This is a genomic window from Pseudomonas sp. NBRC 111138, assembly GCF_001320835.1.
GTDB classification, from domain to species: Bacteria; Pseudomonadota; Gammaproteobacteria; order Pseudomonadales; family Pseudomonadaceae; genus Aquipseudomonas; species Aquipseudomonas paracarnis.
The window spans coordinates 1-41,261 of the sequence record NZ_BCBO01000123.1; the positions used below are offsets into that span (position 1 = coordinate 1).

The 41,261-nt window shown below is 59.7% G+C and carries 33 protein-coding genes; 24 read left to right on the forward strand and 9 right to left on the reverse strand.

All coding sequences use genetic code 11. The features are described from left to right. From APH41_RS29120 to APH41_RS21845, 10 genes are all read left to right on the forward strand, one after another. Positions 1-350, forward strand: a 350-nt coding sequence (locus APH41_RS29120) for a hypothetical protein (RefSeq protein WP_054921443.1), incomplete at its 5' end; no start/stop codon positions are given. Between the two features lie 146 nt (positions 351-496). Then, positions 497-931 (forward strand): hypothetical protein, encoded by a 435-nt coding sequence (locus tag APH41_RS21805; protein WP_034127648.1) that lies wholly within the window; start codon positions 497-499, stop codon positions 929-931. Positions 932-1,365: 434 nt separating this feature from the next. Further along, a complete protein-coding gene (locus tag APH41_RS21810; protein ID WP_054897451.1) occupies positions 1,366-2,688 on the forward strand; it encodes a sugar ABC transporter substrate-binding protein in 1,323 nt (440 codons plus the stop codon). Between the two features lie 134 nt (positions 2,689-2,822). Beyond that, positions 2,823-3,713 carry a carbohydrate ABC transporter permease gene (locus APH41_RS21815; RefSeq protein WP_014718700.1) on the forward strand — a complete coding sequence of 297 codons (891 nt, stop codon included), beginning with the start codon at positions 2,823-2,825 and terminating at the stop codon, positions 3,711-3,713. Positions 3,714-3,723: 10 nt separating this feature from the next. Further along, the gene (locus tag APH41_RS21820; RefSeq protein ID WP_005788583.1) at positions 3,724-4,554 is read left to right on the forward strand and encodes a carbohydrate ABC transporter permease; all 831 of its coding nucleotides are present in this window, start codon (positions 3,724-3,726) and stop codon (positions 4,552-4,554) included. A 22-nt stretch (positions 4,555-4,576) separates the two neighbouring features. Further along, the gene (locus APH41_RS21825; protein ID WP_054921445.1) at positions 4,577-5,680 is read left to right on the forward strand and encodes an ABC transporter ATP-binding protein; all 1,104 of its coding nucleotides are present in this window, start codon (positions 4,577-4,579) and stop codon (positions 5,678-5,680) included. A gap of 18 nt (positions 5,681-5,698) precedes the next feature. Further along, on the forward strand, positions 5,699-7,180 hold the full coding sequence (locus APH41_RS21830) for a mannitol dehydrogenase family protein (RefSeq protein WP_054921447.1): 1,482 nt from the start codon (positions 5,699-5,701) through the stop codon (positions 7,178-7,180). Between the two features lie 138 nt (positions 7,181-7,318). Then, positions 7,319-8,800: a xylulokinase gene (gene xylB, locus APH41_RS21835; RefSeq protein WP_054921450.1), complete on the forward strand. Its 1,482-nt coding sequence runs from the start codon at positions 7,319-7,321 to the stop codon at positions 8,798-8,800. A 12-nt stretch (positions 8,801-8,812) separates the two neighbouring features. Then, positions 8,813-9,751: a carbohydrate kinase gene (locus APH41_RS21840; protein ID WP_054921452.1), complete on the forward strand. Its 939-nt coding sequence runs from the start codon at positions 8,813-8,815 to the stop codon at positions 9,749-9,751. A gap of 143 nt (positions 9,752-9,894) precedes the next feature. Continuing rightward, the gene (locus APH41_RS21845; protein ID WP_054921454.1) at positions 9,895-12,495 is read left to right on the forward strand and encodes an autotransporter outer membrane beta-barrel domain-containing protein; all 2,601 of its coding nucleotides are present in this window, start codon (positions 9,895-9,897) and stop codon (positions 12,493-12,495) included. Positions 12,496-12,565: 70 nt separating this feature from the next. Here the strand turns inward: APH41_RS21845 and APH41_RS21850 are convergent, their stop codons facing one another. Continuing rightward, a complete protein-coding gene (locus APH41_RS21850) occupies positions 12,566-12,835 on the reverse strand; it encodes a DUF1652 domain-containing protein (protein ID WP_034127656.1) in 270 nt (89 codons plus the stop codon). Between the two features lie 369 nt (positions 12,836-13,204). On the opposite strand from APH41_RS21850, the gene APH41_RS21855 reads away from it, so the two are divergent. Then, on the forward strand, positions 13,205-13,405 hold the full coding sequence (locus APH41_RS21855) for a ParD-like family protein (RefSeq protein ID WP_003190946.1): 201 nt from the start codon (positions 13,205-13,207) through the stop codon (positions 13,403-13,405). Beyond that, positions 13,405-14,175 carry a type I methionyl aminopeptidase gene (map, locus tag APH41_RS21860; protein WP_054921457.1) on the forward strand — a complete coding sequence of 257 codons (771 nt, stop codon included), beginning with the start codon at positions 13,405-13,407 and terminating at the stop codon, positions 14,173-14,175. Before APH41_RS21855 ends, map begins: the two co-directional genes overlap by 1 nt. A gap of 37 nt (positions 14,176-14,212) precedes the next feature. Here the strand turns inward: map and sfnG are convergent, their stop codons facing one another. Together sfnG and APH41_RS21870 are read right to left on the reverse strand one after the other, a co-directional pair. Next, the gene (gene sfnG / locus APH41_RS21865) at positions 14,213-15,337 is read right to left on the reverse strand and encodes a dimethylsulfone monooxygenase SfnG (RefSeq protein WP_054897460.1); all 1,125 of its coding nucleotides are present in this window, start codon (positions 15,335-15,337) and stop codon (positions 14,213-14,215) included. 588 nt (positions 15,338-15,925) lie between these two features. Continuing rightward, positions 15,926-16,711, reverse strand: coding sequence for a sulfite exporter TauE/SafE family protein (locus APH41_RS21870; protein ID WP_054921460.1), 786 nt, complete (start codon positions 16,709-16,711; stop codon positions 15,926-15,928). A 193-nt stretch (positions 16,712-16,904) separates the two neighbouring features. Between APH41_RS21870 and APH41_RS21875 the strand changes: the two genes are divergently transcribed. The 3 genes from APH41_RS21875 to APH41_RS21885 all read left to right on the forward strand — a co-directional run bounded on the left by APH41_RS21875 (position 16,905) and on the right by APH41_RS21885 (position 18,714). After that, a complete protein-coding gene (locus APH41_RS21875) occupies positions 16,905-17,426 on the forward strand; it encodes a DUF3455 domain-containing protein (RefSeq protein ID WP_054921463.1) in 522 nt (173 codons plus the stop codon). Positions 17,427-17,512: 86 nt separating this feature from the next. After that, positions 17,513-18,043 (forward strand): sigma-70 family RNA polymerase sigma factor, encoded by a 531-nt coding sequence (locus APH41_RS21880; RefSeq protein ID WP_054921466.1) that lies wholly within the window; start codon positions 17,513-17,515, stop codon positions 18,041-18,043. Next, on the forward strand, positions 18,040-18,714 hold the full coding sequence (locus APH41_RS21885; RefSeq protein ID WP_054897463.1) for an anti-sigma factor domain-containing protein: 675 nt from the start codon (positions 18,040-18,042) through the stop codon (positions 18,712-18,714). Before APH41_RS21880 ends, APH41_RS21885 begins: the two co-directional genes overlap by 4 nt. On the opposite strand, the gene APH41_RS21890 is transcribed toward APH41_RS21885, so the two are convergent. Continuing rightward, positions 18,715-20,016: an ATP-binding protein gene (locus APH41_RS21890; protein ID WP_054921468.1), complete on the reverse strand. Its 1,302-nt coding sequence runs from the start codon at positions 20,014-20,016 to the stop codon at positions 18,715-18,717. 3 nt (positions 20,017-20,019) lie between these two features. Then, positions 20,020-20,721, reverse strand: a complete 702-nt coding sequence (locus APH41_RS21895) for a response regulator transcription factor (RefSeq protein ID WP_054897465.1) — start codon at positions 20,719-20,721, stop codon at positions 20,020-20,022. A 171-nt stretch (positions 20,722-20,892) separates the two neighbouring features. Here APH41_RS21895 and APH41_RS21900 point away from each other — a divergent pair, with 171 nt between their 5' ends. The 4 genes from APH41_RS21900 to APH41_RS21915 all read left to right on the forward strand — a co-directional run bounded on the left by APH41_RS21900 (position 20,893) and on the right by APH41_RS21915 (position 27,432). After that, on the forward strand, positions 20,893-22,035 hold the full coding sequence (locus APH41_RS21900; protein WP_034127674.1) for an efflux RND transporter periplasmic adaptor subunit: 1,143 nt from the start codon (positions 20,893-20,895) through the stop codon (positions 22,033-22,035). Between the two features lie 6 nt (positions 22,036-22,041). Next, positions 22,042-25,140, forward strand: coding sequence for an efflux RND transporter permease subunit (locus APH41_RS21905; protein WP_054921471.1), 3,099 nt, complete (start codon positions 22,042-22,044; stop codon positions 25,138-25,140). A 168-nt stretch (positions 25,141-25,308) separates the two neighbouring features. Beyond that, the gene (locus APH41_RS21910; RefSeq protein WP_054897468.1) at positions 25,309-25,950 is read left to right on the forward strand and encodes a DUF1345 domain-containing protein; all 642 of its coding nucleotides are present in this window, start codon (positions 25,309-25,311) and stop codon (positions 25,948-25,950) included. Between the two features lie 138 nt (positions 25,951-26,088). After that, positions 26,089-27,432 (forward strand): hypothetical protein, encoded by a 1,344-nt coding sequence (locus APH41_RS21915; RefSeq protein WP_156359081.1) that lies wholly within the window; start codon positions 26,089-26,091, stop codon positions 27,430-27,432. Between the two features lie 75 nt (positions 27,433-27,507). Here APH41_RS21915 and APH41_RS21920 read toward each other — a convergent pair whose 3' ends face one another. The 3 genes from APH41_RS21920 to APH41_RS21930 all read right to left on the reverse strand — a co-directional run bounded on the left by APH41_RS21920 (position 27,508) and on the right by APH41_RS21930 (position 34,084). After that, positions 27,508-29,763, reverse strand: a complete 2,256-nt coding sequence (locus tag APH41_RS21920) for an autotransporter outer membrane beta-barrel domain-containing protein (protein ID WP_314543949.1) — start codon at positions 29,761-29,763, stop codon at positions 27,508-27,510. A gap of 222 nt (positions 29,764-29,985) precedes the next feature. Further along, positions 29,986-31,980 carry a hypothetical protein gene (locus APH41_RS21925; protein WP_054921476.1) on the reverse strand — a complete coding sequence of 665 codons (1,995 nt, stop codon included), beginning with the start codon at positions 31,978-31,980 and terminating at the stop codon, positions 29,986-29,988. A gap of 154 nt (positions 31,981-32,134) precedes the next feature. After that, positions 32,135-34,084, reverse strand: coding sequence for a hypothetical protein (locus APH41_RS21930; protein WP_054897471.1), 1,950 nt, complete (start codon positions 34,082-34,084; stop codon positions 32,135-32,137). Between the two features lie 248 nt (positions 34,085-34,332). On the opposite strand from APH41_RS21930, the gene APH41_RS21935 reads away from it, so the two are divergent. The 5 genes from APH41_RS21935 (at position 34,333) to APH41_RS21955 (ending at position 39,536) form a co-directional block, all read left to right on the forward strand. Next, positions 34,333-35,412, forward strand: coding sequence for a LacI family DNA-binding transcriptional regulator (locus APH41_RS21935; protein ID WP_275668964.1), 1,080 nt, complete (start codon positions 34,333-34,335; stop codon positions 35,410-35,412). Between the two features lie 95 nt (positions 35,413-35,507). After that, positions 35,508-36,290: a sugar phosphate isomerase/epimerase gene (locus APH41_RS21940; protein WP_054921479.1), complete on the forward strand. Its 783-nt coding sequence runs from the start codon at positions 35,508-35,510 to the stop codon at positions 36,288-36,290. Further along, positions 36,283-37,224, forward strand: a complete 942-nt coding sequence (locus APH41_RS21945; RefSeq protein ID WP_054921481.1) for a sugar kinase — start codon at positions 36,283-36,285, stop codon at positions 37,222-37,224. Before APH41_RS21940 ends, APH41_RS21945 begins: the two co-directional genes overlap by 8 nt. A gap of 45 nt (positions 37,225-37,269) precedes the next feature. Further along, a complete protein-coding gene (locus APH41_RS21950; protein WP_054897474.1) occupies positions 37,270-38,562 on the forward strand; it encodes an MFS transporter in 1,293 nt (430 codons plus the stop codon). Beyond that, positions 38,559-39,536 carry a D-glycerate dehydrogenase gene (locus APH41_RS21955; protein ID WP_054921483.1) on the forward strand — a complete coding sequence of 326 codons (978 nt, stop codon included), beginning with the start codon at positions 38,559-38,561 and terminating at the stop codon, positions 39,534-39,536. Before APH41_RS21950 ends, APH41_RS21955 begins: the two co-directional genes overlap by 4 nt. Before the next feature lie 534 nt (positions 39,537-40,070). Here APH41_RS21955 and APH41_RS21960 read toward each other — a convergent pair. Further along, on the reverse strand, positions 40,071-41,261 hold a 1,191-nt coding region (locus tag APH41_RS21960; RefSeq protein ID WP_054921485.1), incomplete at its 5' end, for a methyl-accepting chemotaxis protein.

Sequence of the window (41,261 nt, forward strand, 5' to 3'; positions counted from 1 at the left end):
TTGGGCATGGCGACAAAGGTGGAGTGACCTTCAAAAGCGAATTGAAAAATGCGCAGTCTTATTCACCCGAAGCGTTCGTTGGACTGATCGCGCCCATGCTGGAAAAAACCAGCGCTACCCAAATCAGAATGATCAGTAGTAAATCCGGCAGTACAGGTTTCGCTGAAGAGTTATCCAAACGCTTGAACGTTCCCGTGAAGGCCCCCGTCGGTACTGTCACACAGTTCGAAGTCATGAAGGACAGGTATTGGATTTTGGAAAAGCTCCCCAACCCACGTCGACCCCATGACCATGAGTGGAAAATCTTTACTCCCCCCGCCTCCGCCAGCTCGCGAGCTTTGAGGTTATGAGCCCGCGCGCAGGGCGGCGCACCCGTTGACTGAGCAGAGCCTGGCTTGAGCAAGCGCCCACCCGTCTGAACTGGTAGATGTGACAGTTCCCTGGATCACGGCGATTGTGAACTCTGGCTCTGTGAATAGTCCATTGGAGCCCCGTCATGAAGAAAACAGCCACCCCTCGTGCAATCAATGAGTTCAGCCGCTTTGAAATACCCGGAGAGACCTTCGGCTGGACCGGCGAAGGCCAGATACATATCGACAATTACGACAAACAAAGTCGCTGGTTCTCGACATCGGTCAATAGAGACTGGGGCAAAGCGCTGACCGGGGCCGCCGACGTTGAAGTGGTCATCAGGCTGCGCGGCGAACAAGCCGGTGAAACACTCATCGCCGCTCATCCGGAAGGAACAGGACGGCTCAACGACATATCAGTCGAAAAGCCAAGCCTTTATCGGTTCTACATCAGGTCCACGGCGACTGGCGAGGTGTGGGTAAGCTTCAAATTTGACTCCAACCGGAAAATGGTGATCGAGAGCATCAGCGTGCTGGGGCCCGTTCGAAAAAAAACCACTAAAGCACCCATACACCCCTGACGGTCTGTTCACCACGCAAACTGGGCGAGCAATTTGCTCAGCAGGCCAATATGGCGCAAGGCATTCTGCGCTCCGGAGCCAACGAGCCGGTCGAACTCAATGCGGTATGCCAGAACGGTAGCTGGTATGCCTATGACGCGAAAGCACAGGCAGGTTATGGGCCTGTGCTGGAAGGCTTTGTATCGGATACATCGTCAGCCGTTTGGCTGGGGAGTGCCTATAAATAGCAAATAGGCATTACCCCTCTTCGGGTGCCTGATCCGCGCTCGAAGATTCTCAGTGCAAAAAAGTATCAGTCCCAGTGCTCCCAAGGATTTGTCACCGCCGCTTTTGAAGGCTGTAATCAACGCACACTCTTCCTGACTCCTTGTAGGAAGACACAACAACAATAACCGTCCTTCTGTACCCCCCTGGGCGCGGAAATGGAGTGCGCGATGAAGTTCACAGTAAAAACCCTGCTTGCCTGTTCTTGCATGACTGCATGCATGACCCTCAGCGCCGTCAGCCTTGGCGCGCAAACCCTGACCATTGCCACCGTCAACAACAGCGACATGATCCGCATGCAGAAGCTCTCGAAAACCTTCGAGGCCGAGCACCCGGAGATCAAGCTGAACTGGGTGGTGCTCGAAGAAAACGTGTTGCGCCAACGGCTGACTACCGACATCGCTACCCAGGGCGGGCAGTTCGATGTATTGACCATCGGCATGTACGAAGCCGCACTGTGGGGCGCCAAGGGTTGGCTGGAGCCGATGAAAGACCTGCCGGCTTCCTATGACCTTGATGACGTGTTCCCTTCGGTGCGTGACGGTTTGTCCGTCAAAGGCTCCTTGTATGCCCTGCCGTTCTACGCCGAAAGCTCGATCACCTATTACCGCACCGACCTGTTCAAGGACGCCGGGCTGAGCATGCCTGAGCACCCGACCTGGAGCCAGATCGGCGAATTCGCCGCCAAGCTCACCGACAAGTCCAAAGAACAATATGGCCTGTGCCTGCGCGGCAAAGCCGGTTGGGGTGAGAACATGGCGCTGATCACCACACTGGCCAACGGCTTCGGCGCGCGCTGGTTCGATGAGAAGTGGCAGCCGGAATTCAACGGCCCCGAGTGGAAGAACGCGCTGAATTTCTACGTCGACAACATGAAGAAATCCGGCCCGCCGGGTGCTTCCAGCAACGGCTTCAACGAGAACCTGGCACTGTTCAACAGCGGCAAGTGCGCGATCTGGGTGGATGCCAGCGTGGCGGGCTCGTTTGTTACCGACAAGAGCCAGAGCAAGGTCGCCGAGCATGTCGGCTTCACGTTTGCGCCCCACGAGAAGACCGACAAGGGCACGTCATGGCTGTATTCCTGGAGCCTGGCGATCCCGACCAGCTCCAAAGCCAAGGATGCCGCCAAGGTATTCACCAGTTGGGCCACCTCCAAGGAATACGGCCAACTTGTGGCCAAGACCGATGGCATCGCCAACGTACCACCGGGCACACGCACCTCGACCTACAGCGAGGAGTACATGAAGGCCGCGCCGTTCGCCAAGGTGACGCTGGAATCGCTGAAAGTGGCCGACCCCACCAAGCCGACCGAGAAACCGGTGCCGTATATCGGTATCCAGTTGGTGACCATTCCGGAATTCCAGGCGATTGGTACCCAGGTGGGCAAGTTCTTCTCGGGTGCGCTGACCGGTCAGCAGACCGTCGAGGCTGCATTGACCGCCGCGCAGACCACCACCGAGCGGGAAATGAAGCGGGCTGGTTACCCCAAGTAACCCCATAGCCTGTAGGAGCGAGCTTGCTCGCGAAGGTATTCCAAGCACATCGCGGTGTCGGATGTACCTTTTTCGCGAGCAAGCTCGCTCCTACAGGGCTTTTGCGCACCTGTCTCTATCTGGCCTTGATTATCATGAATACACCCACCAAAAACCGCCTGGCCAACCCCGGCTGGTTTCTCGTCAGCCCCTCGGTGGCCTTGCTGCTGCTGTGGATGATCGTGCCGCTGGGCATGACCCTGTACTTTTCGCTGATCCGCTACAACCTGCTCTACCCCGGCGAAAACCAGTTCGTGGGGCTGGAAAACTTCAGCTACTTCATCACCGACTCGGGGTTCCTGCCTGGCGCCACCAATACCCTATTGCTGGTAGGCAGCGTATTGCTGATCAGCGTGGTGTTCGGCGTGTTGATCAGTGCGTTGCTGGAGGCCAGTGAGTTCCTGGGGCGCGGCATCGTGAGGGTGATGCTGATTTCGCCGTTCTTCATCATGCCCACCGTCGGCGCGTTGATTTGGAAGAACCTGATTTTCCACCCGGTGTCGGGGATTCTCGCCGCCGTGTGGAAGTTCTTCGGCGCCGAACCGGTGGACTGGCTGGCGCATTACCCGCTGCTGTCGATCATCATCATTGTGTCGTGGCAATGGCTGCCCTTTGCGATCCTGCTGCTGATGACCGCGATGCAGTCGCTAGACCAAGAGCAAAAGGAAGCGGCACGCCTGGACGGTGCCGGCGCCATTGCGATTTTCTGGCACCTGACCCTGCCCCACCTGGCCCGCCCGATTGCCGTGGTGGTGATGATCGAAACCATCTTCCTGCTCTCGGTGTTCGCCGAAATCTTCACCACCACCAACGGTGGCCCCGGCTACGCCTCGACCAACCTCGCCTACCTGATCTACAACCAGGCGCTGGTGCAGTTCGACGTGGGCATGGCCTCCGCCGGCGGCTTGATTGCCGTGGTCATCGCCAATATCGCGGCGATCATCCTGGTGCGGATGATCGGCAAAAACCTGACTGACAAGCCTTGAGGGCCGCGCCATGACGCTTCAACAATCCCGCCGCCTGCAAAGCCTGTTGCTCGGCACGCTGGCCTGGGCCATTGCGATCCTGATTTTCTTCCCGATCTTCTGGATGGTGCTGACCAGTTTCAAGACCGAAATCGACGCCTTCGCCACGCCGCCGCAGTTCATCTTCACGCCGACGCTGGAGAACTACCTGCACATCAACGAGCGCAGCAACTACTTTGCCTACGCCTGGAACTCGGTGGTGATTTCGTTCAGCGCCACCGCCCTGTGCCTGCTGATTTCGGTACCGGCCGCCTACTCTATGGCGTTCTACGAAACCCAGCGCACCAAGGGCACGCTGCTGTGGATGCTGTCCACCAAGATGCTGCCGCCGGTGGGCGTACTGATGCCGATCTACCTGCTGGCCAAGAGCTTTGGCCTGTTGGATACGCGCATTGCGCTGATCATCATCTACACCCTGATCAACCTGCCGATTGTGGTGTGGATGGTGTACACCTACTTCAAGGACATCCCCAAGGACATCCTCGAAGCCGCCCGCCTGGACGGCGCCACCCTGTGGCAGGAAATGGTGCGCGTGCTGCTGCCAATCGCCAAGGGTGGCCTGGCGTCCACGGTACTGCTGTCGTTGATCCTGTGTTGGAACGAGGCGTTCTGGTCGCTGAACCTGACCTCCTCCAGCGCCGCGCCGTTGACCGCCTTGATCGCCTCCTACTCCAGCCCCGAAGGCTTGTTCTGGGCCAAGCTGTCCGCCGTCTCGACCCTGGCCTGCGCGCCGATCCTGATCTTTGGCTGGATCAGCCAGAAGCAGTTGGTACGCGGTTTGTCCTTTGGCGCCGTCAAATAATAATTCGAAAAGGAGGCCCATCATGGCCAACCTGAAAATCAAGAATCTGCAAAAAGGCTTCGAAGGTTTTTCCATCATCAAGGGCATCGACCTGGAAGTGAACGACAAGGAATTCGTGGTGTTCGTCGGCCCGTCGGGCTGTGGCAAATCCACCCTGCTGCGCCTGATCGCCGGCCTGGAAGAGGTCAGCGACGGCACCATCGAACTCGATGGCCGCGACATCACCGAAGTCACCCCGGCCAAGCGCGACCTGGCCATGGTGTTCCAGACCTACGCGCTGTACCCGCACATGAGCGTGCGCAAGAACATGTCGTTTGCCCTGGACCTGGCGGGTGTCGACAAGAAGCTGGTCGAGAGCAAAGTCAGCGAAGCGGCACGCATCCTTGAGCTGGGGCCTTTGCTGGAGCGCAAGCCCAAGCAACTCTCGGGTGGCCAGCGCCAGCGCGTGGCGATTGGCCGAGCGATTGTGCGTAACCCGAAGATCTTCCTGTTCGACGAACCGCTGTCCAACCTCGACGCCGCACTGCGCGTGCAGATGCGCCTGGAGCTGGCGCGCCTGCATAAAGAACTGCAAGCGACCATGATCTACGTGACCCACGACCAGGTCGAAGCCATGACCCTGGCCGACAAGGTGGTGGTGCTCAACAGTGGGCGCATCGAACAGGTCGGCTCGCCGCTGGAGCTGTACCACCAGCCAGCCAACCTGTTTGTGGCCGGTTTTCTCGGCACGCCGAAGATGGGTTTCCTCAAGGGCCAGGTCATCCGCGTCGACAGCCAAGGCTGCGAGGTGCAACTGGACGCCGACACCCTGATCAGCCTGCCGTTGAGCGGCGCCACCCTGAGCGTGGGCAGCGCGGTAACCCTGGGCATTCGCCCGGAACATCTGGAAATCGCCGCGCCAGGGCAAACCACCCTGACCGTGACCGCTGACGTTGGCGAGCGCCTGGGCAGCGACACCTTCTGCCACGTCATCACCCGCAACGGCGAACCGCTGACCATGCGTATCCGTGGCGACATGGCCAGCCAATACGGCGAAACGCTGCAGTTGCACCTGGACCCGGCGCACTGCCATCTGTTCGACACCGATGGCGTAGCCGTGGCCCGTCCACTGCGCGCTGCCGCCTGATTCCGTGAGTATTTCCAGATGAAATTGAATAAAGCCAACCTCACCCAACTGGCGCCCGAAGTGCAGGTGCCGACCTACGCGCTTGCCGATATCCGCCAGGGCATCGCGCACATTGGCGTCGGCGGTTTCCACCGTGCGCACCAGGCGTTCTACACCGATGCCCTGATGAACACCGGCGAGGACCTGGACTGGGGCATCTGCGGCGTCGGCCTGCGCAGTGAAGACCGCAAGGCCCGCGATGACCTGGCCGGCCAGGATTATTTGTTCACCCTGTATGAACTGGGCGACACCGACGACACGCAAGTGCGCGTGATCGGCTCGATCAGCGACATGCTGCTGGCCGAAGACGGCGCCCAGGCGCTCATCGATAAACTTGCCAGCCCCCAGATCCGCATCGTCTCGCTGACCATCACCGAAGGCGGCTACTGCATCGATGACAGCAACGGCGAGTTCATGGCCCACCTGCCGCAGATCCAGCATGACCTGGCGCACCCGAGGGCACCGAAAACCGTGTTCGGCTTTATCTGCGCTGCGCTCACCCAGCGCCGCGCAGCTGGCACCCCGGCCTTTACGGTGATGTCCTGCGATAACCTGCCTCACAACGGCGCCGTCACCCGCAAGGCCTTGCTGGCCTTCGCCGCCCTGCACGACGCGGGCCTGCATGACTGGATCAAGGCCAACGTGAGCTTCCCGAATGCCATGGTTGACCGCATCACGCCAATGACCAGCACCGCCCACCGCCTGCAACTGCACGACCAGCACGGGATCGACGATGCCTGGCCGGTGGTGTGCGAGCCGTTTGTGCAGTGGGTGCTGGAAGACAAATTCGTCAACGGCCGCCCGGCCTGGGAAAAGGTCGGCGTGCAGTTCACCGATGACGTCACGCCTTATGAAGAAATGAAGATCGGCCTGCTCAACGGCAGCCACCTGGCCCTCACGTACCTGGGGTTCCTCAAGGGCTACCGGTTCGTTCACGAGACCATGAACGACCCCCTGTTCGTGGCGTATATGCGCGCCTACATGGACCTGGACGTCACGCCGAACCTGGCGCCGGTACCTGGTATCGACCTGACCGAATACAAGCAGACCCTGGTGGATCGCTTTTCCAACCAGGCGATTGCCGACCAGTTGGAGCGCGTATGCTCCGATGGTTCATCGAAGTTTCCCAAGTTCACCGTGCCGACCATCAACCGCCTGATTGCCGGCGGCCGCGACACGGACCGTGCCGCCCTGGTGGTGGCGGCCTGGGCGCTGTATTTGAAAGGCGTGGATGAAAACGGCGCGCACTACAGCATCCCGGACCCACGGGCAGCGTTCTGCCAGGAGCTGGTGAGCGATGACGCGCTGATCAGCCAGCGGTTGCTGGGGGTGGAAGAGATTTTTGGCACGGCTATTCCCAAGTCGGCGGCGTTTGTGGCAGCGTTCGAACGTTGCTACAAAAGCCTGCGCGACAAAGGCGTCACAGCCACACTGCAAAACCTCCTGAACAAAGCGGATTAAACATGTGGGAGCTGGCTTGCCTGCGAGAGCGGTGGTCCAGTCAACCCTGCGGTGACTGCCAGACCGCTATCGCAGGCAAGCCAGCTCCCACATTGACCGTATTTTCAATCCAACAATAAGACTGCTGAGCACTCCATCATGACCCAGCAAAACCTCTACCTCGGCATCGACTGCGGCACCCAGGGCACCAAGGCGATCGTCCTCGATGCGTCCAGCGGCAAGGTGCTGGGCCTGGGCGCCGCGGCGCACACCTTGATCAGCGGCGCCAATGGCCGTCGTGAACAACACACCCAGGAATGGCTGGACGCCTTCACCGCTGCCACCCATCGCGCCCTGCAACAGGCCGGCGTGGATGGCCAGGACATCCTCGGCATCGGCGTATCCGGCCAGCAACACGGCCTGGTGTTGCTGGATGATCATGGCCAAGTGCTGCGCCCGGCCAAGCTGTGGTGCGACACCGAAACCACGCCGGAGAACGACCGGCTGCTGCAGCATCTGGGTGGCGAACGCGGCTCTCTGGAGCGCCTGGGCGTGGCCATCGCACCAGGCTACACGGTGTCCAAGCTGCTCTGGACCCGTGAACAGCACCCGGAAGTCTTCGCGCGCATTGCCCATATCCTGCTGCCCCACGACTACCTCAACTACTGGCTCACCGGCCGCGCCTGCGCCGAGTATGGCGATGCGTCGGGTACCGGTTACTTCAACGTGCGCCGCCGGGAATGGGATGTGGCGTTGCTCCAGCACATCGACCCCAGTGGCCGCCTGCAAGCCGCTTTGCCGACACTGATCGAGGCCGACCAAGCGGTGGGCACGATCCTGCCGGCCATTGCCGAGCGCCTGGGCATCAACCCCGACGCGGTGGTGTCCAGTGGTGGCGGCGACAATATGATGGGCGCCATTGGCACCGGCAATATCGCCCCCGGCGTGATCACCATGAGCCTGGGCTCGTCGGGCACCGTGTATGCCTTTGCCGACCAGCCAAACATCAGCCCCCAAGCCTCGGTGGCGACCTTCTGCTCCTCCAGCGGCGGTTGGCTGCCGCTGATCTGCACCATGAACCTGACTAACGCCACCGGGGTGATTCGCGAGCTGTTCGAACTGGACCTCGACACCTTCAACGCCCTGGTCGAACAGGCACCCATCGGCGCCGATGGCGTGAGCATGCTGCCGTTTCTCAACGGCGAACGCGTACCCGCCCTGCCCCACGCCACCGGCAGCCTGCAGGGCCTGACCATGACCAACCTGACCCGCGCCAACCTGTGCCGCGCGGTGGTCGAAGGCACCACCTTCGGCCTGCGTTATGGCCTGGACCTGCTGCGCCAGACCGGCCTGCAAAGCCAGAGCATCCGCCTGATCGGTGGCGGCTCGAAAAGCCCGCTGTGGCGGCAGATGGTCGCCGATATCATGCACACCGAAGTGGTGTGTACCGAACAGAGCGAGGCCGCCGCCCTGGGCGCGGCGATCCAGGCGGCGTGGTGCCAGAGCGGCGAACCGCTGGCCAGCCTGTGCGACAAATGCGTGAGCATTGACCCGGCCAGCCGCACCTTACCCGTGGCCGCCAATGTCAGTGCCTATCAACAAGCGTATCAGCGTTATCAACAGCACGTGGCAACCCTTTAAGAGCGAGCAACTATGTATCTGGTGTGTGGTGAAGCGCTGTTTGATTTCTTCAGCGAGGAGGATGCCAGCGGGCAGGCCGCCAAGCTCAATTACAAGGCGATTGCCGGTGGCTCGCCGTTCAACGTCGCGGTGGGTTTGCGCCGCCTGGGGATCGAGTCGGGGTTCTTCGCCGGCCTGTCCACCGATTACCTTGGACGGCGCTTGCAGCAAGTACTGAAAGACGAAGGTATCAGCGAACGCTTTCTGGTTGAGTTCGACGCGCCGACCACCCTGGCGATGGTAGCCGTGGGCGCCAATGGCTCGCCGCAGTACAGCTTTCGCGGCGAAGGGTGTGCCGACCGGCAATTGCAACTGACCCACTTGCCACCTTTGGGCGACGAGATTCGCGGGCTGCATGTGGGCTCGTTTTCGCTGGTGGTGCAACCGATTAGTGACACACTGCTCAGCCTGGTCAAGCGTGAAAGCGGCAAGCGCTTGATCAGCCTCGACCCCAACGTGCGCCTTAACCCGCAGCCCGATATTCACCTGTGGCGCGCACGCGTCGCAGAGCTGGTGCAACACGCCGACCTGATCAAGGTCAGCGACGAAGACCTTCACCTGCTCTACCCCGACCAGACACCGGAAAGCGTGCTGCAAGGTTGGCTACACCACCGCTGCCAACTGGTGTTCCTCACCCGTGGTGGCGACGGTGCATCGGTGTTCAGCCGCCAACATGGCACCTGGTCGCAACCTGCGGTCAAGGTGGTGATGGCCGATACGGTGGGCGCTGGTGATACCTTCCAGGCGGCGCTGATTGCGTGGCTCACGGAACAGCAGTTGGATTCGGTTGAGGGGCTGCAAAGCCTCAGTCGCGAGCAGATCGACGCCATGCTGGGCTTCGCGATTCGGGCTGCCGCACTGACCTGCGGCAAGACCGGCCCAGACCTGCCCTATCGTCAACAACTGGCTTGAGCTGAGCGGCCAAAACTCAAAGTGCCATCACGCAGGCCACGTATTCCGTGGCCTGCGCGCCATGCATAAAAAATTGCGCTACTGGAAAACTGTGCTAAACCCAAAAACAGGAGCAGTTATTACAACAAACCCAGGACACACCCATGCAAAAGCCCAGTGGTTTCTCGACCCGGGCCGTTTTAGCTGTCGGCCTCATCTCACTGCAGTACATCATCCCTCAACCCTCTCATGCCGCCTGCGTTCTCACCCCGGGAACCGGTAACGATACCTATACGTGCGACAGCGGCAGCAGTCCCGGCCTTACCGACCTTTCCGGGGATAACCATCTGACCCTCCCCGCAGGCGGCACCGGCACCATCAACGGTAATGTCACCTTTGGCCCTGGCGTGGATACGGTGCGCATAGAGTCCGGGCAGATCACCGGCGCGGTGCAACAAGGGGCTGGCATCGATGACTTCGTCATGCTCGGAGGGCAAATACAGGCGCTGTTCCAGGGCGATGGGCTCGACACCTTCAGGATGGAGGGAGGCACCATCGTCGATGCCTTTGAGGACGGCGATGTGGCCTACCAGAGCGGTGGCACCATTGGCCGAGTGAATATGAAGCTGGACAAGAACCTTTATGACATGTCCGGAGGCGCCATCCTGGGCAACCTGGTCACCGGTTTTGATACTGACACCATCATCATTTCCGCTGGCAGCATCGGCGGCAATATCAGCACCAGCGGTGGTGACGATAGCATTACCGTGAGTGGCGGCGTGATCAGTGGTGAGATCCGTGCCAGCGTCGGCAACGACACTTTCCGGTGGCTTGACGGTGGGCAGATCAAGTCCTCGGTGTTGATGGGCGATGGTGACGACACCGCCCTGCTGCGCGGCTTGAATGAAAGCCTGCTGGCCACCACACCCTCCGTCGATGGTGGCCTGGGCAACGATCAATTGACCTTCGACACAACGACATCCAGCACTGCGGCCCGCTATATCGGCTGGGAGACCGTCAACCTCACCAACCACTCACGCCTGAATCTGGCCGGGGATTTTTTCCTCGGTGACAGTGGCAGCAATACCGGCACGTTCAACATCGACGGCAGCAGTGCCCTGGCCGTGACCCAAGGCAGCATCCGCCCCTACACCGCCGGGCAACTGGCGACGCTCAACAACGCCGGCACTGTCGACATGACCACCGACAACAGCGCGACCAGCGTATTGACGGTGCATGGCAACTACATGGGCAACAACGGCCAGTTGCACCTGCAGACCGTACTGGGCGACGAAAACTCTGCCACCGACAAGCTGTTAGTGTCCGACGGCAACATCAGCGGTCACACCCAATTGAGCGTCAGCAACCTCGGCGGTATCGGCGGGCTGACCCAGAACAACGGTATTGAAGTGGTCCAGGCACTCAACGGCGCCGTCAGCACCAACGATGCGTTCGCCTTGAAGGGCTCGGTCTCCGCCGGAGCTTATGAATACCTGCTGTTCAAGGGCGGCACCACCGCCAATACAGAAAACAGCTGGTTCCTTCGTTCCTCGGTGGTGGCCGTGCAACCGCCCGCGGTCCCACCCGTACCGCCGACACCGCCCGTGGTGGTGCCGGTGCCGCCGGTCCCCGCCACTCCCCCTGTAGTGGATTCGGATGAACCCTCCGTGGAACCGCCCACTGCGCAACCGAAGCCCCCGATCGAGCCTGCCGCGCCACCGCCCAGCCAAGTCGCCGCGGCCACGTCGCCGCAATCGGCGGCGAGTAACCCTGTGCTTCCTACCGCCGTGGCAGGTGCCGCGCCGATTCCACTGTATCGCCTGGAAGTTCCGGTCTACTCCGTAGACATCCCCGCTGCGCAACTGATGACGTTGCAGGCTCTGGGCACCTTCCATGAACGCCAGGGCGAGCAAAGCCTGCTGACCGAGACCGGTGCAGTGCCGGCAGGTTGGGTCCGCGCCTATGGCAGTGATTTCAACAAAAGCTGGTCGGGCACCGTGGCGCCAAGTTTTGACGGCACGGTCAAGGGCTATCAGGTTGGCCATGACCTTTACGCCGCCGAAACCAGCGGCGGGCAGACGCAACGCCTTGGCCTCTTTATCGGCCAGAGCCGCCTGCGCGGCGACGTGAAGGGCTTTGCAATGGGCTGGCAGAACCATCGCTCCGGGCGGGTCAAACTCGACGGCGACAACTTCGGCGCTTACTGGACACTCACCGATCCGACCGGCTGGTACGTCGACCTGGTGGCCATGGGTACCCGCCTGGATGGCGACAACAAGTCCGACCGAGGGGTGAAGATGGATACCAAGGGCCACGCCTTGGCGTTATCCGCCGAGGCCGGCTACCCGTTCAGGCTGTCCGAGCATTGGGAGATGGAACCTCAGGCCCAAGTCATCGGCCAGAAGATCGATCTGGACAGTCAGCACGATGGCATTTCCAAGGTCTCTTTCGACTCCCAGGAGTATTGGACCGGCCGCATCGGCGCACGCCTCAAGGGCCGCTATCTGGTCAGCAACACACCCGTGGAGCCGTACCTACGGGCGAATGTCTGGCACACCTTCGGCGGTAGCGACACGGTGACGTTCGACAAGGTGGACCGGATCAAGAGCGATCACAAGTCCTCCACGGCTGATATTGGTGTCGGTGTTGTAGCTCAATTGTCATCCGCGTTCAGCGTTTATATGGAGGGTAACTATGGCACCCAACTGGACGACAACAACTTTGAGGGTGTCAGTGGCAATCTCGGCGTAAGAGTGCGCTGGTAAACAGGAAGGACGTCAACATTGGGCCTGGCAACTACCAGGCCCATGGGGTCAACTTACACTCAAGCATCCGCTAGTGATAACCGCGCGCGCCGGCTCGTTGCAGTACCGGTGCGTGGCTTTGCTTGAGGTCCTCACGCAACCCGGTGATCAGGTTGCAAATCGCTCGACTGCTGTCGAGCTTGTCAGGGTGTATACCTTTGACTTCCAAATCCACCCGGTCCCGGTCGCGGTCGTCGTAGACCTTGATCGTCAACGAGGCATCTTCGGCTTTGGTGCATTCGCACCGTTTAGGCAGGAAACTTCCTTCAATGATGCTGCGAAGCTCTAGTTCTGAAAGCATGGCTAACCTCTCCTTTTTTGAGACTGCCAACAGTTATATGTATCCGACAGGCACTTGCCTGCCACGTCTTGCCAACCCTGGAAGACGCTTTCAATCAGTAAGCCTACTCGGCAAAAACTGTGGTGGTTGTAACCTTTCCTCATAAGCAAACCGCTTGCTCATATTAAAGAAGACAACCTGTTTGGCATCATCGTCGAACTACATCGATTAAACGTTTAACCCGCAGCGTGGGGACCGGCGTTTATGTGGAAATCCTTTTTTCGGCAACCTATCGCAACCAATCAACCCATCACCGTTCAGCCGAAGGCGGTTTGCGATAAACATACGAAACATATACGATTCGTATATCAATTAAACACAGTGAACCTTATGGGCATCGTCAAGATCACCGATCAGCTGCACGAACAACTGCGCCTGGCCAGCGCCGCCATGGACCGCTCCATCAACGCCCAGGCCGAGTTCTGGATCAAGATCGGCCTGCTCGCCGAACTCAACCCGCACCTGCCCTACAACGAGCTGATCAACAAGCTGTTGCTGGACAAACCCGACCTGATCCGAGGGCGCAGCTGATGATCAAGACTCCCGCACAGTTGGTCGTAATGCGTGAAGCCGGGCGCCTGTTGGCGCAAGTCTTCGACATGCTCGACGGTTTCGTCGCCGCCGGCCGCTCTACCCTGGAGCTGGACAGCGCCGTCGAAGCCTTCATCCGCAATGACCTCAAGGCCCGCCCTGCCAGCCTTGGGCAGTACGACTACCCCTTCTGCATCAACACCTCGATCAACGAAGTGGTGTGCCACGGCATGCCCAGCGCCAAGCAATTGCTCAAGGACGGCGACATCATCAACATCGACATCACCCTGGAAAAAGGCGGCTTCATTGCCGACTCCAGCAAGATGTACATGATCGGCAACGTGACGCCCAAGGCCAGGCGCCTGGTGGACATGACCTTCGAGGCGATGTGGGCCGGTATACGCCAGGTCAAGCCCGGGGCGCGCCTGGGCGATATCGGCCATGCTATCCAGAGCCATGCGCAAGCCAACGGCTACAGCGTGGTGCGCGAATACTGCGGCCACGGCATCGGCCGACAAATGCACGAAGAACCGCAAATTCTGCACTTCGGCCGGCCTGGCACCGGCCTGGAACTGCGCGAAGGCATGGTGTTTACCATCGAACCGATGCTTAACCAGGGCAGCGCCAAAACCTGCAGCCTGAAAGACGGCTGGACGGTGGTCACCAAGGACAACAGCCTCTCGGCGCAATGGGAACATACCGTGGCGGTGACGGCGGACGGGTTTGAGGTGTTGACCTTGCAAGCCGCTCAAAACCTTCACACCCTGTAGGAGCGAGCTTGCTCGCGAAGGCCTCAAGGACTGCGCGTTAAACCAGGCTACCCACTTCTTCGTTGACGTTTTTCGCGAGCGAGCTCGCTCCTACAGTGGCCTTGGCTTCAAGCTCGCGCACCAGCGGCAATACGCGTTTGCCGAAATACTCCACTTCTTCCTGGAAGTGCAGAAAGCCTGCCAGCACCAAGTCCACACCCACGGCCTTGAGTGCCACGATGCGCTCGGCGATCTGCTGCGGCGTGCCGATCAGGTTGGTCTTGAAGCCATCGTTGTATTGCACCAGGTCCTCAAAGCTGGACTTGGCCCAGTTCCCCTCGCCCTCCGGCGACGCCTTGCCCGCTTGCCTGGCCGCGTCACCAAAGGCGTTGACCGCCTCCGGGTCGGCTTGGTCGATAATCTGCGCCAGCACCGCCCGTGCCTCCTCCTCCGTGTCGCGGGCGATCACGAAGGCGTTCACGCCCACCTTCACCGAATGCTGGTTGGCAGCGGCCTTGGCACGGATATCATCGACCTGGGCCTTGACCCCTTCAGGCGTGTTGCCATTGGTGAAATACCAATCCGACACCCGCGCCGCCATGTCCCGAGCCGCCCGCGAACTGCCACCCTGGAAGATTTCCGGCTGGCCCAGGGGTTTGGGCTTGAGGGTGTATTGGTTGAACCGATAGAAATCGCCCTTGAAGGTGAAATCGTCCTGGGTCCAGATGCCTTTGAGAGCACGGATAAACTCTTCGGAACGCCGATAGCGCTCATCATGCTCCAACCAATGTTCGCCAATGGCCTGGAACTCGCCCTTGAACCAGCCACTGACGATATTCACCGCAATACGGCCATTGGTCAGTTGGTCGATGGTCGCCAATTGCTTGGCCGCCAACGCCGGTTGCCACGGCCCGGGCAGGATCGCCGCGATGACCTTGAGGGTGGTGGTCGCCGCCAGCAACGCATGGCTGAACGCCACAGACTCATGCTGGTTCTCGGCGCCGTAGCCTGCGGTGAAGCGAATTTGCGTCAAGCCATATTCAAAGCCCGCCGCCTCCGCCAGTTGCGCCAGTTTGCGGTTGTAATCAATACCCCAGTGGGTGCGTTGTTCAATCTTGCTGACGACCAACCCACCGCTGACGTTGGGCACCCAATAGGCAAATTTCACGGCTTGCTGACTCATCGGACGGTACCTCGTACAGGGGATTTACAAGGGCTTACGCAGCAAGCGTGCCAGGGGCAGGCAAATGCCCGTAGCCTGGGGGTTGCGGAAAAAAAGGGGGATTGAAGCGATGGCTTGCCAGTGTCTGGGATCGCAGCAGTTTGTGGATCTGCTGTTGCTGGAGCAACAGTTGCGACCAGCACCAAGCGTAACCACGATGCGAAGCGAGTCGCTCTTGATCTGCTTTTGATCTTAAGCGCCCCGTTAAACCACGCTGGCCGGAATTCGACAGGGATTTGGGGGGTAAACCGGCAGGGATGCCGGTTTAGCTGCCCCGCGCCATGGATGGCGCGTGGCGGCGGCCCCCCAAATCACTGGCGGATTACGGGCACACCGAGCCTGAGCGAGGTGCCGAGTGGTGGGGCAAGAGCCCTTTTGGTTACTTTTGGGGCTCTTTTCCAAAAGTGACCCGCTGTAAGAGCGGAACCCTAAGTGGCCGTTACCGCAGGAATGGATATGTACTCGGTCTGACACCTGTGTCGGCTGTCAGGCCGCTATCGCAGGCAAGCCAGCTCCCACATTTGGAGCGTGGGGTGTCAGGCCACGTGCTCAGAACGCCAACTTATAACCCACCGCCATCAACATCACCGCCAGGCACGGCCGCAGTACCCCGTCGGGAATCCTGCCGGTCATATGGCTGCCAACGTAGATCCCCGGCAGCGACCCCATCAGCAAAAAGCCCAGCAGATGCCAGTCCATGTTCCCCATGCTGGCATGGCCCAGGCCCGCCACCAAGGTCAGGGGCACGGCATGGGCGATCTCGGTGCCAACCAGGCGCCGCGTGGCCAGGAACGGGTACAGGATAAACAGCGCCACCGTGCCGAGGGCGCCGGCGCCGATCGAGGTCAGGGCCACCATGGTGCCAAGGATCGCACCTGTCACAACAGTGAGCGCATTCAGATTGCGCGGGCGCAGATGGTAGGAGTCGCCAGCATGACGCTGGGCAAAGGCCAACAGGCTTTTCTTGAACAGGATCGCCAGGGCCGTCAGCAGCAATACCACGCCAAGGGCCTGCTTGATCACCGCGTTCATCGCGCTGGGGTCGGTGTGCAGGCTGGCCAGGAACCATAACGTCAGCAACACCGCCGGCACGCTGCCCAGAGTGAGCCAGCCGGTGATGGTCCAGTCGATGTTCTTGTTCTTGCTGTGTACCAGCACACCACCGGACTTGGTGATCGCGGCGTACAGCAGGTCGGTGCCCACCGCAGTGGCTGGGTTGATGCCAAACCACAGCAGGATCGGGGTCATCAGCGAACCGCCGCCCACCCCCGTCATGCCCACGATAAAACCCACGATCAGGCCGGCAACCACGAAACCAATATTACCTACATCCATTCCAGCTACCCGAGGCCTTATAAATTTCTGGCCGCAGGATAGCGATTTTTCTTATAACCACTTATACCGATGCGATCTGAGTTTATGCTTTTTTGGAAATCTTCACTTTTTTCGCAAAGCCCTGCATCCAATGGGCGGGCCTGGGCCGTAGTCATCAACGTAACCCTGCTGTTCTACCCAATGGAGAAACACCATGAACGCTAAAACACTGCTGTGCCTGTCCAGCTTGCTCCTCGCCGCACCGTCGGCGTTTGCCCAGGCGGGCCTGCCGGACAGCATCAAGGTGCCGGATGGCCACAAGGTGGCGATGCAAACCACCGGGGTCGGCGAAATCACCTATGAATGCCGCGACAAGGCCAGCGCTGCCGGCCAGACCGAGTGGACCTTCGTCGGCCCCAAAGCCGTGTTGAACGACCGTAATGGCCAGCAGGTCGGCACCTACTTCGGCCCACCTGCCACGTGGCAGGCCAAGGACGGCTCGACCATCACCGGCACGCAATTGGCCGTGGCGCCGTCGAGCCCCGGTAACCTGCCCTATCAACTGGTCAAGGCCAACCCGGCCGAGGGAAAAGGTGCGATGAGTGGCGTGGCGTATATCCAGCGGGTTGCGCTCAAAGGCGGAGTCGCTCCCGCTACGCCATGCACCACGGCGAACAAAGGCGCCAAGGAAGGGGTGAAATACCAGGCGGACTACATCTTCTGGGCCGCCAACTGAGCAAACTCAGCTACGCTGGCCAGGTAGGCGCGAGCAACCTCGCGCCTACCACGCGTAGACGTCTCCTCAGTGGCAGGAATTCTGGTTTGGCTGAAATCATCTTTGATTATGAAGTGTGCCTGTTAGCCTGCGCCCGCGGCGATCATCGCGCCCTGCACCAACTCTATGAGCAGGACAGCAGCCGCTTGCTCGGTGTGGCGCTGCGCATTACCCGCAACAAGGCACTGGCCGAGGACATCGTGCATGACGCCTTTATCAAGATCTGGCACGGTGCGCGCAGTTTCGACCCCTTGCGAGGTTCCGCACGGGGTTGGGTGTTCAGCGTGACTCGCCACCTGGCCCTGGACGTTGTACGCAGCGCCGGGCGTGACGTGCCGCTGGACGATCAGTACGAGCCGCTGGCAGAGCCTGCCCAGACCGTTGAGTTTGCTGCACGCTCCGGGCAGATCCACCAGTGCCTGGAGCAGCTCGACCCGACACGCCGCACCTGCATCCTGCACGCCTATGTGGACGGTTACTCCCACAGCGAAATTGCGCAAAAACTCAGTACCCCGCTGGGTACCGTCAAAGCCTGGATCAAACGCAGCCTCGCCGCCTTGCGGGAGTGCATGGCATGAACGACAGCCTGGATGAACTGGCCAGTGAATACGTGCTGGGGACACTGCCCGCCGAACAGCGCGCAGAGGTGCAACAACGCCTGGCCCATGATGCGGCACTGCGTGCAGCGGTGGATGCCTGGGAGCAGCGTCTGTTGCCTCTGGTCGCGCTGGCACAACCGGTGCCGCCTTCGGCACAGCTGTGGCGGCGCATTGAACGCGGAATCAAAGCCCCCGAAACGAGCGTGGCGTGGTGGAACCTGCTGGCGTTCTGGCGCGGGCTTTCTGCCGCGGGCCTGATGGCAAGCGTGGTGCTGGCGGCTTTATTACTGACGCGCCCGCCCATGCCCGCACCCAGCTTCGTGGTGGTGTTGATGGCGCCACAAAGCCAGGCACCGGGCTGGGTGGTGCAGGCCAGTGATAATCAGCAGATCCAGTTGATTCCACTGGGGGTGATCGAGATTCCTGCCGACAAAGCCCTGGAGTTCTGGACCAAGGGCGATGGCTGGCAGGGGCCCGTATCACTGGGGCTGGTCAAACCGGGGCAGACCTTGTCGGTGCCGCTGGACAAGCTGCCGCCACTGGCGCCGAACCAGTTGTTTGAACTGACGCTGGAAGGGCCCAATGGCTCGCCCACCGGCAAACCCACCGGGCCGATTCACGGGATCGGCCGCGCAGTCAAAGTGCTTTGATCACGAAAGGTTAGGTAGCCACACACGAAACCGCGCCCCGCCCAAGGGAGACGCCAAGGCCGTCAAAGTGCCGCCCTGGGCCTCCAGGGCGCGCCGGCTGATCGCCAGGCCCAGGCCAAAGCCACCGGTTGCGCGATCGCGGCTACGGTCCAGGCGGTAGAACGGCTCGAAGATGCGCTCGCGCTGCTCCGCCGGTATGCCGATGCCATCGTCGTCCACCCAGATTTCACAGCCTTTGGGGCATACCCGCACGCCCACCTGGATGCGTTTGTCGCAGTAGCGCGTCGCATTGCGCAGCAGGTTCTGCAAGGCCCTGGCAGTCAGGCGCGGGTCGAGGCTGAAGCGCTCCACGGCACAATCGAGGACCACATCGATGACGATATCGGGGTTCTCCAGCTCATCGTCGACGCTGCCCAACACGCTGTCGATAAACTCGTCGAGCGCCACCTCTACCCGCTCGGGCAATTGCGCCGGGTTTTGCAGGCGGCTGTAAGACAGCAATTCCAGCACCAGCTCATCCAGCTCCCGAATATGCGCCACCAGGCTTTGCAGGCGCTCGCGGCTGGCCGGGGGCAAGTCTTCGGAAAGCGCCAGGGCCAGCCCGAAATCCAGGCGGGTGAGCGGTGTGCGCAGTTCATGGGAGACCGCATTGAGCAAATCGCGCTGCTGGTTCAAGAGGCGCTCGATATCGTCGGCCATGGTGTCGAATACCGCCGCCAGGCCGCCGATGCTGGAGCTGGGTGCGAGCCCCGTACGCGCCTCCAGATGGCCCTTGCCCAATAACGCGGCGGTACTTTTCAAACGCTCCAGGTCACGCCAGTGCGGACGCAGCCACACCAGCAGGCACGCCAGCAAGGCGGCACCGACCAGCACGTTCATCGACCAGTACAGCAGGTTCATGTCCAACGGGTCTGGTGGTACGGTCAGCTTGACCGCGAACTGCTGGTTGATCGGCGAACTGATTTCCTCCATCCAGCCCCATTCGCCCAGGCGGATCACTGGCTTGCCTTGCTCCAGCAGCTGTTCTTCCTCAGGGGTGTAGCGGGCGTCCTGGCGCAGCAACAGTTGCACTTTCAAGGGTGCAAAATCGTGGCTCAACTGGTCGGTCACCTGGGACCAGCGCTCCACCGGTGCGCGCTGGTACTGCTTGACCATGAGTTTTTGCAGGCCGCGGGACTGTTCGATGTTGTAGTCCATGTAGCGGTGTTCGAACAGCTGGATCACCAGCTTGGGAATCAGGTAAATCGCCGCACTGTAGGTGACGATGGTGATCAGGTAGAGGCGCAGCAGTACGCGAAACATGGTTCAGCATTCCCACTCGGAACGGCTGAACAGATACCCCTTGCCCCACACCGTCTTGATCTTGCGCGCCTCGCCCGCATGGTCGTCGAACTTGCGTCGCAGCTTGGAGATAGCCACGTCCACCGAACGGTCGGTACCGTTGAACTCGATACCGCGCAGGCGTTGCAGGATCTGATCGCGGCTGAGCACTTCGCCGGCATGCCGGGCCAGCACCACCAGCAGGTTGTATTCACCACTGGACAGCTCGACCGCCTGTTCGCGCCAGGTCACGGTGCGTTCGGACAAATCAATGCAGAGGTTGCCCATGACGATCTGGTCGCTGGCCACCTGGGGTTCGGACAGGCTGCTGCGACGCAGCAATGTGCGCACCCGGGCCAGTAATACGCGCGGCTCGCAGGGTTTGGTCACGTAGTCGTCGGCGCCCATCTCAAGCCCCAGAACCTGATCGTGGCTGTCATCGCGGGCGGTCAGCATCAGGATCGGCAGCCCCGCCGAGTCGGCGCGCAGCAAACGGCACACCTGCAGGCCGTCGAGGCCCGGCAGCATCAGGTCGAGGATCACCAGGTCCGGCGGGCTAAGGCGTGCACGTTCGCGTACATGATCGCCGCGGCTGAGCACGCTGACGTGGTAGCCATTGCGTTCCAGGTAGCTGGCAATCAGCTCGGAGAGTGCGGCGTCGTCTTCCACCAGGAGGATGTTGGGCATGGTGTTTCCAAATAATGCTGTTTGTTGGTGTGTTGCAGGATTGTGCAAGGATATACGCCCCCGACGCCCTGCGCGCCGTACCTTACACTTCTTCACAGACCCGCTACACAGCTTCACAGCACCACGGCGCAGGTGCCCCTAGGATGCGCCAGTCAATATTGGGATAAGAGCATGTCGAAGAATCTGTTTGCGCCGTTTTGCCTGTTGGCCCTCACACTGGCGCTGAGCGCGTGTGGTCAGTCGGCAGACGAGGCGCCACAAATGCCCCTGGCCAAAGTGCGGATCGAAACCCTGCAGGCCAAGCCCCTCTCAATTACCAGCGAACTGAGCGGGCGCATCGCCGCACCGCGTATCGCCGAAGTACGCGCCCGGGTCGCCGGGGTGGTCATGCAGCGGGTGTTCAACGAAGGCCACGACGTCAAGCAAGGCGACGTGTTGTTCCGTATTGACCCGGCGCCGTTCAAGGCCGACCTGGACAGTGCCCAGGCCAACCTGAGCAAGGCCGAGGCCAATGCGTTCCAGGCGCGCCTGCAAGAACAGCGCTACAGCCAACTGGTCGAAGGCAACGCCATCAGCGGCCAGGAGTACGACAACGCCCGCGCCGCCCTGCGCCAGACCAACGCCGAAGTGGCCGCCAACAAGGCCGCCGTCGAGCGTGCCAGGCTGAACCTGGGCTATGCCACCGTGACCGCACCGATTTCCGGGCGCATTGGCCGCGCCCTGGTGACCGAAGGCGCGTTGGTCGGCCAGAACGAAGCCACGCCGCTGGCGATTATCCAGCAACTGGACCCGATCCACGCCGACCTCACTCAGTCCACCCGTGAGCTGAACGACCTGCGCCGCGCCTTTCGTGCCGGCAGCTTGAAGCAGGTCGGCCAGGACCAGGCCAAGGCCACCTTGATCCAGGACGACGGCAGCCTGTACCCGTTGCCAGGCAAATTGCTCTTCGCTGACATCAGCGTCGACCCGGGCACCGGGCAGATCATCCTGCGCAGCGAGTTCCCCAACCCGGACCTCGACCTGTTGCCCGGCAGCTTTGTGCGGGTGCGCGTGGAACAGGCCGTGGACAAACAAGGTATCAGCGTGCCGCAACGCGCAATCACCCGTGACAGCGCTGGTATCCCGATGGTGTTGCTGCTGGACGCCGAACAGACCGTCAGCCAGCAACCGGTGGAGTTGGGTGCGGTGATCGACAACCGCTGGATCGTCACCAGCGGCCTCAAGCCCGGCGACCGCATTATCGTCGAGGGCGTGCAACACGCACGCCCCGGTGAAAAAGTTGAAGTGGACGACAGCCCGCTCGTAAAGGAATAACCCGTCATGCCGCAGTTCTTTATTGACCGCCCGATCTTCGCCTGGGTGGTGGCCCTTTTTATCCTGCTGGCGGGCTTCCTGGCGATCCCGCAATTGCCGGTGGCGCAGTACCCCAACGTCGCGCCACCCAAGGTGGAAATCTACGCGGTGTACCCCGGTGCCTCGGCCCAGACCCTGGATGAGAGCGTGGTCAGCCTGATCGAGCAAGAGCTCAACGGCGCCGACCACCTGCTGTATTTCGAATCCCAGAGCAGCCTGGGCTCGGCGACCATTACCGCCACGTTCCAGCCGGGCACCGACCCGGAAATGGCCCAGGTGGATGTGCAGAACCGCCTCAAGGTCGTCGAGCCGCGCCTGCCCCAGGCCGTGACTCAGCAAGGCTTGCAGGTGGAAAAAGTCTCCGCCGGTTTCCTGCTGTTGGTCACATTGACGTCCAACGACGGCAAGCTTGACGACGTGGCGCTCAGTGATTACCTGGCGCGCAACGTGATGAACGAGCTCAAGCGCCTGGACGGGGTCGGCAAGGCCCAGTTGTATGGCGCCGAGCGAGCGATGCGTATTTGGATTGACCCGCAGAAGCTGATCGGTTTCAACCTCACGCCGGCCGACGTCAACGCCGCGATCAGCGCCCAGAACGCCCAGGTCTCAGCGGGCAGCATCGGTGACTTGCCGGGCACCCACACCCAGGAGATCACCGCGGCGGTGCTGGTCAAGGGGCAACTGTCCACTCCGGCGGAGTTTGCCGACATCGTGCTCAAGGCCAACCCCGACGGCTCCACCGTGCGCATCGGCGATGTGGCACGGGTGGAAGTCGGCAGCCAGGAATACCAGTTCTCCACCCGCCTGAACGGCAAGCCGTCCACCGCCGTCAGCGTGCAACTGTCGCCCGGCGCTAATGCATTGAGTACCGCAACGCTGGTGCGGGCGAAAATGGACGAGTTGTCGCGCTACTTCCCTGCCAATGTGGAATACAAGATTCCCTACGACACTTCGCCCTTTGTCAAAGTCTCGATCACCAAGGTGGTCTACACCTTGATGGAGGCGATGGCGCTGGTATTCGCGGTGATGTTCCTGTTCCTGCAGAACGTGCGCTACACCTTGATTCCCACGCTGGTGGTGCCGATCGCGCTGATGGGCACCTTCGCCACCATGTTGCTGCTGGGCTTCTCGATCAACGTGCTGACCATGTTCGGCATGGTATTGGCTATCGGCATCCTGGTAGACGATGCCATCGTGGTGGTGGAAAACGTCGAGCGCATCATGGCCACCGAAGGCCTGTCGCCCAAAGAGGCGACGAAGAAAGCCATGGGCCAGATCACCGGGGCCATCATCGGTATCACCCTGGTGCTGGTGGCGGTGTTCCTGCCGATGGCCTTCATGCCGGGTTCGGTGGGCGTGATCTACCAGCAGTTCTCACTGTCGATGGCCACCTCGATCCTGTTCTCCGCTTTCCTGGCCCTGACCTTGACCCCGGCACTGTGCACCACCTTGCTCAAGCCGATTGCCAAGGGCGAGCACCATGCCAAGGGTGGTTTCTTCGGCTGGTTCAACCAGCGCTTTGACCAACTCACCAACCGTTACGAAGGTTGGGTGGCCTATGCCCTCAAGCGCAGCGGCCGCTACCTGCTGATCTATCTGGTATTACTGGTGGGCATGGGCCTGTTGTTCAGCCGCCTGCCCTCCTCGTTCCTGCCGGTGGAAGACCAGGGCTACACCATCACTGATATCCAGTTGCCGCCGGGCGCCAGCAAGAACCGTACGGTGCAGGTGGCCGAACAGATCGAGGCACATAACGCAGGCGAGCCTGGGGTGGGTGATACCACCATGATCATGGGCTTCAGCTTCTCCGGTTCCGGGCAAAACGCCGCGCTGGCGTTTACCACGCTCAAGGACTGGTCAGAACGTGGCAGCGATGACTCCGCTTCCTCGATCGCCGATCGCGCGAACATAGCCTTCAGCGAGCTCAAGGACGCGATTGCCTATGCAATCCTGCCGCCACCGGTAGACGGCCTGGGCACTTCCAGTGGTTTCGAGTTCCGTTTGCAGGACCGCGGTGGCGTCGGCCACGCCGGGTTGATGGCCGCACGTACCGAATTGCTGGACGCTGCAGCGAAAAGCCCGATCCTGGCCAACGTGCGTGAAAGCGCCTTGGCTGAAGCACCACAAGTGCAGCTGGAAGTGGACCGCAAGCAGGCCAACGCCCTGGGTGTGTCGTTTGCCGACGTAGGCAACGTGCTGTCGTCGGCGATAGGTTCGGCGTATATCAACGACTTCCCCAACCAGGGCCGTATGCAGCGCGTGGTGGTGCAAGCCGAAGGCGACCAGCGCAGCCAGGTGGCCGACCTGATGAAAATCCACGTGCGCAACAACGCCGGGAAGATGGTGCCGCTCTCAGCCTTCGTCGAAGCCAAGTGGACCCAGGGCCCCACGCAGTTGACCCGTTACAACGGCTACCCGGCCATCGCCATCAGCGGCGAAGCGGCGCCGGGGCACAGCACTGGCGAGGCCATGAACGAAATCCAGCGTCTGGTCAGCCAACTGCCCGCCGGGCTGGGCCAGGAATGGACGGGCTTGTCGTTGCAGGAGCGCTTGTCCGGTTCCCAGGCCCCGCTGCTGTTGGGCCTGTCGCTGCTGATCGTGTTCCTGTGTCTGGCCGCGCTGTATGAAAGCTGGTCGATTCCCACCTCAGTGTTGCTGGTGGTGCCGCTGGGGGTACTGGGTGCGGTGTTGGCCGTGTCGCTACGCGGGATGCCCAACGACGTGTTCTTCAAGGTCGGCTTGATTACCATCATTGGCCTGTCGGCGAAGAACGCGATCCTGATCATCGAGTTCGCCAAGGACCTGTATGACCAGGGCGAGGATTTGATCGACGCCACCTTGAAAGCGGCACGGTTGCGACTGCGGCCGATCATCATGACGTCCCTGGCATTCATCCTCGGCGTGGTGCCATTGGCGATTGCTACGGGGGCCAGCTCGGCCAGCCAGCAGGCGATTGGCACCGGTGTGATTGGCGGAATGATCACGGCGACATTGGCGGTGGTGTTTGTGCCGGTATTCTTCGTGGTGGTGATGAAGCTGGTGCGCAAGCGCCATAAACCAGACTGATCAGTGGGAGCTGGCTTGCCTGCCATGACCGCGGCACAGGCGACATAAGTGTTGCCTGAACCAACGTTATCGCAGGCAAGCCAGCTCCCACAGGGTTATTGATTGCATTCATGATCAGGTACACCCGAATAAGCTATGGTGCTCACAAATAGTTATCTGTGAGCCACCATGCCCTTCCTCGCCCGCACCCACCCTCGCCTCTCATCCGCCGCCGTACTGGGCCTTGCAGTCGGCCTCCTGGTGCCGGCCGACACCCTTGCCAGCAAAATCCTGATCGGCTGGAACGCCGGGGTCTGGACCTACCTGATACTGATGCTCTGGTTGACCATTCGCGCCAAGGCCGAAGACGTCAAGCGCATCGCCGAAGTCGAAGACGAGAACGCCGGCCTGGTGCTCTTCATGGTGTGCATCGCCGCCATCGCCAGCCTGGCCACCATCACCTTCGAACTGGTGGGCAGCAAGGACCTGGCCACTTCCGAACGTCTGCTGCATTACGCTTTTACCGGGCTGACAGTGATCGGCTCCTGGCTGCTGATCGGGGTGATTTTCAGCGTGCACTACGCCAGGCTCTATTACACCTGGCAAGGCAAGGAGCCGGCGCTGCGCTTTGCCGAGGGCTTGCTCACCCCCAATTATTGGGACTTCCTGTATTTCTCCTTCACCATCGGCGTGGCCGTGCAGACATCGGACGTGGGTGTTGCCACCCGTAGCTTGCGTAAAGTGGTGCTGGGGCAATCGTTGATCGGGTTTCTGTTCAATACCGCGATCCTGGGGTTCTCAATCAATATTGCGGCAGGGTTGTTTGGCTAGGCCTGGCTAAGCGTATGGGTAAAGAAAACCGACGAATGGACCGGCAAACCTGTTAGTTCTGACAGTTGTGCAGCGCGTGCTTATGGCGCTGAATTGAATCGCTCACAACCAACCCATCCAAGGGCACGGGGCTGATCCATGTCAACACAACCAATGAACAGTAACTTGGTGCTCAATGGCAACTTCGCCCATCGTGAACGCTATTGGAACGTTACTGCCACCGCTCCAGGCCGAGTTGATTTTTCCCGCCAGCATTGCGTGATCACGGGGCGAGGCCGGGCGGAACAAGACATATCGGTTTCCGATACCGCCTCCTACTCCTTCAGCCTGTACACGTTGATTACCTATAACGGCGCCGGGTCAGCCCGACTGGTATGGCAGCCCTCGGGGGCGACTGAAACAATCACGCTAACAGGGAACCATGGCTGGACCCATCATGTGAGCACCTTTCGCCCACCTACCGGCACAACCGGCCTGACGCTACAACTGATGGGTAATGCTGGCGACGTCTGGTTCGATAGCCTCCAACTGGTGGAAGACGGCGGCGTGGTCATCCCTGTCGAGTTGATCCGTAACGGTGATTTCGCCGACAACAGCGATCATTGGATAGCCAACCGGCCAGTGGGCTCCTCCGTGACATTTTCCGACAACGAGTGCCAGGCAAACCAGGGGGGATCCATCGAACAAAAGATCGCGGTCACACCCGGCCAGACCTATGATTTTTCCATCGATGCCATGACGCCAACCGGAGGGCACGGTTTCGCGATGTTCCATATTGCACCCGGTAACACGCCACAGATAGAACTTCGGGGGGGTGGCGACTGGGATAATTACACGTCGTCGCTGACCATCCCTGCAGGCGTGACTGAGATCACCTTAGAAGTGATAGGCACCACCTTCCTCGTGGTTGACAACCTGTCCCTGAAATCAGCCCCCGTGCCAACGATTAATCAAAACCGCCCTCATCGCACACACACGTACCGCCCATCGCAGGAGAACCGTACCATGAGCAATGCCAATGCCCGAAAAGCTGCCCGCCACGAATCCGCAGAACGTTTTTTTCAAGGTTCGATCGGAAGCGAAAACTTCAAGGCGGACTTTCGCAAACATGAATTGAAAAACAACTTCTGGCTGGCGGAAGGCGCCATGAAGATACCGCCCACAGAAACGTCAAGACAGGTGGTCATTTTCAAGTACCCCACTACCACGGACTCCGGCCGTTATCAGTTGGAGAAAGACAGTGACGAACATCAGTTAGCCGTCATCCTGATGACCATTAATGAAACGCCCCTCCCGGCTTATCAAGCACATCGAGGCACCGTCGAATTCTTTCATAATTCCGACGACCATACGGTCACAGGCGCACTCGACGTCTATCTTATGGACGTCAACAACCAAGAACTGCGTGTGCAAATGCTGTTCAGCCTCGATAGAACCACGCGGCGCAGACCTACCCGTGTCAATACCGTTCGACCTCGATAAACCCCGGCATGAAAGTCAACGCCCCGAACCTCGGGGCGTTTTCAAGCATCGTTGAAATCCAGTGGCACTGCCTGATTACCAGCTATATCGCACGCCGAAATTTGCCCCCCATGGCTGATCCACGTGCTTGCCTTGGCCGTAGTCAAAATCTGCATGCAATTGCATATTTTGGGACAGTGTCAGGGCGACACCCACGCCTACCTCGACACGAGACCCCGACAGATTATTGTCAAATGTCTGGTTATTGACCGACACCTTGTTGCTCTTGGCAAATTCGTGGGCAACGCCACCACGCAAGTAAGGCTGAAGCATACTGCCGTCATCCAACATAAAGTCGCGGCCTACTGTCACCCCCAACTTGCCCTGCACGGAGTCGGTGTGGCTACCCTTGGCTTTGAGACCATTGTCCAGGCTATAGCTCTTGCCTTGTACTGTAACCACGGACGCTTGGGCGAAAGGCTCGATAAAGAAATCATTATCCAGCTTGATATGACGGCCCGCTTCCACAGACGCACCCAAGGCATTTGTACTGTATTTGCCCTTCGCTTGCCTGCCGTCGCTCAAACCGACAGTGGAATCATTGTTCAAGCGGTTGGCTTTGATGACGCCGTCAAAATAGTAACCACTCTCCTCATCCAACCAAGTGGCATACAGACCTGCGTAGTAACTCTGCACACTACCCGAAGTACCCCGACTGAGATCCAGATCAGAAGTACTATGGCCCGCCATTACCCCCAGCAGCCATTGGCCTTCTCCCAAGGGGGTATCCGCCCCCAAGGAGAACCCGCGCTGGCTTTGTTCATAGGCACCCGCATCACCACCACTGACCTCATATTTATTGCCATAGGCACGCAACCAACCACCGGCTGCGGCGCCGTTATGCCGAATCTCTCCCATGCGGCTACGCAAAGATGTCATCTCGCCATACCACACGGTTGGTGCAGTGTTGAACAAGGCCAATACCGACCGGGTGCCTGGGCTGACAGTGCGATTATTCGGGTCAAGGAACCAATCATTACCGTCTTGCCGGAGGCCATAGGACCAGGCCCCAACATCCACATTACCGCCTACCAGCGCAAACTGTGCGTCACCGCCACCCGTGTGAACGATATGCACATCACCTGGGTTTACCGGTTCTGTACCGCTGCTGGTAAGCAACAGGTCGTGATGGCCGGTTGCGTCACCCGTAATATTCAGGAAGTCCGTCAGGCCCTGAGCGAAATCAGTGCCCATGACAAAAGTGCCTTGGCCCGACAAGCTCTTGAGGTCAAGTTGATAGAACGCATCGCTATCCCCAAACTTGACCGTGCTATCGGCAAGGCGCAAATCACCCACCTGGCTATTGCCGGTCATGACCCACATGGATTGCTCGCCAAGACTCAACGACGAAACGTTTTCCAGGCGGCCAGTCAATGAGGCGAGATCAGTGAGCTGAAGGTGAGCCTGGCTACCACTGCTGACAACGACATCGCCCTTGAGCTGGCTATTGGCGATATTCATATTCGCCGTCGAGCCGCCTTTGACTTCCAGCAAGTTGCCATTACCACCGGTGAGCGTCGAACCGTTGCGTACCTCGATATTCGCCACCGCACCCTGGCCCCGAGCACCGTCTACGAGCAACGCAGCACCTGTGGTACCGGTGACATGAGAATCGTCCAGGATAAGGGTATTAGGCCCGGGCGCATGCCGGTCAAACGACATTTCAATACCGTTACGTCCGCCTGAAATATTGCTCCCAGACGCCCGTGCCGCCGAGCTCTCCAACCTCAACCCAAAGCTGTCGGCGCCCGTGCCGATTGACTGACTGCGCACCAACTCCAACGCACTGCCACCAGTAACAACTGCACCACCGGTTGCTCCCACCAGGACACTGCCATTGACCGTCGCGGTGGATATATCGGTTGAGTTTGTAAATTTGCTCACCAGTAAACCATGGTAATCGGCACTGGAAATCATACTGTCGTTGATCTGCGCAGTGCTGCTGAGCAGCGTTACGCCAGTTTCGTAAGCCCCGGAAGCAGTGACACGACTGTTATCGACAGCCACATTAGAGCCGTTCTGAGCGACAACCGTCCCCAGGATCGTACTGTCCGCGCTGACATTCAGGTTCGAGGCATTAGCATAAATGGCCTGCGTCCAGCCCCGTATGACGTTAAGCGTGGCATTTTGCAATTCAAAGGTATCGATATAATCATCGTGCCGGATGGTTTCGGTGCCATTTTCGATCAACCGAGCATGAGCATTTGGCGCCAGAAGCAACAAGGTCACAACAGATGGCACCTGCATCATTGCAACCAAGGGTTTTAATTTAAAGTACGAATTGATCTTCACAAGACACCACTCATTTAACAGGCATTCCAGAACGGAACTGTTCGGCCTATTTCCAGAGGGGTGGAGCCAGGCCATTCAAGGCCGCAAAGTTACAGATCAGGCTTACCCTAATATGTAGGATTAATCCGAACATAAGGGTAGAGATGGGGAGATTAGCTGTGTGAAAGTGCAAAGCGCGTGCAGTGCAACCGAAGGGTGCCGAAGCACCCCGCAGTCCGCAGTCTATTGTTCTACCAGGCCGTCTTCCAATGCAGTGGGTGGTTGCTCCTCGCAAAAAAACCCGTTCAAGTCGGTGAACCGTGTACGGGTCCAGGCTCTTACCGAAGGCTGCTCTCCTTCTCCCGGGATCGGCACAAAATAGTGAAAGTCCACCGAATTGCGCGCCGCTGGCCGAAGGGCCGTATAGGGGATCTTTATGTCGAAACCGTTGGAAACCATATCGGGCGTCAGCGGCAACGAGCTTAGGGCCAGTGTATTGCCCAACTGAGTGTCTCCGGTAATGTCACTGAATACGCGGAATTCGCATCGAACGACCATGTGCTCTTGGAAATACACTGTATTACCAGGAACCCTGACCGTCGCCTCGCGAGTCGCTCGATTGAGGTCGGTACACGCCAAAAATGCGGTCGCCTTGACGAACCTTGGCTCTTCCAATACGACTTTGTTGGCCGCCACAACTACATTCTGCGCAAGTGAGCGCTGGGTATTGTCATTAGTCGGCCATCCCAGCGTATAGAACACTGGGAGCGTTCTATTGCCGACTGCACGAATGATTGACCAAGGCACCGTTCGCGTAAGAGTGTCACCGCCCCCTTCGTTCGTCAGTGTCAACTCATCAAACTTGTGGGCCAGATCCCCCCAATACCATTTGATTATCGTACCCGGCGCGGGAAGAGGGGTGCTCCAAAGCACGGTCTCGATAGTCGCGTCCCTATTGAAGTCAGCGTCTGTGAGCTCATTTTCCTTAGTCGGGTCAACGCCGAAGACCCGCACGCGCGCGAGCAAACTGTTTTCCGGATCTTCACCCGGAGCAGGGCCAGGCGCAGAAAAATCGACATCAATAGTGTGAGTAGGCGCATCGGTTGATGTCCCATTGCGATCAACAAAATAGTCGATGGTCATGGGAATCTCGCCAGCACCTCCACCATAATGGGCCAAAAGAGTATCACTGCCGACAGGCAGCATTAACGGAAAAGGCAGATAAAGCTTAACGTCAAAACGTTCCGGAGCCTGCGTGCCGATGGTCAATTCGATCACGTCAATGTCGGTTAAATTATTTTCATATTCTGGAATAGCAATGAAAACCCCGTTCGGCTCATAAAGGTCTTGTAAATCAAGCAGCCCGTCACCAGGAAGAAGCGCCAACGGCACATAGGCTTCCTGCGGATCAGGGGCTGGTGTCAGGTTCAACTCAATTCGCGCAGGTACCGAGTCTTTGCTGACATTCCCTGCAAGATCCCACAGGCGGTAGAACAAGTAGTTCTGCCCTCCTTTATTACCAGTAATCAGGTTCCACGGCAGCGTAAAACTCAACGAGTCGTCCACAGGAAAGGTGTCAATAGGCTCAGACAGCTGTGAAGAAAATTCCGATGAAAAAAAGACTTCGATATCATCACCGGCGCGCCGAGAGATGGGATAGTCGCGAAATGTACATTCCATCCCGGCTGGGTGATCCTCCACATCCTGCTCAGTAATTTCACCTTTCGACTCCAAATAAGCAGGGAACAAGGGCGCTGCCGGGTGCCTGGGGTCTTCTGGCGGGGTAAGGTCGACCTCCAGGGGAGCACCTCTTAACAATCCCGTCTGCGAGTTACCTTCATGAATGACATAGCCGACCTCATGCTCCCCTTCCACCAAACGGGCCGCCGGAATATCACGGGTGAACGGTTGATCAATAGGCTCGTGGACAGGAGAAGCTGTATTGAAGTCTACCATGTGCATCGGCGCACCCCAGTTCGTTGCGCCTTTACCGCGCACATGCACTGCGAGTCTGGTGATTGCCGGGTCAATGCCTTCGTCATCTGCAAACTGCCCAATATCGAAGGTTACAGTAAGCGGTTTCTTCGACGCCTCCTTGGTAATCAACCCATCATTATTCAACGCATCAAACGTGGGCAGGGGCATCGCCAGCACACCCGCCCTGCGCTGGCACAGCAGTTCTTTATTGGCCTTGCGCGATGCAATGGCGGCCTTTTGTTTCTTACTCAACGTTGCCATCTGTATTCTCCTTTTGCACTGAGTAACACCAAGACAATCGAACAAACACATGCCTTCGAAAAAAGACACGTTTCAAATAGAACAGCTGTTGCGCTGCCACTGCCAAACGCTGCAACTTACATCGACGACCAACTACTCAAGTCGGCTTATACCTCTAGTCTTCAGGGCCATCACCATTCGGCCCGCAATAGATATTGCCCACTCTTTTACGATCAATTTTTGCATAGCGTAATCTTGAAGAACCTATCACTCTGTTTTTGCGCCACAACGTATAGATAACCGACACCGAACTTCCCGGGCTCTGGGGATCTGGTGACTTGATGGGTTTAATCTTCTCGTCATAGTTGCGTTGTTCGAAGGTATAACCTTTTTTCGCCTCTTCTTCAGTCAGCCGATGCGTCAGGGTATCCGCAGTTGATGTAATCGCCTGTCCCCCTCCCGCAAACTCTTCATAGCCCTGCCACTCCACGACAAGATCGTCATCTTTGCGAAAGACCGTTTCCGGAAGAATCTGGACAGGTATGTGATCCCACATAGCCGGGTTAGCGTCACAGCCTATAAACATATTGCTATTGGCACTTGGAAACTCAACACGCCTTAATACCTGTGGAGGTACAACATCGACCATGACTTCAGTAAAATTGGAAAGCTGCTCATTAACGCCGTTGAATGTCGAGTAGTACACTCGTAGTTTTTCATCATTCCCTGCATCGACAATCACCTGCCAGGGAATATCACTGAACGTCACGCGTACGCCTTCAGCATCGCCACTACCGGTATCCACAATATAACTTGCCACCGGCTTATCCATACTGGGGAAGCCCCCCCAGAACAACTCCAACACCTCACCATCACGAGGCTGGTGATAAAGCAGGACGCTGGCATATACGCGCTGATCCTTATCACGTATATCAATATGGTTGTCCGTCTTCGAGCCCTCGCCAAACACAGTCACTGTTGGCAAGTCGAGGTTAAGCAACGCGGGGGCGTTGATATGGTCTTGCCCTGCCACCCTGAAGTCCCAACGGATTAACGTAGGGGGGCTGGGCAACGTCGGCGTATTGCTGCCGTACCGTGTAATGGTGTAGGTGGCCGAACCTTCTGCAAACCCCATGCCCATCGCTATCAACTTCGACCACGGGATACCGGCGCCGAACGGCATCTCGGTAACCTCCTGCGCATCAAGCAGGGTACTGCCCCACCGAATGGTGACAAGATCGCGAGCATTCCAGTTGTCATACTGAACGTTGGCCACCACACCAATCCGTGCATCGTGCCGATTGATCAAGCCACTTGCCATGGCAGGGATGACAAGAGGTTTGAGGTCTGAGGGCGCTTCCTTTAATCGGACTTCAACGGGCGACTGGTCGGACCTGGGGCCTCGATTACCGGAGCGATCTTGAAGGCGCAGGTGAACGTATTGAGTTCCGTTGCGGTACAGGCGAAACAAATCCACAAGAATGGGAATAACAAGTGGGCTATTTTCGTCGGGAAACTCTACATAGCCACTCGGTGCACTATCAGGTGGAGGACTTTGGTCCGAAATATAATAATAAACCCTGTCATAAGCCCGCCGGCCGAGGTAAGCAGACAATACCAAATCGACTGTGCGATGCCGGGCCGCGTAGTCCTCATCTATCGTACCCACCGGGAAGGCCGGCGTTGGCGGCGTAACGTTATTGTTTGGCGGCGTCCGGTCAATTACCAGGGTACGGAAGTCCGAGGTTGTGGGTATACCGGTTTCGTCGGTGATCCGATAAGCCAGCCGGACGGTACCGTCATTTTCCAGATAGTCGCGCGGCACGGTGACGGAAAAAGGGAAAGGCTTGGTAATGGGGCCATCCCACCGCTCCTTGAAAGGAGGGACACCTTCGCCTCCGCTGCGTGACCAAACGATTTCGACAATATTGAATTCACCGGCCTGCGCAGCGTCATCCCACAGTTGCGGAATGCGCACAACAAGATCGGTATCAAGATATTGATGAGGTATATAACCCTCAGGAATCGGCGGATTAGCATCATCCAGGATGGGCACCTCTATATCGACCAATCGGAAAATGCCGTTGCGTGAAAGTCTACTTCCAGTGGTTTTTTGAGCGCTCATCAGACTCTCCCGTCAGACCGCTTGTACCTACACCCCAAAGGCGTGCCTGCGACCAATTAAACGCGCAATCTGCGGTATCGAATACTGTCAGAACTAACAGGTAGGCACTGCCATTCGTCGCTTGGTAGCTGATTCCACCCACATCGGATGCTTGACGAAACGGTTGACTTGAGGTTTCCTGAAACCGGTTTCAGCCTGGGTATTCCCGACTGAGGCCCAGAAAACTCCAATAAGAAAGGCCCGCGACCGTGACTCCTTTTTCCGCCGCCCAGCGCACCCGTGTCACCATGCTCGACGTCGCTCAACGCGCCGGCGTGTCCAAAGCCAGCGTGTCGCGTTTTATCGGCGATGACCGCGCCCTGCTCTCCGACGCGATCGCGCTGCGCATCGAGCAAGCCATCGAACAGCTTGGCTACCGCCCCAATCAGATGGCCCGTGGTTTGAAACGTGGCCGCACGCGCCTGATCGGCATGCTGGTGGCCGATATCCGCAACCCCTATTCCATCGCCGTGATGCACGGCGTCGAAACCGCCTGCCGTCAGCATGGCTACAGCCTGGTGGTGTGCAACACCGACCGTGATGACGAGCAGGAGCGCCAACACCTGGCGGCGCTGCGCTCGTACAACATCGAAGGCTTGATCGTGAACACCCTGGGCCATCACCTCGACCAACTGCTGGAGCTGCAACAGGAAATGCCCCTGGTGCTGGTGGACCGCAAGGTCGCGCCGCTGCACAGCGACCTGGTGGGCCTGGATAACCCGGCGGCGGTGCGCATGGCGGTGGGACACCTGGAGCTGCAGGGTTACCGCGACGTGCTGCTCGTAAGCGAGACCACCGACGGCACCAGTTCACGTTTGGAGCGCCTGGAGAGTTTCAATCACGAAATTGCCAAGCGCCCGGCGTTGACAGGCGCCGTGGTTGAACTGGATGGCAACCTGGAAAAGCGTCTGCAAGCCTTTCTCGCCAAACCCGGCCCCAAGGCACTGTTTTGCGCCAACGGCGTGGCCGCACTGGCCTGCACCCGGGTGCTCAAGGCGCTGGGCTGCGACCTGTTCGGCGAGGTGGGCTTGATCGCCCTGGATGACCTGGACTGGTACCCGCTGGTGGGCAACGGCATCACCGCCCTCGCCCAACCGACGCAAGCGATTGGCGCCAGCGCCTTCGACTGTTTGCTCAAGCGCCTGCGCGGCGATACCGCCCCCACCCGCACCCTGGATTTTTTACCCGAGCTGATTATCCGCGGCTCGACGCCCCCTTATGACCCTGGCTTTACTGTGGCGAGGGAGCTTGCTCCCGCTGCGGTGCGAAGCGCCGCCAAGAGCCGGTGACTGCTGCGCAGTCAAACGGGAGCAAGCTCCCTCGCCACAAACAGTCAGTGTGTTCTTGTCGATAAAAATGAAACCGGTTTCAGAGGTAAACAACAATGCATAAATACCCCGTCTCCATCAGCCTTTCCAGCTACGGCGCCGACCTGGTTCGCCAGCAGGGCCAATTGAGTTTTGTCGCGCTGCTCTGCGCTGCCGGTGCCCAGCGCATTGAATGGCGTGAGGAGCTGCTGACCGACGAACACCCCGCCACCCTGGCCCAGGCCGCTGCCGCGCAAGGCCTGGACAGCGTGTTTTCCTCGCCCCTGGAACTCTGGGTCGCCGGCCGTGCCCAGCCCAATGCCGAGCTGGCCGCTACCCTGGACCGCGCCCAGGCCTTTGGCTCGGGTTGGCTGAAGGTGTCCCTCGGTTACTTCACCGACACAAACGACTTGGAAAGCCTGCACGCCTTGCTCAATCGCCACCCGGTCAAGCTGCTGGTGGAAAACGACCAGACCCTGCACGGTGGGCGCATTGAACCGATGCAACGGTTTTTTACCGAAGTCGAACGCCTGGGCCTGCCGGTGAAAATGACCTTCGATATCGGTAACTGGCAGTGGCAAGACCAGTCCGCGCTCACTGCTGCGCGGTTGCTGGGCCGGCATGTGGATTACCTGCACTGCAAGGCCGTGGCCCGTCGCGCCGATGGCAAGCTCGTCGCCTTGCCGCCGGGCGCCACCGACCTGCATCTGTGGGAACAACTGCTTAAACACATGACTCAAGGTATTACCCGGGCAGTGGAATTTCCGTTGCAGGGCGATGACCTGACCGAAGTCACCGCGCAACAGGTCGCGACCCTGGCCCGCCTTGGCCAACCCCATGTGGAGAACGCCCATGTCTGAGCTCGATATCCTGTCGTTTGGCGAAACCATGGCGATGTTTGTCGCCGAACAGACCGGCGACCTGGCGCAGGTCGGGCAGTTTCACAAACGCATTGCCGGCGCCGACAGCAACGTCGCCATCGGCCTGTCGCGCCTGGGGTTCAACGTGGCCTGGCTGAGCCGCGTGGGTAACGACTCCCTCGGGCGTTTTGTGGTCGATACCCTTAGCAAAGAGGGGCTCGATTGCCGCCATGTGGCCGTCGACCCACTGCACCCCACCGGCTTTCAACTCAAATCCCGGGAAGAGGCCGGCGCCGACCCTCAAGTTGAGTACTTTCGCAGAGGCTCGGCGGCCAGCCACCTGTCCATCGATGCCATCCACCCGACGCTGCTGCAAGCCCGCCATCTGCACGCCACCGGCATTCCGCCAGCGCTGTCCGATGCCACTCGCGCACTGTCGTTCGAGCTGATGACCCAAATGCGCAAGGCCGGACGCAGTGTGTCGTTCGACCCGAACCTGCGCCCGTCCCTGTGGGCCAGCCAGGCGCAGATGATCCGCGAAATCAATGCGCTGGCTGCTTTGGCCGACTGGGTCCTGCCGGGCCTGGGCGAAGGTCGCCTGCTGACCGGTTTTGACGACCCGGAAGACATCGCCGCGTTCTATCTCGACCAGGGCGCCGAAGCCGTGGCGATCAAGCTCGGCGCCGAGGGCGCCTATTACCGCACCCATATGGACCAGGGTTTTGTCGCCGCCGTACCGGTGGCCAAGGTCGTGGATACCGTGGGCGCCGGCGATGGCTTTGCCGTGGGCATGATCAGCGCCCTGCTGGAAAACTTGAGCTTCCCCGAGGCCGTACAGCGCGGTAACTGGATCGGCAGCCGCGCCGTGCAGAGCCGTGGCGATATGGAAGGTTTGCCGACCCGCGCTGAATTACCCACCCGATCCGTTGCGTGACCCATTACCTGTTGCCACAACTACAACAAGCTCAGGAGCAACCCCATGGAAACCGTGAAACTCGCCACCCGTCGCTGGTGGTACATCATGCCTATCGTGTTTATCACCTACAGCCTGGCCTACCTCGACCGCGCCAACTACGGCTTCGCCGCCGCGTCCGGCATGGCCGCAGACCTGATGATCACGCCAGGCATGTCTTCGCTGCTCGGTGCGCTGTTTTTCCTTGGCTACTTTTTCTTCCAGGTGCCGGGGGCGATCTACGCGCAAAAGCGCAGCGTCAAGAAACTGATCTTCGTCAGCCTGATCCTCTGGGGCGGCTTGGCGACGCTGACTGGCGTGGTGTCCAACGCCTACATGCTGATCGTCATCCGCTTCATGCTCGGGGTGGTCGAGGCCGCCGTGATGCCGGCCATGCTGGTGTACCTGTGCCACTGGTTCACCCGTGCCGAACGCTCACGGGCCAACACTTTCCTGATCCTCGGCAACCCGGTCACCATGCTGTGGATGTCGGTGGTGTCGGGCTACCTGGTGCAGCATTTCAGCTGGCGCTGGATGTTCATCATCGAGGGCCTGCCGGCGGTGTTGTGGGCGTTTATCTGGTGGAAGCTGGCCGATGAGCGTCCCAAGGATGCCAAGTGGCTGAGCGACGCCGAAAAGCACAGCCTGGAAACCGCCCTCGCCGCCGAGCAGGTGGGGATCAAGGCCGTGAAAAACTACGCCGAGGCGTTCCGTTCGCCCAAGGTGATCATTCTCGCGTTGCAGTTTTTCTGCTGGAGCATTGGCGTGTACGGCTTCGTGCTGTGGTTGCCATCAATCCTCAAGGCCGGTTTGCAGATGGACATGGTCGAAGCCGGCTGGCTCTCGGCCCTGCCCTATCTGGCGGCGGTGATTGGCATGCTCGTGGTGTCCTGGGGTTCGGACAAGCTGCAGAAACGTAAGCGTTTTGTCTGGCCGCCGCTATTGATTGCGTCGATTGCCTTCTACGCGTCCTACGTGCTGGGCGCCGAACACTTCTGGTGGTCCTACACACTGCTGGTGATCGCCGGGGCCTGCATGTATGCACCCTACGGCCCGTTTTTCGCCATCGTCCCGGAAATCCTCCCGGCCAACGTCGCCGGTGGTGCCATGGCGCTGATCAACAGCATGGGCGCCCTGGGCTCGTTCGGTGGCTCGTACCTGGTGGGCTACCTCAACAGCAGCACCGGCTCGCCCGGCGCTTCGTACCTGCTGATGAGCGGCGCGCTGCTGCTTTCCGTGGTGCTGACGATTTTCCTCAAGCCCGGCGCCAGTGACCGCTCGCCGACGCCAACCCTGGAGTTGAAGGTAAAAACCTCATGAAAAAATCTGTCGTGCTGTACAAAAAACTGTCCGCGCCGCTCATGGCTCGCCTGCACGAGCAGGTCGACGTCACGCTGATTGATGCTCTGGATGAAACCGGCCTGGCCAAGCTGCGCGATGCTCTCCCCACCGCCCAAGGCCTGCTGGGTGCAAGCCTGCGCCTGGATGCCCAGTTGCTCGACCTGGCACCCAAGCTGGAAGCAGTGGCCAGCGTCTCGGTGGGCGTCGACAACTACGATATCGATTACCTGACCCAACGCGGCATCCTGCTCAGCAACACCCCGGACGTGCTCACCGAAACCACCGCCGACACCGGCTTTGCACTGATCCTGGCTACCGCCCGGCGCGTGGTCGAGCTGGCCGACATGGTGCGCGCCGGCCAATGGAACAAAAACATCGGCCCGGCGCATTTTGGCAGCGATGTACATGGCAAGACCCTCGGCATCATCGGCATGGGCCGTATCGGCGAAGCCCTGGCCCAACGCGGGCATTGTGGCTTCGGCATGCCAGTGATCTACCACAGCCACTCGCCCAAGCCGGCGGTTGAAGCGCGCTTTGGCGCGCAGTACCGCAGCTTGCAGGACTTGCTCAAAGAGGCTGATTTTGTCTGCCTGACCCTGCCGTTGACCGCTGAGACCGAGAAGTTGATTGGCGCCGAGGAATTCGCGCTGATGGGGCCGGAGACGATTTTTATCAATATCTCCCGAGGCAAGGTGGTGGACGAGGCGGCACTGGTGCAGGCGTTGCAGCAACGCACTATCCGCGCGGCGGGGTTGGATGTGTTTGAAAAGGAGCCGCTGGATCACGCGTCGCCGTTGTTGCGGTTGAACAATGTGGTAGCCACGCCGCATATCGGCTCGGCCACCCATGAGACGCGGGAGGCGATGGCCAAGTGTGCGGTGGAGAATCTCCTGGCGGCATTGGCTGGCGAAAAGCCGGTAAACCTGGTGAATCCAGGGGCATGGCGGCACTGACACAACACAAGAGCAAAGGTGGAAGCTGGCTTGCCTGCGATAGCCATAGGTATCTACACAACTCTGAAGCGATCGACGGTAACCACGATGCTAAGCGAGCCGCTCTTGATCTGGCTTTTGATCTGAAGCGCCCCGTCAAACCACGCTGGCCGAACGCAGGCGAGGTGCCGAGTGGTGGGGCGAAGGCCTTTTGGTTACTTTTGGGCCTTTCCAAAAGTGACCCGCTGTAAGAGCGGAACCATCGGTGGCCGTTACCGCAGGAACGGATATGTACGCGGTCAGATCCAACATCCTGGTCGGCTGTAAGGCTGCCATCGCAGGCAAGCCAGCTCCCACATTTGGATTGCGGCGCGTCAGTTAGATCAGCGTCGGCTGTCAGTCCGTCACGGGAGCAAGCGCCCTCGCCACAGGTCCAGCACCGGCCCAAGTTGTGTAGATCCCTATGCTGCGATAGCGGTAAGCCAATCCATGATGTGCCGACTGTAAGATTGCTATCGCAGGCAAGCCAGCTCCCACAGGGTGTTGTGGCAGCAGTTAGACGACGAACCTGGCCACCATCCCATTCAAATCCACCGCCAGCCTCGACAGTTCATGGCTGGCCGCGCTGGTCTGGTTGGCGCCCGCCGCCGACTGGGTGGCCAGGTCGCGGATGTTGACCAGGTTGCGGTCCACCTCGCGGGAGACCTGGGCCTGTTCTTCCGAAGCGCTGGCAATCACCAGGTTGCGTTCGTTGATCAGGCTGATAGACGCAGTGATCTGCTCCAGTGAGGCGCCGGCTGCACGTGCCATTTCCAGGGTGGTCTGGCTGCGCTGGTTGCTCTGTTGCATGGACTGCACCGCCTCCCCGGTACCGTTCTGGATGCCGGCGACCATTTTCTCGATTTCCTGGGTCGACTGCGCGGTGCGATGGGCCAGGGCGCGCACTTCATCGGCGACCACCGCAAATCCACGTCCGGCCTCGCCGGCACGGGCGGCTTCAATCGCTGCGTTGAGCGCCAGCAGGTTGGTTTGCTCGGCAATCGCGCGGATCACATCCAGCACCTTGCCGATATCCCGGCCCTGAGCGGCCAGGCCCTCGATCATCGCGGAGGTGTTCTGCACGTCCTGAGTCATGGTCTGGATCGCGCCGACGGTTTCCATCACCCGATCACGGCCTTCCCGCGCCGCCTGGTTGGACTGCCCGGACGCCTCGGAGGTGGAAACCGCGTTACGCGCCACCTCCTCCACTGCCGCCGTCATCTCATTGACGGCCGTGGCGGCCTGGTCGATTTCATTGTTCTGCTGTTGCAGGCCACGGGAGGCCTCCTCGGTGACCGCGCTCAATTCTTCTGCGGCCGAAGCCAGTTGCGTGGCCGAGCCGGCGATGTGCTGGATGGTCTGGCGCAGGCTGGCTTGCATGGTCGACAGCGCACTGAGCAACCGTGCCGGTTCGTCCTTGCCATCGTCCTCGATGGTTTTGCTCAGGTTGCCGGCGGCAATGGTTTCAGCCACTTCCACAGCCTTGCGCAACGGGGTCACGATACTGCGGGTCAGCAACCAGGCCAGCAGCACGGTGAGCAATGCCGCCACCACGGAGACCGCCACCACACCGGTGATCGCTCCTTCGTAGCTTTGCCCGGCATCCTCGTCGGCCTGCTTGGCGTCGGCCGCATTGATGGCGATCAGCTTGTTCAGTTGCTCGCCCATCTGGTCAGTGCCGTCCTTGATACGGCTGTTGATCAGGGC

Coding starts and splice junctions, on each gene's coding strand:
- APH41_RS21805 (WP_034127648.1), top strand. CDS start 497: ATGAAGAAAACAGCCACCCCTCGTGCAATCAATGAGTTCAGCCGCTTT.
- APH41_RS21810 (WP_054897451.1), top strand. CDS start 1,366: ATGAAGTTCACAGTAAAAACCCTGCTTGCCTGTTCTTGCATGACTGCA.
- APH41_RS21815 (WP_014718700.1), top strand. CDS start 2,823: ATGAATACACCCACCAAAAACCGCCTGGCCAACCCCGGCTGGTTTCTC.
- APH41_RS21820 (WP_005788583.1), top strand. CDS start 3,724: ATGACGCTTCAACAATCCCGCCGCCTGCAAAGCCTGTTGCTCGGCACG.
- APH41_RS21825 (WP_054921445.1), top strand. CDS start 4,577: ATGGCCAACCTGAAAATCAAGAATCTGCAAAAAGGCTTCGAAGGTTTT.
- APH41_RS21830 (WP_054921447.1), top strand. CDS start 5,699: ATGAAATTGAATAAAGCCAACCTCACCCAACTGGCGCCCGAAGTGCAG.
- xylB (WP_054921450.1), top strand. CDS start 7,319: ATGACCCAGCAAAACCTCTACCTCGGCATCGACTGCGGCACCCAGGGC.
- APH41_RS21840 (WP_054921452.1), top strand. CDS start 8,813: ATGTATCTGGTGTGTGGTGAAGCGCTGTTTGATTTCTTCAGCGAGGAG.
- APH41_RS21845 (WP_054921454.1), top strand. CDS start 9,895: ATGCAAAAGCCCAGTGGTTTCTCGACCCGGGCCGTTTTAGCTGTCGGC.
- APH41_RS21850 (WP_034127656.1), bottom strand. CDS start 12,835: ATGCTTTCAGAACTAGAGCTTCGCAGCATCATTGAAGGAAGTTTCCTG.
- APH41_RS21855 (WP_003190946.1), top strand. CDS start 13,205: ATGGGCATCGTCAAGATCACCGATCAGCTGCACGAACAACTGCGCCTG.
- map (WP_054921457.1), top strand. CDS start 13,405: ATGATCAAGACTCCCGCACAGTTGGTCGTAATGCGTGAAGCCGGGCGC.
- sfnG (WP_054897460.1), bottom strand. CDS start 15,337: ATGAGTCAGCAAGCCGTGAAATTTGCCTATTGGGTGCCCAACGTCAGC.
- APH41_RS21870 (WP_054921460.1), bottom strand. CDS start 16,711: ATGGATGTAGGTAATATTGGTTTCGTGGTTGCCGGCCTGATCGTGGGT.
- APH41_RS21875 (WP_054921463.1), top strand. CDS start 16,905: ATGAACGCTAAAACACTGCTGTGCCTGTCCAGCTTGCTCCTCGCCGCA.
- APH41_RS21885 (WP_054897463.1), top strand. CDS start 18,040: ATGAACGACAGCCTGGATGAACTGGCCAGTGAATACGTGCTGGGGACA.
- APH41_RS21890 (WP_054921468.1), bottom strand. CDS start 20,016: ATGTTTCGCGTACTGCTGCGCCTCTACCTGATCACCATCGTCACCTAC.
- APH41_RS21895 (WP_054897465.1), bottom strand. CDS start 20,721: ATGCCCAACATCCTCCTGGTGGAAGACGACGCCGCACTCTCCGAGCTG.
- APH41_RS21900 (WP_034127674.1), top strand. CDS start 20,893: ATGTCGAAGAATCTGTTTGCGCCGTTTTGCCTGTTGGCCCTCACACTG.
- APH41_RS21905 (WP_054921471.1), top strand. CDS start 22,042: ATGCCGCAGTTCTTTATTGACCGCCCGATCTTCGCCTGGGTGGTGGCC.
- APH41_RS21910 (WP_054897468.1), top strand. CDS start 25,309: ATGCCCTTCCTCGCCCGCACCCACCCTCGCCTCTCATCCGCCGCCGTA.
- APH41_RS21915 (WP_156359081.1), top strand. CDS start 26,089: ATGTCAACACAACCAATGAACAGTAACTTGGTGCTCAATGGCAACTTC.
- APH41_RS21925 (WP_054921476.1), bottom strand. CDS start 31,980: ATGGCAACGTTGAGTAAGAAACAAAAGGCCGCCATTGCATCGCGCAAG.
- APH41_RS21930 (WP_054897471.1), bottom strand. CDS start 34,084: ATGAGCGCTCAAAAAACCACTGGAAGTAGACTTTCACGCAACGGCATT.
- APH41_RS21940 (WP_054921479.1), top strand. CDS start 35,508: ATGCATAAATACCCCGTCTCCATCAGCCTTTCCAGCTACGGCGCCGAC.
- APH41_RS21945 (WP_054921481.1), top strand. CDS start 36,283: ATGTCTGAGCTCGATATCCTGTCGTTTGGCGAAACCATGGCGATGTTT.
- APH41_RS21950 (WP_054897474.1), top strand. CDS start 37,270: ATGGAAACCGTGAAACTCGCCACCCGTCGCTGGTGGTACATCATGCCT.
- APH41_RS21955 (WP_054921483.1), top strand. CDS start 38,559: ATGAAAAAATCTGTCGTGCTGTACAAAAAACTGTCCGCGCCGCTCATG.